The 57,671-nt window shown below is 66.1% G+C and carries 44 protein-coding genes (1 of these 44 only partly in view); 20 read left to right on the forward strand and 24 right to left on the reverse strand.

What is annotated here, in order from left to right; genetic code table 11:
* Window positions 1-312 precede the first annotated feature (312 nt).
* Complete coding sequence (locus R2669_RS02815; protein ID WP_316898436.1) at window positions 313-1,416, forward strand: LysR family transcriptional regulator; 1,104 nt, start codon at window positions 313-315, stop codon at window positions 1,414-1,416.
* Window positions 1,417-1,424: 8 nt separating this feature from the next.
* On the opposite strand, the gene R2669_RS02820 is transcribed toward R2669_RS02815, so the two are convergent.
* From R2669_RS02820 to sctQ, 4 genes are all read right to left on the reverse strand, one after another.
* Complete coding sequence (locus tag R2669_RS02820) at window positions 1,425-2,312, reverse strand: helix-turn-helix transcriptional regulator (RefSeq protein ID WP_316891402.1); 888 nt, start codon at window positions 2,310-2,312, stop codon at window positions 1,425-1,427.
* A 110-nt stretch (window positions 2,313-2,422) separates the two neighbouring features.
* Complete coding sequence (locus R2669_RS02825) at window positions 2,423-3,175, reverse strand: lytic transglycosylase domain-containing protein (RefSeq protein ID WP_316898438.1); 753 nt, start codon at window positions 3,173-3,175, stop codon at window positions 2,423-2,425.
* A 24-nt stretch (window positions 3,176-3,199) separates the two neighbouring features.
* Window positions 3,200-3,859, reverse strand: coding sequence for a type III secretion system export apparatus subunit SctR (gene sctR / locus R2669_RS02830; protein ID WP_065854284.1), 660 nt, complete (start codon window positions 3,857-3,859; stop codon window positions 3,200-3,202).
* Complete coding sequence (gene sctQ, locus R2669_RS02835; protein WP_316898440.1) at window positions 3,852-5,015, reverse strand: type III secretion system cytoplasmic ring protein SctQ; 1,164 nt, start codon at window positions 5,013-5,015, stop codon at window positions 3,852-3,854. Before sctQ ends, sctR begins: the two co-directional genes overlap by 8 nt.
* Before the next feature lie 296 nt (window positions 5,016-5,311).
* Here sctQ and sctV point away from each other — a divergent pair, with 296 nt between their 5' ends.
* From sctV to R2669_RS02915, 16 genes are all read left to right on the forward strand, one after another.
* Window positions 5,312-7,507 (forward strand): type III secretion system export apparatus subunit SctV, encoded by a 2,196-nt coding sequence (gene sctV / locus R2669_RS02840; RefSeq protein ID WP_316898442.1) that lies wholly within the window; start codon window positions 5,312-5,314, stop codon window positions 7,505-7,507.
* Entirely contained in the window at window positions 7,507-7,785 is a 279-nt protein-coding gene (locus R2669_RS02845; protein ID WP_316891561.1) for an EscS/YscS/HrcS family type III secretion system export apparatus protein, read from the forward strand. The genes sctV and R2669_RS02845 overlap by 1 nt, the downstream gene beginning before the upstream one ends.
* A 38-nt stretch (window positions 7,786-7,823) precedes the next feature.
* On the forward strand, window positions 7,824-9,695 hold the full coding sequence (gene sctC / locus R2669_RS02850; RefSeq protein WP_430708753.1) for a type III secretion system outer membrane ring subunit SctC: 1,872 nt from the start codon (window positions 7,824-7,826) through the stop codon (window positions 9,693-9,695).
* The gene (locus R2669_RS02855; RefSeq protein ID WP_316898444.1) at window positions 9,670-10,941 is read left to right on the forward strand and encodes an FHA domain-containing protein; all 1,272 of its coding nucleotides are present in this window, start codon (window positions 9,670-9,672) and stop codon (window positions 10,939-10,941) included. Before sctC ends, R2669_RS02855 begins: the two co-directional genes overlap by 26 nt.
* 116 nt (window positions 10,942-11,057) lie before the next feature.
* On the forward strand, window positions 11,058-11,270 hold the full coding sequence (locus R2669_RS02860; RefSeq protein ID WP_252694440.1) for a hypothetical protein: 213 nt from the start codon (window positions 11,058-11,060) through the stop codon (window positions 11,268-11,270).
* Between the two features lie 98 nt (window positions 11,271-11,368).
* Window positions 11,369-11,794 carry a hypothetical protein gene (locus R2669_RS02865; protein ID WP_316898446.1) on the forward strand — a complete coding sequence of 142 codons (426 nt, stop codon included), beginning with the start codon at window positions 11,369-11,371 and terminating at the stop codon, window positions 11,792-11,794.
* Window positions 11,794-12,612 (forward strand): type III secretion system inner membrane ring lipoprotein SctJ, encoded by an 819-nt coding sequence (sctJ, locus tag R2669_RS02870; RefSeq protein ID WP_430708754.1) that lies wholly within the window; start codon window positions 11,794-11,796, stop codon window positions 12,610-12,612. Before R2669_RS02865 ends, sctJ begins: the two co-directional genes overlap by 1 nt.
* An 8-nt stretch (window positions 12,613-12,620) precedes the next feature.
* Window positions 12,621-13,295 (forward strand): bcscK, encoded by a 675-nt coding sequence (locus R2669_RS02875; protein ID WP_316898448.1) that lies wholly within the window; start codon window positions 12,621-12,623, stop codon window positions 13,293-13,295.
* Window positions 13,277-13,891, forward strand: a complete 615-nt coding sequence (sctL, locus tag R2669_RS02880) for a type III secretion system stator protein SctL (protein WP_027679292.1) — start codon at window positions 13,277-13,279, stop codon at window positions 13,889-13,891. Before R2669_RS02875 ends, sctL begins: the two co-directional genes overlap by 19 nt.
* Window positions 13,888-15,312 (forward strand): type III secretion system ATPase SctN, encoded by a 1,425-nt coding sequence (gene sctN / locus R2669_RS02885; RefSeq protein WP_316898450.1) that lies wholly within the window; start codon window positions 13,888-13,890, stop codon window positions 15,310-15,312. The genes sctL and sctN overlap by 4 nt, the downstream gene beginning before the upstream one ends.
* Window positions 15,275-15,787 (forward strand): hypothetical protein, encoded by a 513-nt coding sequence (locus R2669_RS02890; RefSeq protein WP_316898452.1) that lies wholly within the window; start codon window positions 15,275-15,277, stop codon window positions 15,785-15,787. Before sctN ends, R2669_RS02890 begins: the two co-directional genes overlap by 38 nt.
* Entirely contained in the window at window positions 15,784-16,584 is an 801-nt protein-coding gene (sctT, locus tag R2669_RS02895) for a type III secretion system export apparatus subunit SctT (RefSeq protein ID WP_147217336.1), read from the forward strand. The genes R2669_RS02890 and sctT overlap by 4 nt, the downstream gene beginning before the upstream one ends.
* Window positions 16,581-17,624 carry an EscU/YscU/HrcU family type III secretion system export apparatus switch protein gene (locus R2669_RS02900; protein WP_316898453.1) on the forward strand — a complete coding sequence of 348 codons (1,044 nt, stop codon included), beginning with the start codon at window positions 16,581-16,583 and terminating at the stop codon, window positions 17,622-17,624. The genes sctT and R2669_RS02900 overlap by 4 nt, the downstream gene beginning before the upstream one ends.
* Before the next feature lie 295 nt (window positions 17,625-17,919).
* A complete protein-coding gene (locus R2669_RS02905) occupies window positions 17,920-18,822 on the forward strand; it encodes a helix-turn-helix transcriptional regulator (protein WP_316898455.1) in 903 nt (300 codons plus the stop codon).
* Window positions 18,823-19,033: 211 nt separating this feature from the next.
* Window positions 19,034-29,413 (forward strand): LysM peptidoglycan-binding domain-containing protein, encoded by a 10,380-nt coding sequence (locus R2669_RS02910; protein ID WP_316898457.1) that lies wholly within the window; start codon window positions 19,034-19,036, stop codon window positions 29,411-29,413.
* Window positions 29,414-29,509: 96 nt separating this feature from the next.
* Window positions 29,510-30,025, forward strand: a complete 516-nt coding sequence (locus R2669_RS02915; RefSeq protein ID WP_316891415.1) for a VirK family protein — start codon at window positions 29,510-29,512, stop codon at window positions 30,023-30,025.
* A 21-nt stretch (window positions 30,026-30,046) separates the two neighbouring features.
* Here R2669_RS02915 and R2669_RS02920 read toward each other — a convergent pair whose 3' ends face one another.
* Window positions 30,047-30,778 carry a Crp/Fnr family transcriptional regulator gene (locus R2669_RS02920; RefSeq protein ID WP_147217347.1) on the reverse strand — a complete coding sequence of 244 codons (732 nt, stop codon included), beginning with the start codon at window positions 30,776-30,778 and terminating at the stop codon, window positions 30,047-30,049.
* Window positions 30,779-31,023: 245 nt separating this feature from the next.
* On the opposite strand from R2669_RS02920, the gene R2669_RS02925 reads away from it, so the two are divergent.
* Window positions 31,024-32,106: an MBL fold metallo-hydrolase gene (locus tag R2669_RS02925; protein ID WP_316898459.1), complete on the forward strand. Its 1,083-nt coding sequence runs from the start codon at window positions 31,024-31,026 to the stop codon at window positions 32,104-32,106.
* A gap of 68 nt (window positions 32,107-32,174) precedes the next feature.
* Here R2669_RS02925 and R2669_RS02930 read toward each other — a convergent pair whose 3' ends face one another.
* From R2669_RS02930 to nosZ, 12 genes are all read right to left on the reverse strand, one after another.
* Window positions 32,175-32,936: an RNA polymerase sigma factor FliA gene (locus R2669_RS02930; protein ID WP_027679301.1), complete on the reverse strand. Its 762-nt coding sequence runs from the start codon at window positions 32,934-32,936 to the stop codon at window positions 32,175-32,177.
* Between the two features lie 8 nt (window positions 32,937-32,944).
* Window positions 32,945-33,724 carry a MinD/ParA family ATP-binding protein gene (locus R2669_RS02935; RefSeq protein ID WP_316898461.1) on the reverse strand — a complete coding sequence of 260 codons (780 nt, stop codon included), beginning with the start codon at window positions 33,722-33,724 and terminating at the stop codon, window positions 32,945-32,947.
* 13 nt (window positions 33,725-33,737) lie between these two features.
* Window positions 33,738-35,657, reverse strand: a complete 1,920-nt coding sequence (flhF, locus tag R2669_RS02940) for a flagellar biosynthesis GTPase FlhF (RefSeq protein WP_316898463.1) — start codon at window positions 35,655-35,657, stop codon at window positions 33,738-33,740.
* Entirely contained in the window at window positions 35,654-37,771 is a 2,118-nt protein-coding gene (gene flhA, locus R2669_RS02945) for a flagellar biosynthesis protein FlhA (protein WP_316876652.1), read from the reverse strand. Before flhA ends, flhF begins: the two co-directional genes overlap by 4 nt.
* A 464-nt stretch (window positions 37,772-38,235) precedes the next feature.
* Window positions 38,236-39,399: a flagellar biosynthesis protein FlhB gene (gene flhB / locus R2669_RS02950; RefSeq protein ID WP_316891419.1), complete on the reverse strand. Its 1,164-nt coding sequence runs from the start codon at window positions 39,397-39,399 to the stop codon at window positions 38,236-38,238.
* 192 nt (window positions 39,400-39,591) lie between these two features.
* Complete coding sequence (locus R2669_RS02955; protein ID WP_147214353.1) at window positions 39,592-40,194, reverse strand: nitrous oxide reductase accessory protein NosL; 603 nt, start codon at window positions 40,192-40,194, stop codon at window positions 39,592-39,594.
* A 2-nt stretch (window positions 40,195-40,196) separates the two neighbouring features.
* Complete coding sequence (locus tag R2669_RS02960) at window positions 40,197-40,727, reverse strand: nitrous oxide reductase accessory protein NosL (RefSeq protein ID WP_316876656.1); 531 nt, start codon at window positions 40,725-40,727, stop codon at window positions 40,197-40,199.
* Window positions 40,724-41,548 carry an ABC transporter permease gene (locus tag R2669_RS02965; protein WP_147214355.1) on the reverse strand — a complete coding sequence of 275 codons (825 nt, stop codon included), beginning with the start codon at window positions 41,546-41,548 and terminating at the stop codon, window positions 40,724-40,726. The genes R2669_RS02960 and R2669_RS02965 overlap by 4 nt, the downstream gene beginning before the upstream one ends.
* Window positions 41,545-42,501 (reverse strand): ABC transporter ATP-binding protein, encoded by a 957-nt coding sequence (locus tag R2669_RS02970; protein WP_316898467.1) that lies wholly within the window; start codon window positions 42,499-42,501, stop codon window positions 41,545-41,547. Before R2669_RS02970 ends, R2669_RS02965 begins: the two co-directional genes overlap by 4 nt.
* Window positions 42,479-43,783 carry a nitrous oxide reductase family maturation protein NosD gene (locus tag R2669_RS02975; protein WP_147214357.1) on the reverse strand — a complete coding sequence of 435 codons (1,305 nt, stop codon included), beginning with the start codon at window positions 43,781-43,783 and terminating at the stop codon, window positions 42,479-42,481. Before R2669_RS02975 ends, R2669_RS02970 begins: the two co-directional genes overlap by 23 nt.
* Entirely contained in the window at window positions 43,780-46,398 is a 2,619-nt protein-coding gene (locus tag R2669_RS02980; RefSeq protein WP_316898468.1) for a 4Fe-4S binding protein, read from the reverse strand. Before R2669_RS02980 ends, R2669_RS02975 begins: the two co-directional genes overlap by 4 nt.
* A gap of 57 nt (window positions 46,399-46,455) precedes the next feature.
* Window positions 46,456-48,405, reverse strand: coding sequence for a TAT-dependent nitrous-oxide reductase (gene nosZ / locus R2669_RS02985; RefSeq protein ID WP_316877098.1), 1,950 nt, complete (start codon window positions 48,403-48,405; stop codon window positions 46,456-46,458).
* Window positions 48,406-48,642: 237 nt separating this feature from the next.
* Here nosZ and R2669_RS02990 point away from each other — a divergent pair, with 237 nt between their 5' ends.
* Together R2669_RS02990 and R2669_RS02995 are read left to right on the forward strand one after the other, a co-directional pair.
* Complete coding sequence (locus tag R2669_RS02990; RefSeq protein ID WP_316877099.1) at window positions 48,643-49,065, forward strand: c-type cytochrome; 423 nt, start codon at window positions 48,643-48,645, stop codon at window positions 49,063-49,065.
* A gap of 4 nt (window positions 49,066-49,069) precedes the next feature.
* On the forward strand, window positions 49,070-50,110 hold the full coding sequence (locus R2669_RS02995; RefSeq protein ID WP_316891424.1) for an FAD:protein FMN transferase: 1,041 nt from the start codon (window positions 49,070-49,072) through the stop codon (window positions 50,108-50,110).
* Between the two features lie 75 nt (window positions 50,111-50,185).
* Here R2669_RS02995 and cheZ read toward each other — a convergent pair whose 3' ends face one another.
* From cheZ to R2669_RS03030, 7 genes are all read right to left on the reverse strand, one after another.
* On the reverse strand, window positions 50,186-50,854 hold the full coding sequence (cheZ, locus tag R2669_RS03000) for a protein phosphatase CheZ (RefSeq protein ID WP_027679309.1): 669 nt from the start codon (window positions 50,852-50,854) through the stop codon (window positions 50,186-50,188).
* Entirely contained in the window at window positions 50,854-51,255 is a 402-nt protein-coding gene (gene cheY / locus R2669_RS03005; protein WP_004627759.1) for a chemotaxis response regulator CheY, read from the reverse strand. The genes cheZ and cheY overlap by 1 nt, the downstream gene beginning before the upstream one ends.
* Before the next feature lie 149 nt (window positions 51,256-51,404).
* Window positions 51,405-52,532 (reverse strand): protein-glutamate methylesterase/protein-glutamine glutaminase, encoded by a 1,128-nt coding sequence (locus tag R2669_RS03010; RefSeq protein WP_316898470.1) that lies wholly within the window; start codon window positions 52,530-52,532, stop codon window positions 51,405-51,407.
* A gap of 140 nt (window positions 52,533-52,672) precedes the next feature.
* Complete coding sequence (cheD, locus tag R2669_RS03015) at window positions 52,673-53,290, reverse strand: chemoreceptor glutamine deamidase CheD (RefSeq protein WP_316869735.1); 618 nt, start codon at window positions 53,288-53,290, stop codon at window positions 52,673-52,675.
* Between the two features lie 89 nt (window positions 53,291-53,379).
* Complete coding sequence (locus tag R2669_RS03020; protein ID WP_316898472.1) at window positions 53,380-54,261, reverse strand: CheR family methyltransferase; 882 nt, start codon at window positions 54,259-54,261, stop codon at window positions 53,380-53,382.
* A gap of 103 nt (window positions 54,262-54,364) precedes the next feature.
* Window positions 54,365-56,266: a methyl-accepting chemotaxis protein gene (locus R2669_RS03025; protein WP_316898474.1), complete on the reverse strand. Its 1,902-nt coding sequence runs from the start codon at window positions 56,264-56,266 to the stop codon at window positions 54,365-54,367.
* A 223-nt stretch (window positions 56,267-56,489) separates the two neighbouring features.
* On the reverse strand, window positions 56,490-57,671 hold the 3' portion of the coding sequence (locus R2669_RS03030; protein WP_316898476.1) for a methyl-accepting chemotaxis protein. Its footprint extends 663 nt past the window's final position; only the last 1,182 of its 1,845 coding nucleotides appear in the window; its start codon lies beyond the right edge, outside the window; it ends in the stop codon at window positions 56,490-56,492.

Raw genomic sequence — 57,671 nt, forward strand, 5'->3', positions numbered from 1 at the left:
CGCGTCGCGCACTTTCACGCCGGCAAAGCCGCCCCTCATATGACGTAAGCCCCGGCGCCCATGCCTTTTCAGCATAAGGACTACGGTTTTGGCTATTGCGCCGCAAACCCATGCCCACGCTTTTGCCATGCCCAATGGCAGGAACCCGACAATCGTCGCAAGAAAGCGCGCACGCCCCATAAGCCAACGCGCTATCGTTTTCGCAGGCCCTTGAGCAGCGGCGCCCTACGAAAAGCCGGACAACTGCCCAAGTCTTGAAGACATACCCTAGCGGGGCGGATCACCGCCTCTGTTTCCACGATGTGTACGCGCATGGATCTGCGACAGCTTCGCTATTTCGTTACGGTTGCCACGACCGAGAACATTGCTCAAGCATCTGAACGCCTGCATATCTCGGCCTCGCCGCTCAGCCGGCAGATCATCCGCCTGGAAGAAGCGCTGGGTGTGATGCTGTTCGAGCGCGAGCGCAAGCGCCTCAAGCTGACCGAGGCCGGGCGCAGGCTGCTGACCGAGGCGCGGGCCCTGCTCCAGCAGGCCGACACGCTGGCCCGGCGCATCGTCCAGCCGGACACCAGCCAGACCGAAGCCGACGCCAAGCTACAGACCGAACCCCGTACGCCGCTGACATTCGCCTACACGCAGTCGTCGCTGATGCCCGGCATGCCTGCGGCACTCCAGCGCGTGGTGACGGCCTTGTCGACAAGCGCGCCCGGCATGCGCGCCGACATGCTGGTCATGGCGCCGGAACGCATCGTTGCCAACGTCATGCGCGGCGTGTTGCACGCCGGGCTGATTGCGGGCTACGTGCCCGTGCACAACGGTCTGGACCAGGTGTCGGTCGCCTACGAGCGCGTAACGCTGGTGGTCTCGGTCAACCATTGGCTGGCCCGCCAGAACGTGGTGGACGCCTGGCAGCTCGATAACGTGCCCATCGCGCTGGACGCCGCCTTGCACGACGGCCTGTTCGGCGCCCTGACGCACTGGTGTGGCCGACATGGCGCCACGCCCGGTCCGCTGCTGATCACGCCCGACGCTGCCGGCGCCAGCGACCTGGCTGCCAGCGGCATCGCCGTCACCCTGCAGGTGGGCCAGGCACATACCGCGCTGCCGCCGGACCTCGTGCGCGTGCAATTGGCGTGGGACGCCCCGCAGATCCATACTGCATTGGTGTACCCGAAGGTCGACTGCCATCCGGTCGTCCGTGCGGTGGTATCGGCGCTGGGCGGCACGCACACCGAAAGCGCACCGGCCCCGCAGTCGAAGCTCCTGTCGGTGCCCGGCCTCGGTGTGCTGACCGACAAGGGCACGCCCGTCACACCGGCCCCCGCCCACATTGAGATACCGACCACCGCGCCGTGCGGAAGCACGGTGCTCGTCGACGACCACCTGGGCTTCATGCACTCCATGCTGGCCTGACGCGCACCCTATCCGTAGCAGGCGGCCTTCACCAGTTGCACGCGCGTGGTCACGCCAAACAAGGCGCGCAGGCGGCGCAGGTGGTAGTCGACGTTGTGCGTGGTGAGTTCGAGCAGCTGGGCGATCTCGCGATCGGTCATCCCCTTGATGAGGCAATCCAGGATGCGCTGCTGCACCGGCGAGAGATGCGGATCGCCGGGCAGCGGTCGACTCGGCACCAGCTCGTAGGCGCTCTGGTATTCATGCACCGCCATGCCGAGTGCCAGCGCCTGACCGATCACGGCGTCAGAAATCCAGCGCCGGTTGCGGTTGCTGGAATGAAAGCGCACCACCACGCGCGCCCGCCCCTCCGGGGCCGGCCAGCAATACGTCACGCCGCTCGACACGCCAAAGGCCGCGCAGTCCAGCAGATACGCCTGCATGCGGGCGAGTCCCGGGGTGCGATCCGTCCACGCAGCAAGGTCATCGGCATCCCACACCAGCGGTGTGCCGCTGGCCAGGCACCGCTTGAGGCACGGATCGATCTCGTGGTAACGCTGCGAGAAATAGCGATGGATCCAGTCAGGCTTGCCGTAGGTGGTGAGGCTGGAGAGCACTTCCACCGTGCCGGAAATCATGCGCGCGACGCTGTACTCGAAGCTGTCGAAGCCGATGCTGGTCAGCACCTCCTGCACCTTCTGGCGGCGCTGATACGGCTGCATGCTGGCGGCCAGCTGCGCGGCGAGCTGCGGCGCATGGACGGCCAGCGTGTGCGGCGGCTGGCGCGTGATGATCTTCTGGTCGTCGAACAACAGAACGCCGCCCAGCGTGCGCATGTGCACGGCATCATGCAGCCCGGCGGTGGCCGACTGGGGCGTGAAGTAGGAAGCTCCGGCGTTGTCGCTGGCACTCGTCATGGTGGGTTCCCGGAAAAACCGCAATGGCTCTGCGTAGTCTTGTGGTTGCCTATGCCGCTGTCCATTGCCGAATGAGAACGAGATCGGACGCGTGCGGTCCGATGTTCCGCTCAGTGCCCAAGGCAGCGCACGCAAGTCCCGCGGCCGCAACTGACAAGCATGACCTGCCGTCCGGCGGTGCAACGTGCGGACGATGTCATCGGGCGTGTGGACAACGGCGACGGCGTGGGCGCTGGCATGGGCGCTGCAGCGGCCTGCACGCGCCGCGACGGCTCCGCCAGCGGGATCGGCTGCACGCGTGCGGGGGCAACGTCGATCGGCGGCACGCCCGCTTGCGCGTTGGCCACCACGCGGCTCACGTAGCCTTCTCGGTACCCCACGCTGAAGCCTCCCGAGTAGTAGCAGGACAGCGCATGCCGCAAGGCTTGCTGTTCGATGGCCGTGCTGCGCGTGGCCCGCGTGAAGCACTCGCCCAGGATGCGCTGGCTGGCGGCCAGATTCCGGCACGGGTCGAGCACCGTGGCGGTGGTCTCGCCCAGGCGGGCAAGGTTGCGCCGGTTGATCTGCGCAAGGCCCAGGCTGAAGTCGTAGCCGCGCTGCTCAAGCATCTGAATGGTCGCCTGCGCTTCTTCCATCGACACCGGTTGCCGCGCGAGCCGCGCGCCCACCACGCCGATCGCGTAGGGGTTGTAGCCGGACTCGGTTCGCACGAGCGCCGCCAGCGTCATCACATCCACGCGCGGTGCGCACTGCTGTGCCACCTGTGCAAACTCCGCGGCGGAAAGCGCGGGGCCCGCATGTGCCGGGCCGGCGGCAAACGCCACCACGGACATCAGCACGCCGAAAAAGACACGAAACCGCATGGCTGCCCCTTCCGTGTTGACGGTTCAGTGGTACGACAGCACCAGCCCGTGGATCAGCACGGCCCAGCCGTCCAGCATGACAAACAGCAGCAGCTTGAACGGCACCGAAATCGTCGTCGGCGAGATCATCTGCATGCCCAGCGCCAGCAGCACGTTGGCCACCAGCAGATCGACGATGACGAAGACGATGTAGACCACAAAGCCGATCTGGAACGCCTTGGTGAGTTCGGTCAGCGTGAAGCTCGGCACCAGCACCGTCAGGTCATCCGCCTGCAGGTTCTGGGCACGCCCGCTGGGCCAGATGTTGGTGGCGGATTTCAGGAAGAAATTGCGCTCGCGCTCCTGCGTGTGCTTCTGCAGGAAAGCCTTGATGGGCGGCACGCCCGCGTCAACGATGGCCATGACGTCGTCCACGCTGAACTGCGCGCCGGAATTGAAGTTGCGGCCCTTCAGGTTGTTGACCATGTCGCCGCCCACCGGGGCCATGATGAACAGCGTCAGGATCAGCGCAATGCCGTTGAGCACGAGGTTGGGCGGCACCTGCTGGATGCCCAGCGCATTGCGCGTGAGCCCGAAGACGATCACCAGCTTGGTGTAGCACGTCACCATGAGTGCCGCGAACGGGATCAGCCCGATCGCGACGATCATCGCGATCATCGGTACGGGATTCGGCAGGCTAGGCATGGTCTGGCGTGTCGTGCACGAAGGCGGCGACGCGCACGGCGAGCCGGTTGCCGACGGCCACCAGTTGGCCGCTGCCCACCAGGGTGCCGTTGGCGCGGATCTGCACGGTCGTGTGGTTCAGCGGCTGCTCCAGCTCGATGACCTGCCCGGGCGCCAGATTGCGCAGCACGTGCAGCGGCAGCGCCTGCTCGGCCAGTTCAAACGTGGTCAGCACCTCGATGTCGTCAAACGAGGCCACCGGGGCGCCTGCTGTGGCCGCACCGGGCAAGCCCTTGGCCTGCACCGGTTTGGCGGGGTTCCTCTCATCGGGCATGTCGCGCTCCGTGTGGCGGACGGCGTCCACCATGATTTGTTTGCCGAGTGCATGCGCGGCGATGCCCAGCGTGGGAATGCCCGGCACCGTGCCGACGCACTCCAGCGCCGCACCGCGCGAAGTCCATTTCTCGATGGCGATGATGTCGCCCTTGGCCACGCCACGCAGTTCGGAGGCGCGCAGCTGCGTCTGCCCGATCGAGAAATGCACACCGATCGCCAGGCGTTCCATCCATTGCGGGGCGCGGTTCGCGGTGTTCGCAGGCGCGTCGCGGTGCGCTTCTGCACTGGTCACTTCCTCCAATGCCTGCTGCCAACGCTGCCAGCCGGCAAGGTCATCCATGGCGATGGCGCCGCTGCCGCGTGTGGCGCCGTCGTCGGTGCCCACGGTAAAGCCCACGGCGTGCTGCATGAGCCATGCAGTGGTCGGGCGCATGGTGGCGTCTGGCTGCCAGCGCACCGGCTGGCGCAACTGCGTCTCCACCGCGCGCGACACGTTGCCCAGCGCATCGGCCGCCAGCGCGCAGAAGATGGCATGCGGCACATCGGGCTGCACGCCGTCATCGGCCAGGCGCGTGGCCAATGCCACGTCCGCCAGCAGCCAGCCTTCATGCTTGCCCACCGCAAAACGCAATGCATGCCAACCCGGCAGCGGCGCATCCGGCTGCGTTGCCGCATCCGCGCCCAGCGGCGTCCAGCGCAACCGCCAACGCTCGGTACCAACCTGCACCAGCGGCAGCGGCACGTCGCCATGCGCCTGCACGTACGCCCACGACTGGGCCCGCGCAACGCCGCTGTCCAGGCGCAGGAGTCCTTCGGCCTGCGCGAGGTCAGTGACCGACACGGGCATCTCTCGCTTCACGTTCTTTCGCGGCTCGCGGCTCGTTGGGAGGGTGGCTGGAAAACGGAGCCACTGTAGTGCCGATGCCCCCCCACGCCCGCTACTCGTTCTCGTAACCGTCGCAAACCCGACCTGCTGCCGTTACGTGAGTTCGGACGCGGCGCCGCGAAGGGCCGCTCTTACACTGGGCTCGCCTTGCAGCACGCCCTGCACCGCATGTGCAGGACAGCGTTCTTCAAGGCGCTGCTGCCCCGTCGTGCCCTGCACGCCGCCAACAGATAAGGAAGGTTAGGAAGGCCATGCCGAGCATCCCCAACGCGCAGGAAGCCCTCGCCAAACTGCGGTCCGACCCAGGCCATGCTGCGTTTGCCAGCGGCCTGCTGCGCTATGACCTGCTCATCGCGCTGTTCATCGGGTCCGTGGTGGCGCTGTTCGTGCTGCCGCTGCCCACGGTCGTGCTCGACGGGCTCATCTCGCTCAACCTGGCGGCGAGCGTGATCCTGCTGACGATCTCGATCTACCTGCCCTCGGCGCTGGCGTTCTCTTCTTTTCCGTCGCTGCTGCTGTTTACGACGCTGTTCCGGCTGTCGCTGAACATCGCCTCGTGCAAGCTGATCCTGCTGCAGGCCAACGCCGGCCACGTGATCGACACGTTCGGCAAGCTGGTGGTGGGCGGCAACGTTGTGGTGGGCGGCGTGGTGTTCACCGTCATCGCGATCGTGCAGTTCGTGGTCATTGCCAAGGGCTCGGAACGTGTGGCGGAGGTGGGCGCGCGCTTCACGCTCGATGCCATGCCCGGCAAGCAGATGAGCATCGACGCCGACCTGCGCGCCGGCATCATCACGTCGGATCAGGCCAAGCACCGCCGCGAGCTGCTCGAACAGGAATCGCAATTGCACGGCGCCATGGACGGCGCGATGAAGTTCGTCAAGGGCGATGCCATTGCCGGCATCCTCATCGCCGTCATCAACATTCTGGCCGGCATTGCGGTGGGCGCGCTCATGCACGACATGTCGGTGGCCGATGCGCTGCACCGCTATGCCGTGCTCACCGTCGGCGACGGCATGGCCTCGCAGATTCCCTCGCTGATGGTGTCGATTGCGGCGGGGGTGGTCACCACGCGCGTGTCGTCGCGCGAGATGAACGACCGCCACCTCGGTCAGTTGATCGGTGCGCAGATCGCCGCACACCCGCGCGGCCTGCTAATGGGCGCCCTGGTGCTGTTTGCGTTTGTGTTGGTGCCGGGCATGCCGAAGTGGGCATTCCTGTCGCTGGCCTTGCTGGCAGGCGCAAGCGCGATCCACTTCCTGCGCGAGCGCCAGGCGCCGCCGATCCTGAATCTGCTGTCGGTCGGCGCCGAGGGCGTTGGTGCGCAGCCGGGCCGCCCCGAAGAAGTGTCTGCGGCGGCGGGCATTGCCGCGCCGGTGGCCGTGCGCCTTGCCGAGAACCTGCGCAAGGACATCAAGCTGGTGCCGCTGCAGAACGCGCTGGCACGCTCCAAGGCGGCCGTGGAAGACGACATCGGCCTGGTGTTTCCGCGCGTGCACCTGACCTACAGCGCGCAGACGCTTCCCAATCACTACCGCATCTACGTGCAGGACGTGTTTGCCTCAGAGGGCACGCTGCAGGTCGCGCATCGCCTCTGGACGGAGGCCGCGCCGCCCGCCGGCGTGGACGCAGAAAGCACCGCAGCGTTCGGTCCATTCACCCACGCGTGGTGGATGACGATGCCGGCATCGCAGGCCGATGAGACCGCCAAGGCTGCATGGGGCCAGGCACTCGAGCCCGAGCAGGTCGTGGCGCGGCACGTGGAGGCCGTGATCCGCCGCCATGCCGCGCAGATGGTCGGCATCCAGGAAGTGCAGAACATGCTGCAGCTCGTGCGCCGCGACCGCGCCGAGCTGGTCGGCGAACTGACGCGCCTCGTACCGCTGCAGCGCGTGACCGACGTCCTGCGCCGCCTGCTGGACGAAGGCATCCCCATCCGCAACCTGAACACGATCCTCGAAAGCCTCATCGCCCGCTCGCCGCACGAGCCTGACGACGTGACCATGCTGGTGGAACTGGTGCGCATGGACCTGCGCCGGCAGATCACCGATCACTTCTGCGGGCCCGACCGCTCGCTGAACGTCGTGCTGTTCGAGCAAAGCCTGCAGGAACGCATTGAAGATGCGGTGGTGCGCACCAAGCAGGGCAACCTGCTCGGGCTCTCGCGCGAGGTCCGCACCAACATTGCCGACCAGGTCCAGAACGTGACCGAAGCGGTGCGCCACGGCGAGGCAACGGCGGGCCAACCACGCACCGCCATCATGGTGGCGATGACGTGCCGCGCCTATGTGCGCCGCCTGATCGAAGCGACCCTGCCCGACCTGCCGGTCGTCTCCCTGCAGGAAATCGAAGCCGACGTGCAGCTGCACACCGTCGGCTGGGTGCGCAACCCGCCCGAGGATCGCCCCAAGGCCGACCCTGCGGCCGCCGCCGGAGCCACCGCATGATGAACGCCGCCACCGTGATCGAGATCACGCGCCACGCGCTCACGCTCGTGCTGGTGCTGTCGCTGCCGGTGATCCTGGTGGCCGGCATCTCGGCGTTGCTGATCGCTGTGCTGCAGGCCGTCACGCAAGTCCAGGACCAGAGCATCGGCCTCACGGTGCGGATGATCGCCGTGATGGTGACCGTGCTGCTCATGGCCGGATGGGCCGGCCAGGAACTGCTGCGCTATGCCGGCGGTGCATTGGAACTCGTTTTGACGGGCCGTCCCGGCCTGCTTTGAGCACGCAGTCTTCATCCACCTTTCTTGAGCACCTCTTCGTGAACCCGCACCGTCTCCTGTGCCTCGCCGCACTGCTGGCCTGCTGTACCGTCGACTTGTCCACCTCGGCTGCTGCGGCCGAGCTGCACTGGCGCAATCGCCCTTACCAGATCGTGGCCGAGAACAAGCGGCTGACGGACTTCCTGCGCGAGCTGGCCGCCGCGCAGGGCGTCACGGCCGTGGTCGACAGCAAGATTGACGCGACGATCAGCGGACGCTTCTCCGGCTCGCCCGCCAGCACGCTCAACACGGTGTGCGCCACCTACGGGCTCACCTGGTATTACGACGGCTCGTTCCTCTACATCGATCGCGCAGAAGAGGCACAGACGCAGGTCTTTCCCATCCCGAAAGGCAGCGCCGAGCAGGTCGGCCAGGTGCTGCAGTCGATGCAGATCACGGACAAACGTTTTCCGCTCCTGGTAAGCGACAAGGACAGCACGGTGTATGTGTCCGGCCCGCGCCGCTATGTCGAACTGGTCAAGCAATCCATCTCCAGCGTGGGCGATGGCGCGCATTCGGGCGAGCGCGCGGAGATTCGCGCCTTTCCGCTCAAATACGCATGGGCGACGGACTTCCAGGTCAACCGCTCGGGCCGCTCGGTGACCGTGCCTGGCATTGCCACCATCCTGCGGCGCCTCTACGGGCAAGGGTCGAGCACGTCGAGCACCAGCGCGGCGCCGCGCCTGGGCAGTGCCACGCGGCAGGTCAAGCTCGGCCAGGGCGCCATGCTCAGCATCCCGCGCATCGACACCAGCAATTACACGGAGCCCCCTGCCGATTCCGGCCCGCCGCTGCTGGCGTCGAACGGCCCGGGGCCGGACCTGCCGCGCATCGAACCAGACCCCGGCATCAACTCGGTAGTGATTCGCGACCTGCCCGAGCGGCTGGCGCAGTATCAGAAGGTGATCTCGTCGCTCGACATCCGCCCGCGCTTGGTGGAAATCAGCCTGACCATCATCGACATCAGCGCCGATTCGCTCGACAGCCTAGGCGTCGATTGGCGCCTGCACACCACGCACGGCGACTTCCAATCGGGCAACGGGCAGAACCCGCCGCTCACCTTCAGCGTGGGCAGCACCGAGCAGGGCTCGACCGGACCAAGCACGCCGAACGGCATTGCGCTGACCGCGTCCATTGGTGGCAGCCTGCGCAACTACCTGCTGGCGCGCATCAACGCCCTGACACAGAGCGGCAACGCCCAGACGCAGGCCAAACCGAAGGTGCTGGCGCTCGACAACACCGAGGCCATTCTGGAAAACCTCACGCAGTTCTACATCCCGGTCAGCGGCTTTCAGGATTCGTCGCTCTATACCGTGCAAGCCGGCACCAGCGTGAAGGTGACGCCGCTGGTGGTGGATGAAAACGGCAACAAGAGCGTGATGCTCAGCATCAGCATCGACGACGGCAACGTCACGCAAGACACCGTGCAGAACCTGCCCGTGATCCAGCAGCGCGCCATCGTCACGCAGGCCATGGTGGAGGAAGGCAAGAGCCTGCTGATTGCCGGCTTCAACGCCGACGAGCAGCGCTTCACCAAGAGCGGTGTGCCGCTGCTGTCGGACATCCCCATCCTCGGCAACCTGTTCAAGTACACGACCAAGTCTGGCAAGCACATGGAGCGCTTCTATCTGCTGACGCCGCGGCTGGCCACCACGCCGTTCGCGGAGGCAGATGTGCCTGCCTTCCCGCAGCCGATGGAAGGCCCGAATGCGCCCCGCCCGCTGCCGGTGCCGAGCAGCGATGCGCCAGCCGCCCCATCGGCGCCTCCGTCACCCACATCGCCGGCGGCAGATCAACCCGCCACGCAGGCGCCGCGCCCCGTCGCCACTCTGCTGAAGACGCCGTATGCAACCGACCGCCTCGCTGCCTAAATCGCCGTGGAGCCTGCGCTTCCTGAGCGGGCCGCTGTATGGGCGCTCGATGCCGCTCAAGCGCGGGCAGAACTGGGTCGGCTCATCGGCCGACTGCGATGTGATCCTGCCGGACCGCGCCGTAGCAGGCCGCCACTTGTGCCTGGAGGTGGGCGACATTGCCGTGGCCGTGCGCAATGTCGCCGACACGCCCGCCGGTGCGGAAGCCACGCCCGTGCAACTGGGCGGCGCGCCGCTGCCGCAAGGTGTACGGCGCACGCTGTCACCGAGCGATGCGGTGGACCTTGGGCCCATCCGCTTTGGTGTCGAGCGCATCGGCGGCACCGCAACAGCGGTGCAGGAACCGCCCGCCCCCGTGCGCGAACGCGGCGTGCGCTGGCTGATCGACATGGCGGGTGTGGGGCGCTTTCTGCGTGGCCGAGGCTCCCGCGCCGCGCCCGCACTGGTGGCGCTGTGGTGCGTGCTGGCCATGATCACGCTGCTGGCGGCGGTGCTGGCCATTCGCGGCGAGTTCCGCTTTCGCAGCGAATCCACCGCCGAGCGCATCGCGCAGATTCAACAGGCGCTGGGCAATCCACGTGAAATCGTAGTGGCCCCGATGAGCGATGGCACGTATCAAGCAAGTGGGTACGTCGAAACGCAGGCCGACCGCAAGACGATCGGCGAACGCGCCGCGCGTATCCCCAAGCTCACGCTGGGCGAGATCTATGTGGTGGGCGATCTGCTGGCCACCGCGCAGCAGTTCGTGAGCGATGGTCGGCTCAAAGTGGAATACGCCGGACACGGCCGCGTGGTCGTGTCCGGCGAGACAAACGATTACCGGGTGCGCGATCACCTGCGCGTATTTGCGCGGGACGCACGCCCCGCCATCGAGGTCGTGGACAACGTGCAGTACAAGGACGGCGGCCCTGTCGAGGTGGGCCAGAACGTGGACATCGCCAAGAACAGCATCGTGGGCGTGTATGCCGATGAAGACGGCATGCGCTTTGTCACCACGCGCGACGGGCAGCATTACTTCGAGGGGTCCCGCATGCCCGACGGCGACGTGATCCGGCAGATCTCCACCACGGGTGTGACGTTCGACCACGGCGGTACGGCGTTTGTGCGGCCGATCCAGGGTGGGGGTGTGGATTTGCAGGCGGCGAGCGCCCCGGCCGCGCCGGACGCTGCTGCCAGTGCGGTCAATACAGCCAGCGCGCCCGGGCTCGCATCCGCTTCAGCACCGGCAGCAGCACCCACGCAATGAGGCCAATCGCCCACACCTTTGAAACCCTTTGTGCGCTCGTGCCGGCCTGCCGGCATGGCGAGCAACCGTTGCCTCTTACGAGGCGCATTTCCCCCTAGACCGACCTGGAGAAAACCATGGCTTTCGATGTGAACATCGGCAACACCACCAACAACCCGGCGGCTTCGAGCCAGGACACCATCAACCAAATGCAGGAGAACAACAAGATCCAGATGCAGCTCGCCAAGGTGAGCAGCGACGGACAGTTGACCACCATGCTGTGCACCACGCAGGAGCACAACGCGGAAAACCTCAAGCAGCTGGCGTCCGAGGGCTCGCGTCCCCAGTAACACACAAAGGGAGGATGGCACTGCTGCGTCCTCCCTTTGTTTCGGGACATCCTCCCTTTCCCCGGGGGCCATCCCTTCCCTCGTCAGGAGAACACACCATGTCGACTGAAATCGCGGCCGCAGCGATCGCACCGAGCCTCAACGCCTCCGCCCCCACTGCGCAGGCCGCCGCACACACCGCGCCCCACCAGGCGGCCGACGTGCAGCAGTTCGACGCCATGATGGCCAACGCTGCCATGTCGAACGCTTCCACCCACGCCAGCGCGCCCGCATCTAGCTCCGGCGTGATGGTCGAGCTGCGGCGCTACGGCAAGGACGTGGCAAACCGCTATGCCGATCTGGAAGACAAGATCACGCAGGTGCATCGCGCCTCGCAAAGCGGCGACATCATGCAGATGAGCGCTGCGAATACCGAGGCCAGCCTGCTGATCGCATCCACCACCGCCGACCTGCAGATGAACTACGGCCTCGCCAACGCCGCCAACGGCACCCTGAAATCGCTGCTGCACAACTCCAGTCAATGATGATGGCAATCCCTACCGGCTCGGCCCGCTGGCTGCGCTTTGGGCTGGCATGCGCCGCCGCCCTTCTCCTCTGCAGCTGCGACAAGGAGCTCGTCTCCAACCTCGGCGAGCCGCAGGCCAACGAAGTGCTGTCCGCCCTGAGCAACGCCGGCATCGGCGCGCGCAAGGAAGCCGTGGACGAGCACGGCTGGCAGGTGCTGGTCGACGACTCCGACATGGGGCAGGCGCTGGACGTGCTGCGTGCACAAGGCCTGCCGCGCGAACCGCTGGCACGCCTGGGCGAGATCTTCCGCAAGCAGGGTCTGGTCGCGACCCCGGCAGAGGAGCGCGTGCGCTATCTCTACGGCATGTCGGAAGAGCTTTCGCGCACGCTGCAGGCCATGGATGGTGTGGTCACCGCACGTGTGCACGTGGTGATTCCCGAGAACGATCCGCTGTCCGACAAGGTGCGGCCTTCCTCCGCGGCGGTCTACATCAAGTACCGCGACGGCGTGAACCTGCGCGCCATGACGCCGATGGTCAAAGACCTCGTCGCGCACAGCATCGAGGGGCTGAATTACGACAACGTCTCGCTCGTGCTGCAAGGTACCGATCTGGGCGCCAACGAACGCCGCTCGCGCGCAGCCACGTCGCCGTATCTGCTGATCAATGCGCGCAATCCGCTCGTCTGGCTGGTGGGCGTGCTGATCGTGCTGGGCGTGTTGGCGGCGCTGGCCACGGCATTGCGCCGCGGCTGGGAGCCCCGCTGGCCCGGGGCGCGTGGCCTGGGCGGACGTCGTGCGGGGCAGTTTGCCAATGACGGCGACCAGGCCGGCTGACCACAACAATGACCACCGCCGGCATGCTCACGCCCGACAGCGCCCGCCTGGCGCGTCTGCTGTGCGCGTGGAACCTGCACTTTGACCGGGCGCTGCACCCCAGCTGGCTGCCCGCCGAATGGCCGGCGCGCTTTCGCAACTGGGATCGCTTCGGCCCGCAGGGCCGGCGCGTGCTGATGCAGGAATTGCGCCGGCACGAGCCCGCGCTGGATGGCTTCATCGCCGATGTGGATTCGCGCGAGGCACGGCTGTGCCTGCTGCCGCGTCAGGCGCTGGCGCAACTGTCCACCGCCTGCGGCATCGTCCTGCACCGCGCTTGGATTGAAGACATGGCAGGCAAGCGCCTGACGCGCGTGCTTCACCTGGCGCTGGGCAGGCCGCTGATGGAGTCGGCCCTGCAGCATGCGGCCGCCTTCGATGCGGTGGCGGAAAGCCTGTCGCCGTATGCCAACACACCGCGACAGGTGATCGATGTCTTGCAGGAGCGCGGCGCCCGCCTGCTGATCGACCTGACGATGCGTGCGGCACCCGAGCACGGCCAGCGCCTGGCACTGACGTTCGCGCGCGCAGCGTTCGAGCGCGCGCCTTACACGCTGAACGCGCAACAGTGGCAGCAGGTGGCCGACCTCGTTTTCCTTTGCTTCATTCCTGAACAGCTACCGGCATGGGACTGGCTTTTCTGATCAGCAGCGAACACCTGCAAATCCTCAGTGAGCGCAAGGTGCTCAAGGAGCGCGAATACACCGCGCTGCTCGACGCCGAGGCGCTGCTTGGCGCCGCGCAGGCCGACCGCAAACGCCACGAAACCGAAGCCAAGCGGCAATACGCCGAACAGCGCCAGCTCGGCTATGACGATGGTTTCCAGGCTGGGCGTACCGAGGCCGCGCAATCCACCTACGCGACCGTGCTGCAGGCAGCGGCCATGCTGCAGGCCACACGCGGCAAGATGGCCGAACTGGTGGTACGCGCCGTCTCCGAAATCGTGGCCGACGCCGACCCGCGCGCCATCATGCTGAGCGCCGCCAAGCGCATCGCCCAGTATCTGCAGGACGAGACGTATCTCCACATCCGCGTGCATCCCGGGCGTGTGCACATGATGCAAGAGGTGCTTGCGGCGCTGCCAGGCGACCATCTGGAGCGACGCACCATTCGCGTGACGGGCGACCCCGCGCTGCGCTACGGCGACTGCTCCGTGCAGACCCCGTCGGGCACCATCGATGCGGGTGTCGACAGCCAGCTCGCCGCGCTGCGTAAGGCGCTGACCGGAGACGGCCAATGACCTCGCCTGATCCGCAGAGCGCGCTGCCCGACTGGAGCCGCGCATGGGGTGACGCCTTGGGTGGAGTATTTGATGCCCAAGCGCTGGAGGCCGAACTCTCGCAGGCACTTGATCGCTTTGCACCGATCCAGACGCAAGGCCGCGTCACGCGCGCCGTCGGGCTGCTGCTCAGCGCCTCCGGCCTGCAAGCGCGGCTGGGCGAAATTTGCCAACTGCGCACGCCCGGCACGCCGGACACGCTGGCCGAGGTGGTGGGCTTTTCGCGCTCGGGCACCTTGCTCACACCGCTGGGCGAAACCAGCGGCCTCTCGGCTGCCACCGCCGTCATCCCCACGGGGCGCGATCACAGTTTCCCGGTCGGCCCGGCGCTGCTCGGCCGCGTGCTCGACGGTTTCGGCCAGCCGCTGGACCGCGCGGGGCCCGTCGCGGCCGTGACGCGTGCCAGCGCGTACGGTACGCCACCCAACCCGCTCGATCGTCAGCTGGTGGACAAGCCGCTCGCCACGGGCGTACGCGCCATCGACGCGCTGCTCACCGTGGGCGTGGGGCAGCGCGTGGGCATCCTGGCGCCTGCCGGTGTGGGCAAAAGTACGCTGCTCGGCATGATCGCGCGCGGCGCCAGTGCCGATGTGAACGTGGTCGCCCTGATTGGCGAACGCGGACGCGAGGTGCGCGAGTTCATCGAGCACCATCTGCCCAAACAGGCGCGCGCGCGCACGGTGCTGGTGGTGTCCACCTCCGACCGCCCCGCCATGGAGCGCGTCAAGTCTGCATTTGTCGCCACCGCCATCGCCGAGTACTTCCGCGACCAGGGGCAAAGCGTGCTGCTGCTCATGGATTCGCTCACGCGTTTTGCCCGTGCGCAACGCGAGGTCGGCCTTGCCAGCGGCGAGCCCCCCGCGCGGCGCAGCTTTCCGCCATCGACGTTTGCCATGCTGCCGCGCTTGCTGGAGCGCGCAGGCCCCGGCGCCAAGGGTTCCATCACGGCGTTTTACACCGTGCTGGTGGAAGGCGAGGAAGAGTCCGATCCGATTGCCGAGGAAGTGCGCTCCATCGTGGACGGCCACATCGTGCTCACGCGCAAGCTGGCCACCGAGGGGCAATATCCGCCGATCGACCTGCTGACGAGCATCAGCCGCGTTATGCCCAACGTGGTCGATAGCGAGCATATGGAGACTGCCGGCCAGCTTAGACGCTGGCTCGCGCGCTATCAGGAAATCGAATTGCTGCTGCAGATTGGCGAGTACAAGGCCGGCAGCGATCCGGACGTCGACCGCGCCGTTGCCGCCCGCGATGCGATGCGCAAGTTCTTCGCCCAGCGCACCGACGAGCGCGTGCGCTTTGAAGACGTGCTGGCCGAAGCCCGCCAATTGGTAGAACGCTATGGACACGACACTGGCCACCCTGCGCCGCGTGCGTGACATCCGCCGCCGCAAGGCACTGGCGCGCACGCTTCAGGCCGCACACGTTGTGCGCGATGCGGAAGCGACCGTCAATGCGTCGCTGCAATCGATCCGCACGCAGACCGACTTCCGCCAGCAGCGCGCAAGGCTGCTCGATGCGGCGCCCCAGGGCGAGGCGTTGACGGTGGACACGCTGGCAATCGCGCATTACGAGCAAGCCCGGCTGCGGCATATCGTGGCCAATGTGCAGACGACGCTGCGGGAACAGCGCCAATCGCTGCAAAGCGGCCAGACACAGTTGCTGGAAGCGCGCACCGCCTTCGGCCGCGCAGAAGCCGCACGCAGCCGCATCCAGCACCTGGCCGAGCGCGCCAGCGCCCGGAGCGCCGCCCGCGCCGAGCTGCGCGCCGAAGACCAGCTCGACGACCACAACGCCCTGGCTTACGCACGCGCGCTCAGCCTTGCCGATGCCGAGGAGCCGCCCGCGACATGACCCCGTCCTTCAGTGGCTGGATGGAAACGGGACACAGCGTCACGCTGGTGCTGCCGCGCCTGTTGCCGATGTTCTTCGTGCTGCCCGTGTTTGGCGAACGCATGCTCACGGGCCTGGTGCGCAACGGCCTGATTGCCGTGGTGGCGATGTTCATTTCGCCGCTGGTGCCGCTGAGCGTGCTGGGCGAGCAGACACCAGTCATCTGGATGCTGCTGTTGATCAAGGAAGCGGCGCTTGGCCTGCTGCTTGCCATGGGCGCGTCGGCCATGCTGTGGGCCGTGCAGAACGTTGGTTACCTGATCGACTTCCAGACCGGCACGGGTAACGCCACGTTCTTCGATCCGCTCTCCGGGCAGGAGAGCGGCCCGACCGCCAGCTTCCTGGGCTTTCTCGCCATCACACTGTTCCTGACGGGTGGCGGCTTGCACGTGGTGCTGGGTGCGCTGTTCGAGTCGTACCGCGTGTGGCCGGTGCAGGCGCTGCTGCCCGATGTGCATGTGGCGCTGGATCAGTTCGCCATCCGAGAAGCCGACTCGATCATGACGTGGACGATCAAGCTGGCCGCGCCCATCGTGCTGCTGTTGCTCGTGGTGGAGATCGGCCTGAGCGCGATCAGTCGGTCGGTGCCCCAGTTGAACATCTTCATGTTCTCGCAGCCGATCAAGAGCGGTCTGGCGATGCTGATGATGGTGCTGTTCCTGCAGTTCCTGTATGACGCCCTGCGCCAGTTCATCGACACCGACAGCGGCATGCGCGGCCTGTTGCAGCTGCTCGGCTTTCCGGCGGCCGGGCCATGAGCGACAAGCCGCATCAGCCCACACGCAAGCGCCTGGAAGACCGCCGCAAACGCGGCGAAGTCGTGCGCAGCCAGGAAGTGGTGTCCGCGCTCGTCTTCACATGCATGGTGGGCGCGCTGTCGCTCACGCCCGCCTTGTGGATGGACAGCATCCGCGCCGGCCTCGCCGCCCTCGGCCGCGTGCTGGCAGCGCCGGAGCCCGCCAAGCTCATCGGCCCGCTGGTGGCCGATCTGGCCATCCATGCCGCAGGCCTTGCCGTCGGCATCATCGCGCTCAGCGGGGTGATCGCCGCCTTGACCGCGTTCGCGCAGGTTGGCGCGCTGATGAGCCCGGCCAAGATCACGCCCGACCTTTCGCGGCTCAACCCGGCCAATGGCCTGACGCGCATGTTTTCGATGCGCAATCTGGCGGGGCTCGGGCTGATGGTGCTGAAGGTGCTGTGTCTGCTTGGCATCCTCTTTGTGGTGGGTGCCGGCGCCATCGATGCGCTGCTCTCGGCCGGCCGGCAGTCGCCTGCGCAGATCCTGCACGTGGGCGCACACGTGGTGCTGGTGCTGCTGTCTTGCGTGGCCATCATGCTGCTGGTCCTGGCCGCGGCCGATTACATGGTGGTGCGCGCGCAATACATGAAGGAAGCGCGCATGACGACCGAAGAAATCCGCCGCGAATACCGCGAGAACGAAGGCGACCCGCACCTGCGCGCCCGGCGCCGGCAGCTTGCCCGCGAGGCGCAGTGGAGCGCCCTGCCCGACCGCATCCGGCTGGCCGTGGTGGTCGTGTACTCGCCGCAATACGCCGTTGCGCTGTGGTACGGCGGCCAGGGCACCCTGCCGGTAGTCGTGGCACGCGGCGAAGGCGAGATGGCCGAGCGCATCCGCAAACTGGCCGAAGCGCAGCTCATTCAAACGCACGGCAACCCGGGGCTTGCAAGCAAGCTCTACGAGCAGGTTCAGCTCGATGCCGCGATTGACCGCACGCTCTTCCGCGAGGTGGCCGAGACGCTGCGCTGGGCCACCGGCGCAAGCCAGACCAGCGCCTGATCTGCGGCACCTTTCCTTTGACTGAGCACATCGGACCGAAGCGGTCCGTTCTGTGTCCAAAGCGGACGTGGACGGCACATGGGCTGCCACGCTTCAATGTACGCATTGTCGTCGCCGCCCCGTCAAAACGCGCACCAGAACTGCGTTTTCCCGGACTGGGCGGTCGGTCAAAAGACCATGGCAGTGCGCAGCAGCATCGGTTGTCGGGACCCGCGCATCGCACATCAGGAACGGCAGCCCGCAAGGGCATCGGTTGGGGGATTGTTTGCACAATCAGAACATCCCGGAGCCACGCATGGACCTCTTGCATACGCAAGACCTGGACCGCACGTCCACCCTCCGGTTCGATTCCGCCCTGCCGGATTTCGAACTGGCCGCTGAACAACCGCCCATCCAGTCGCACGTGCGGTTCTTTACCGAAGAAGAGCTGACCGTCTGGCGCCCCGACGAAGCACCGCGTGGCACCGTCAACCTTCTGGTGGAGCTGCTTTCCTGCACAACCGCTGCTGAACGCAAGATGCTCGTGCGCCATCTGCTGTTCGACATGGGCTTCGATTCGATGGTCTATGCCACCGCGCGCGCCATCAACGCGCGCTCCACGGCCCGCACCTGCCTGGTGAGCTACACCGACGAAGAGTGGGCCCGCCGCTACTTTGAAGAACGCTTCTTCGAAGTGGACCCGCGCCGTGAATGGGTGACCCGCAGCGGCATGCCCATGATCTGGGAAGCCGACGACCTGCGTCGCGCCGCCCACGCCGAGCAGGATGCCGAACGCAAGCGCGCGTTCATCGAGATGTCGCTGGAATCCGGCGTCAGCAGCGGCGTGTTCATCGCCCTGCCCGGCGCACAGCACGGCACGCGTGCCGTGATCAGCCTCACGTCGAGCGTGCCGGGCCGGCGCTGGATGTCGGATGCGGTCACGGGCCGCGCGCTGGTGCTGGCGCTCGGCATCCACCAGTTCATCTCCGACTACACGAGCATGTCGCGCATGCTGCTCGGCATGGGCAGGAGCATTTCGCAAACGCAGAAGCGTGTGCTGGAATGCCTGGCCAGGGGCATGCGCGACAAGGAGATCGCCAGCCAGCTCGACATTCCCGTGCACAACGTCGACTACCACCTGCGACGCCTGCGGGGCGTGTTCGGCGTGCGCAACCGCGTGCAGCTGATCGAAGCCGCGCTTGAGCAACTGGCGTTCTAGCAGGGTCCGTTCAATCGCGCGCTCAAGTGGGCACGCAAGCGGCGCGGCACGCATATGGCACCGTATTCCAGGGCGGCTTTACGCCAACAGTGCAGGCGCCCTTACGGAAAGTCGGCGTTGTGTGGCATGCGGCGCGGCCCCAGCATGAACCGGTGTGGCGTGCGTTGCAGATGCTCCGAGCGCACCCACTGTTCATCTAGGAACGGCGTGCATGGGACCGAACTGGCCAGACGGCATCAAACCCCCGGATAGCGTTCTCGAGGCGCAACGCGAAGCGCAGGCCGCCTATGCCCGCGCGCAGGAGCAGGCCGCCGCCGCGCAACGGCAAAAGGCGGCCGAAGACGCGCACAAGGCCACGGTCGACCAGCTCGGCAAGCTCAAGCAGGCCGGCAACCCGACCGCGCTGAACCAGGCCGTGAGCGCCGAAATGGCCGCGCTCTACACCCAGGCGCACAACGCCCCCTACAACAGCGCAGACACCAAGCAGTTTGCCGAAGCGCTGGCCCTGCTGCAGAGCGCGCACGACAAGGGCAGCGCCGACACGCTGTTCGCCTCGGCCTGCGCCGATGCCGCCATCGACCGCGCCAACAAGGCCGTCAATGGGCCGAAGCAGGACTACGCGGCCGCCATCCGCTCCCTGGCTGGCGACCTGGACGTCAACCATGCCACGCCGGACGTCCTCAACTTCACGCTCGGCGACACGCGCACGCGCGACATCGCCAACCACGCGCGCGGCAGCTCGGCCGACGACCTGAAGAACATCGCGCAGGCCATCACGCGGCCTGATGCCAATGCGCCGGAGTTGCTGGCCATGCTGGTCGATCAGCAGCCGCTCGAAACGCTCACGAACCAGTCCGTCCGCAGTTCGGACCCCGCCGCAAAACACGACGCCCTGCTCAACGACCTGATGTTCATCAGCCAGCGGCTGCAGGGTGCGCGCAAGACGAGCTACTCGCCCAGCGGCGAGGAGTTGAACGATCGGCTGGCGCAATCGCTCGCGCATCGGCTGGAGAACGACCCGCTGGTCGATTACACCGGCAATCATCTGGACACCGCCGGTGAAACGTTTGGCATCAAGCAGCTCGTTGACAAGGGTGCCGATCCGACGCTGATGTTCAAGGTGGCCGACCAGATCGGCCGCGACGGCCAGGCGGGCAAGCTCAACAGCCGCGTGGAAAGCCTGTTCGAGGGCGGCACGCGCAACATCCTGCTCAAGGAGCTGGCCGGCAAGACGCCCGACAAGCCCATCCAGGCGCCGGTGGCGGCACCGATCAACCCCACGCAGATCCAGCAGATCACCGGCAAGATGCTCAGCAACCTGCCGGGCAATGGCACCACGCTGGCGCCGGGCGTGGACCCGCTGCAATACGCGGCCATCCTTACGCGGCTGCAGGCCGGCGCGCACGTCGACCCGACGGCATTCCAGACCGCGGCAACCGCAGCACAGGAGCAGCTCAAGCCCGAAGACCCGCACATCGATGCAAACCAGCGCACCGACGATGCCATCGGGCAGGTCAGCAACCTGCACCTGTTTGCCGACACACCGGCACCGGCCATCCACCAGCTGCTGGATGCGACACCGGCGCAGCAGGATTCCCCCGCGCTGCAGGCCGATCGACATCAGACCGACCAGGCCTGGAACGACCTCACGCAAGCGCAGATCCGGCAGAAGCGAGCGGCCGACAGCCACGGCGACGTGACGGGCGCCAACCAGGCGCTGGCCACCGCCACCACGGCGTACAACAAGGCGGTCGTCCAGGAACTCAAGGACACCTATCCGCAGATTCCCGGCGACGACCTGCTGCGTTACGGCCTGAACGGCGTCTACCAGAACGACCTGCAGGCCGCCGTGCAGCAGCTTTACCAGCATCACGATGCGCAGGTCCCGCAGTTGTCGGGCACCTATCTGCAGGCGGCCATCGTGACGGAGTTGGTAGACAACACCATGCGCAGCACGCCGCCGGGCCAGGGCGCGGAGGCCCCCGAATACAAGGGGCTGGAAGCGCTCAAGCAATACACGACCGCCATGGGCAACGCGCCGGGCGGCAACACCGTGCGCGACGCCATCCTCGGCGACAGCCGCATCCAGCACATGCGGCAGAACGTGGTGAACACCGTCATCGACCCCGTGCGTGGCGAGCCGCAAGACCGCATCAAGGCGCTGGATCAGATGAGCCACATGCTGTCGTCGTATCTGCCGGTGGATTTCGACCACGCCATCCAGAACGCCGTGGAGAACGACCCGAGCGTGCAGCACATGGTGGACGAAACCGCCCGGCTCACCACCACGCTGCCGCCGGCCGACGGCATCGCGCGCACGGCAGACCTGCTCGACAGCCTGGCCACCACGCCCAACCTGATGGCGCGGCTCTACGCCGTCATCGATCCGCCCGGCGGCAAGCCGCCCTCGCCGATGATGAACTGGATCGCCAACCACCCGCGCGACCAGAAAGCGGTGGATTACTACCGGAACCTCGCGCGCATCGGCAATCGGCTGTTCAACGGCGGGCTTATCTTGGGCAATGGCGAGAACGCGCTGGTGGATGGCTACGGGCGCCTCGTCCACGCATTCCAGCAGCGCCTGACCGGCGACAAGCCCGTGCTGTCGGACTACGGCGGCACCGAGGCCGGCATGCTCAGCGTCGACATGAACCTGATGCCCACCATCAGCAAGGCGCTCGAAGCGGGAGCGCCGCCCAAACTGTTCCTCTCTGCGCTCAACGGCTACAGCTACCGCGACAAGACCGGCGCCATGACGCAAGCGGCCGCCGGCCTTGCGCCGACCGACCGCGTGGTCGATCCGATGAACATGGCGCTCAAGGATGCCAAGGGCGGAGCCGCGTCGGACGACAGTCCTGCCGCCAAGGTCAACCAGTCGTTCTCGTCCGAATTCCAGCAACTGGCCAAGGCCAGCGGCCTCGCCCCGCGCAGCTTCGCCACGTTTTCGGATTTCAGCGATTACGTCGGCCAGCAGGCCGGCGTCAGCGCGCGCACGCCCGTGACCGCCGCCGACTGGCAGGCCGTGCATGACGGCACGTTCCGCTACTACGACCCCAACCAGCTCGTCTATCGCAACCAGGAGGGCAGCGGCACCACGCTCGACGACCTCGCCCGTGCAGCGTGGCAGGCCGGCGGCGGCGACACCGGCCCCGTCACCGTCACGGGCCTCACCTTTGTGCTGGCCGAAGGCAGCAACGACCCGCAGCAATCGGTGCTGCTCGACGTGCGCCGCGACGGCCACGACCGCTACGTCAGCGCGAGCACCGACAAGGCCCACAAGACCCGCGTGTACGACAGCTGGAGCGACTGGGTCAGCAACAACGATTTCGGCATCGGCCAGGTGTCGTACCTCGTGGGCGGACAGGCGATCTTTGACGACCAGGGCAACGCCATGGCGCTGGTGGCCACGCACGAGACCGGCCACGAACCTTGGCTGACGCCCGAGACGGCGATCATGATCAGCGCGGCCGTGGTCTCGATGGTGGCCGCGCCCTTTGCCGCGCCCGAGATGGTGCTGCTGGCGATGGCCGCGCGCGGCACGATGTTCGCCATCGGCGCCATGCAAACGAGCGAAGCCGCCGTGCGCGTGCTGGAACACCCGGGCAACGCCGCGGCTTGGGCCGATGCCGGCTTTGCGCTGCTCATGACCGCCACCGACGGCATCGGCACGCTGGGCAAGATCGGCCGGGTCGGCATGATCGGCCGCACTGCCGACGACGCCCGCGCGCTCGAACGCTGGATGGCCGCACGCCCCGTCAAAGGGTTCGCTGACGAGGTCAACACCTTCGCCGAAGACGTCGGGCGCACGCCGCTGTTCAAGGTCGCCAAATACGGATCGATGGCCGGCATGGGCTGGAACATGATCCAGACCGGCGCGCAATGGAACCAGATGACGCACCAGCAGCGTGCTGTCGCCATCGGCCAGACCTTCGGCTTCCTGGCCGCCGGCATGATCGAACAGCCGGGCGAGGCGCTCATGCTGCGCAAGGTCGCGCGGCGCAACGGCAACGCGGTCGGCACAACGTACGCGCCGATGAACGCCGAGCAGGCGGCCGTCGCCGACGGGTTGCTTGATCGATTGCACCAATGGATGCCCCAGCCTGGAGAACGTCTGCACCCCGCCGTTGCCAAGCTCGGAGCGGACGCACTCGATCATCTGCGCGATGCGCTCGTCGGCAGACAGCTGGACGGACGCGCGTTGCAGACGCTGGGCCAGTTTGCGGCAATGCACGATGAGGCTGCTGTGCTCGCCAACACCGCCGTACCCGTCGCGGCCTTGAGCGGCAACGTGATCCAGCTCGATGGTGACCCGCACGACAAGGCTGCCCATACCGAACCGGAGGTGCTTCCCAGCAATCGGCCCAGGCGCTATGGCACGCCGGGGCTGCATTTCAAGGACCTGGCCGACCCGCGTGTTTCGGCTCGGGAGCGTGTTGCCATCCTCGACGACCTGCACGAGGAGATCAACCGGCTGTATCTGTACGGCGGCGAACCGCACGCGGGCATGGGAATGGTCGTCTCCCGCGCCACGCCCGAAGAAGTGCAGCAGCATGGCCTGGACGCGCGGCAGATCCATCGCAACGTGACGGCCTTCGGCTTGTTGATGCACATGGAGCCGGACGAGTATCTCTATCTGCTCCCGCTGGGCAACCTGCGCCTGCCGGACGAGCCCGTGGCCGGGCGACGTACAGAGAACGGCAGGCCCGTCGCCGACGGCCTGCCCGTGGCAAGCATGCAGCCCGCCAGCAAGATCCTTGGCTATATCCCTTCTACCAGCGCGGGCCAGGGGGCGCCCCGGATCGAACTGAACTATGACCCGGATGGCCCCATGCGACCGTACGACGGCAGCCTCGCATTCCTGCCGAACGTCTACCGTGCCGCTTGCCACGACACGCCGAACATCAATCTGATCGACCCGGAGTTTCCAGACTCCGCGCCGTTCCTGCTGCACTTCCCGCAGCGTCGCGCCAACCTCAGCGGTGTACCCACCGACGTGCCGATTCCGTATGGCAGCCCCGCACCGGGCAAGAGCGGCATCACGCCGGCCTATGTGATTGCCGGCCAGGTCGAACACCACGGCATCTGGCTCGACGTGGAATCGGCCTACGGGTCCATCGAGCACGTCCCCGCAGGCTTGCCGACGCGGCAGACCGACCACGGTCTGCAGGTGCGGCTGGACGGTGTCGCGCTGGCCGAACGGGTGTGGAACGATCCGAACTTCAGCATGGAGACGACGAGCAACATCGTCGTGCTCGGCTGCGATACCCACTCGGGGACAGCACCGCCGCTGCTGGTGAATCTGTCGAACGAACTGTCCAACCGCATACGCCAGCGACGCAGCGCCGACGGGCAGATAGCCGATCCACGCCCAGGTATTCGCGTGCAGGGTCAGGATGGGCTCGACTGGTTGCAGCTTTCCGGCGGTGCACAAGACGGGCGCCGGCAAGTCATCAACGCCCATTTCGATGGGCAGACGCACGGCATCGTGGCACTGCCCGTCATCTCACATGCCGATGCGCTCTATGCCAAGACGAAAGAACGGCTGCGCATGCTGTATGACGGCGATGAGCCTGTCTTTCCCGAGGGCGACAGGATGATGCTGCTGCTCGACGAGGCGCACAGCCAGATCGCGGCGGCAAACGACCTGGCGCAACACGGCACGCCGTCGGGCGCCTACAGGACAGGGAGTGATCCGCTGGAACTCCTGGTGGGCTCGCCCGCATCGCACGTTGCCGATGCAGTCAACCAACGGCCGTTCGCAGACGCCTGCAACCAAATTCTCTCGCTGCTCAATGCGGACCTCCAGTCTTCCGTGCTTCGGATGCGGATTGCGGATGTGCTTGGCAGGGTGGTCGCGCATCCTCACCTCACCTACCAGCGTGAGGTGCCCGCCATGCCGGCGCTGGGCAAACCGCGCCCGGTTACGCTGACGCTCCACACGAAGGGCGCGCCGGACCCGGCCACCCCCGCGGTTCTCGTCAACGGGCGGCCGGCCTACGACTGCACCGCCTGGGACGACCTGCCCGCCCAGCCGTTGCTCGTGAATGCCAGCACCGTGTTCCACGACAACATGCATTTTCCGGCGGGCATGGTCGGTGCGGCATTCGACGGCCACGGCCCCATCGTCAACAGCGCGGACAACGCTCTCCTCACGCCGTTCGACATTGCGCGCGCGCTGGTCGACACGCCGTTCGACCAGATCCGTTTTGAAGGCGCCACCCACACACGGAACGTTGGCGCCGACGGCGCAATGCTCACGCTGCGCCGCGTGATGGAAATGAATCCGGAAATGGAAGCACCTGGGTTCTTCGTCGCGCTCCAGCATGGAGGCGCGATCATGCCGGAAGTGGCGCGCTGGCTGGCCTTCCTGCTCAAGCGCGACAACGTGCGCGTGTTCGGCTTGGACGGCCAGCGCGCGCCGCTGTCCGGCGGCGTCGTGAGAGACCCCGAAACCGGCAAACCGATCAGTGAACGCGTCCGCACGGTGCACGAAAACGGCACCGCAGGGCGCATCGTGCTCTACACCGCCAAGGACGGCAGCGACACACCGGCACTGCCGAGCATGATCAAACCCCGTACCGCCGATATCGGTGCGAAAACCATCGGCGGCATGCGGTACGCCTTGCCGGAAGACGTGCTGATCGTTGAGGGCAAACTGCTCGATGGCGATCTGAATGCGATCTGGCTCGACGGCATCGTTGAGAAAAATGGGCGGACCGAGCCATCGATTTTCTCCAGCACCGAACTGGCCGAGTTGATCAACGCCCGGCTATGGGCCAAAGGTTTCGAGAACGCAGATGCCGTGCCCGTCGTGTTGATGGTCGACAACGGGTTCAAACTCAGTCAGCGGCTCTCCGAGGCAATGCCCAACCCGGTGTTCGCGACCCAACACAAAATCGACCGCTCGCAGATACACAACCCCGACTGCCGGGTCGTGCCCGCGCACCCGGACGACCCCGCGTTCGCAGCTGCCCGTCAGCCTGGGTGGTCGCTGGAGCCAAACGGCCGTGCGTGGCCGCCTTCCGAAGAAACGCCCTGTGTACCGCCCACCGAGGCGTCATCTGAGCCACGAACACCGCAGGCACCCCGAGAAACACCGTCCGACGGAATGCCGGGCGATCCCGACGTCATCGCGCTCGACAGTGGGCGCGATCCGGCCGCACCGCAGGCGGGTTCGTCCACCGGCGGAACGAGCCAAAGCCCTGCCACCCAGCCAGTGCCAGCGGACAAGCCGCTCAGTCGGTTCAAGCGTGTGACGCGGGGTGTGCAGGACCTGCCCGCCCGCGCCGCCGTTGGCGCCATGGCCGGCCCCCGCCGCATGCTCGCCCTCATGCCGATGCGCACGGCGGCGGCGCGCGTGGAGCGCGGCCGCGCGCTGCATGTTTCCGGTGAAAACTTCCACCAGGTCGCCATGTCGCACAGCAATGGCGCGCTGGATAGCACGCGCCATTTCACCTACGCATTTGCCCGCAATGAGAACGGGCCGGATACGCTGCTCGGGCAAGTCGTGTTCGACGATAAGGGTGTGCCGTCCTGGCGTGCCCTGGATGCCGGCAAGCGCCACTTCGACGGGCTGGTCCCCATGGCGGACAGCCCGCTGGGCGCACAGACCTCCTACACGCCCGAAACCCTGTTCGTGGTCAGCCAGAGGCCACCTGCGGAAGTGGCCATCGATCAGAGCCTCAAGGAGCTGGGCCGAAAGCGCACGTATCGCGGCGCGGGGCTTGCCGAGTCGGACAAGGCGTCGGTGCGGCCGGAACTCGCCGCCATCGTCGAGACCGCAGGCACGCAGGGCAGCAAGATCAAGGAGCGCGGGATCCGCAACGTCGATGCGCCGGGGCTCGCCGCCGTCACGAAGCGCTCCCGCCAGAACAGCGATCTTCCGTTGCCTGCGCGCATGCGACGCACGTTCAAGGAATCGTTGTTCGTGATGCGCGACTACCCAACCGTGGGTCTGCTGCGCGAGCAGACAGCGCTCAAGCTGCTGGAGAACGCATGCAAGATGCTCAGCGTGCCGTTCCCGCGCAAGCTTGCCCAGCACTTCAGCGTAGCCAGTACAGCCGACCGCCGCGCCGTACGCGCCTACCTGAACCTGCCGCACAAGGAACAGGATCTGGTCACGCTGGCCGCGCGCACCATCTCCCCCTCGAACATCGAGACTGCCGGCGAAGCGCTGCTGTGCAAGAACATCGGCGTGATCACCGAGATCCGGGTGGTGGCAGCAGAAAGCATGTTGTCGGCTGCCGGCCTGGGGCGTCCGCTGCCGCACGTGCGCCGCCTGTGGCAGGCCGCAATGCGCGAGCACGGCGAAGTCTCGTTCGATGAGAACGTCGGCGGCCTGGTCAACAAGGACGGTGTGATGGTCGTCGCGCTGGACTGGTTGAACCAGGACTCCGTCAACAAGATGTTGGACTTCTCGGCCAAGACCGGCGCGCAGGTCACGCTGTGGATGGACCCGGCCAACATGCGCGTTGGCACCGACGGACGTCCGGTGCCGGGACCGAATCGCCCCATCAACATGGTGCGGTTTGGCAAGGCCTATGAAGCATGGATGCTCGACAACCCGGGCAAACACCCTACGGTGAACGTGTTTGGCACCGGCAACGACAACGTGCTCGATCCGGTGGAGGGCATCGCTTCGCTCAAAGTCGCTCGCACGCTGCTCGACAGTCCGTACATGACCGATGTGCACATTGCGCTCGACGGCACCTCGGACTACACGCGCTCGCAGGAGCTGACACGGGCCACGGCCGAGTTGATCCTTGAGAACGACAACTGGAAGCGCATCCACTTCGATGCTGCGCTCGGACGGCCGTTGAACCGCCTGACAAAGGAGGACATGTCGATCCTCTACGAGCCGCTGATGAATCAGGTGCGCGAGGTCATTGACGAGCGCAACCTGCAAGTCAAGTTCGAAGAGGTGCGTCGCGCGCTGTTCGCAGAGAACACAACCCATCGGGTCGAACAAGCGAAGTACAGCACGATCCAATGGGCGCGCTCGCATCGCGATGCACTCGGCGTGCAGTCCAACCCGCGTGCGGACGCCCATGCGCAGCGCTGGCTCGATCAGTACGGCGATGGTGTGCAGCGTCGCTACGTGGCCCCGGCAGAACCTGCTCACGATGCCGTCCTGACCGACTGGGACGGCTTGATGACCGACCCCGAACTTGACCCGGCACGCTACCAGCAGCACCGCGACCTGACACCGATTCCCGTGGCCGAAGACGATGCCGACGCCATGCTGCGCGCGCTCGGCTACGGCCCGATGCGCGCGCCGACCAAGCTGCTGCAACGCACCGATGCGCCGTCCGCCTATGGGTCGCTCAACCAGCGGGCGCTGCTGCAGATCGGCAAGGCGGTCGCGGCTGGCGCAGGCGGTGCCGCCCTCTCTGCCCTGCTCGTCAGCCTGGGCAAGGTGGACTTGCGCGATTCGGCCTCACTGGCGCGCGCGCTGCCGGCCTTCGGTCGCACGGCCCAGCAATGGCGCGCCATCCTCAGCTCGAGCATCCAGCGCGGCGATACCGCGATGATCGAAAACAAGCTCATCGCGTATTACGCAGGCATCGAACGCTATGCCAAGGCACGTGATGTCTCGCCGGAGCGCCTGCCCCACATCCGCGCGGTCATGGAAGAAACGCTGGCTGCGATCGGCATGCTGCGCGACCGGGCCAAGCCCGGTGCGCAGCCCCGACTCAGCGAGGAGGAGCGCGATACCCACATTGCGCGCGTCACGTCCACCTGTTTGCAACTCGTGGACGGTTACCTCGGGCTGCCCGCATCGCAGATGCACTTCATGCATTCGGGCGTGCGGTCGGGCCAACTTGGGCGCCTTGCATCCACCGTAGGCGGCGTGGTGGGCGTTGGTGCGTGGGGCGGCATGATGCTCGAAGGCTTTGTGCCTCCGGCGCTGGCCATCACCATGATGGCGGGCAGCACCCTCAACGCGTTCTATCACGGCCTGCTGCGCTACAGCTTCCGCCGCGGCTTCGACTTCAACAACAGCGATGTCGTCCGCTCGCTTGTGCACGGCGCGTACACGTTGTCTTCCACCGGCACCATCGTTTCGGCGATGACGCACCCGCCAAGCGTCGCCGGGGCCGTATCGGTGGGCGGTTCGGTGATCTACCTGATGTCGACGCTCAAGGCCGTGGTGCCGAACTTCATGCCGGGCGTGATCCGCGCCAGTGCGGGCCTCACTGCCTTGGCTGAAACCACCGCGCTGATTTCAGCCTGGATCAACTCGGGGCAGGGAGCACAACCCGTGCAGCCCAATCAGCCGCCCCAACAAACCGGCCCGGCACAGCCACCGCCCCATACGCCGGTCCTTCCGCCGCCTCCTGTCGTGCCGCCGGCACCCGTTACGCACCTTGTGCCCGCCGTCACACACGACGTACTGGCCGGCGAGTCACTCTCGCGCATCCTGCGCAACGAGGCGGACCGCGGCACGATCGTGGTCGGCCCGACGTATCGGGAATTGCAGGTCGTGATCGACGAGGTTGCGCGACTGAACCAGCTTGCCAATCCCGATCTGATCCATATCGGTCAGAACCTGATCATCGTGCCGGCGCATCAGGCGCCGGGGCCCGGCTGAGTGCGTGCGTGTTGCCGCGTCTACGCGCCCGCGTAGTCGCGCACGCGCATGCGCGACCCTACGCTGCACATTCCCCTTCACTACGGAGCACGCTCCATGTCGACCCATCACGCATTCCGTTCCCTTCAACCTGCCCTGCGCACTGCGCTGATGTGCGCCGCCTTGACGGCGTTGACCACTGCGCCGCAGCTCGCGCAGGCGCAGGTGGCGCCGCGTGTGGCGGTGTCGCATTACGACGTCCTGCGTACAGAGTTGTTCTCGGGCATTCCGGTCACGGCGGTCTTCTCGCCGTCGCAATGTCCGCATGGACAAGGCGCCGGCGCCAAGGCACCCGCGCCGGTCGTGCACGGTGGTTTTGCGGTGCGCGACTTCCTGGAGGTGGAAGGCAGCAACATCGGCTTCTCTAACCAGCATCTGACGCTGCGCCCCGACGGCACGCCTGTGCTGGAACTCGCGCAGTACCGCGTGACGCCCGACGACAAGGCCACGGTAACCGTCTCGTTTCTTTCGCCGCTGACATATCAGGCGGTGTCGGCGCCGCAGACGTTCCAGTGCGCGATCGGGGCGGGCCTGGACTTTTCGATTGGGCTGGCAGGTCTGCTGCGGCGGTAAGCGGACGCGGCCTGCGCGCGCTCACCCCTTGGCGATGTCGCGCAGGCCGGGCAGGTCGAGCAGTTCGATCTCGCCATAGGCGACCTTGAGAATGCCGCGTGCCTGAAAATCCTTGAGCACGAGATTGACGGTCTGGCGTGACAGCGCGAGCAGCAAGGCAAGCTGCTCCTGCGGCACGCGCAGCACGCGGCGGGTGCCGAGGCGCAAGTCGCCGTAGCCGGCGGCCATCAGCAACAGGCGTCGCGCCACCCGCACTGAGGCCGGCAACAGCGCCGTTTCTTCAAGCACGGAAAAAGCGAGGCGCAGCTTGTGCGTCAGCAGCAACGCAAAAGCGTGCGTGTGCTGCGGCGCACGTTCAAGCAGCTCCATCAACGCGGCTTGCGGCATGTGCAGCAGCACCGTATCGCCCTCGCCCCGGGCATCGTGTGTGCGCGCCTGGTTGTCGAACACGCCGATCTCGCCAAACCAGTTCACGGGCTCCAGCACGGCCAGCAGCGCCTCGCGGCCATCGGCCGTGGTGGCACGCACCCGAATGCCCCCTTCCACCACGCAATACAGCCCGTCGGGCGGGTCGCCGCGGCGAAACAGCACCTCCCCGTCGGCCAGCCTGCGCACGATCGCCATGTCGATGAGGATTTCCTGCAAGGGCTTGCCCAGACCGCCAAACCAGTTGCTGGCGTGCAGGCGGTCTCGGTACAGCGCGGCTGAGAGCGGGCCGGGCTGTGGATTGCTTCGGGCGGGGGCGGAATCCATGGGCGCGGGGCAGTGGAATGTGGCGGATGCGACAGGAGGGAGACACGAATGCGTTGTGTGCGCCACCATCCGGACGCAACGACACGCTCAACGCATGGCACTGTCTACGACTGGACGATGATAACGACGGCACCGCCAGGACGTCCACGCCGTACTTGCGTAAGCTATGCGGCACCAGGGCATCCCTTCAGGCGGACCGCCCCGCCAACACGGAACGCCGCGAAACACCACGGAACACTTCGCCCATGAAGAATCCCGACTACAACCCCGCCAAGCCGCACCACACGCCGGACGGATTCCGCAACCGCTATCCGCACCCACGCCCTGACGCCGATTTCTGGCAATGGCAACGGGAGCGCCGCCGCCTGAAGCTTCCCAAGCCGCCCACGCAAGACCTCTCCTGCATCGCGCCCAACCTCGGTGCCATCCACCAACCGCCCGAAGTTCCGCAGCTCACCTGGATCGGCCACGAAACGCTGCTGCTGCAGATCGACGGGTTGAATGTGCTGACCGACCCGGTCTTCTCCAAGCGCGCCTCGCCGCTGCCGTTTGCCGGGCCGCGCCGCCATCAGCCGCCAGGGCTGTCGCTCAAGCAGTTGCCGCATATCGACCTGGTGCTGATCTCGCACAACCATTACGACCACCTCGACCGCGCCAGCGTGCGTGCGCTGATGCGCCAGCCCGGCGGCGCCCCGATGTTTTTCGTGCCGCTGGGCATCGACCGCTGGTTTGCGCGCAACGTGCGCGGCACACGCCTTGCCGGTGACAACCCCAACGTGCGCGCATTCGACTGGGACGACGAGGCCCGCTTCGGCCCCTTCACCGCGCATTTCTGCGCCGTGCAGCACTGGTCCGCACGCGGCCTGTACGACCGCAACCACACGCTATGGGGCAGCTGGGCGCTGCTGCATCCGCACCTGCGCTTCTGGTTCTCGGGCGATCTGGGCTATTCGCAAGACACGCGCGACATCGGGGCGCGCTTCGGCCACTTCGATGTGGCAGCCATTGCCGTGGGCGCCTACGAGCCGCGCTGGTTCATGAAGGCGCAGCACATCGACCCGGCCGAAGCCGTGCAGGTCATGCAGGACATCGGCGCCCGGCAGGCCGTGGGCATCCACTGGGGCACGTTCCCGCTCACGGACGAAGCGCTGGATCAGCCCATCACCGATCTCGCCCGCGCGCTGAAGGCGGCCGACATGCCCGCCGAGCGCTTCGTTCTCTTCAAGCATGGCGAGACCCGCGTGTGGGATGCTGCCGCCTCGCGGCTCGTGACCGACGTGCCCAAAGAAAAAGCGCGGCCGCGAGATGACTCGCTGGCCGCGCAGTAAGAAACTGGCAGGTCAGGCACAGACCCGGCGTCGCTCGCCATTGGCAGCGGCGCCCGGTTGATATCGGATCAGGTCGGCGTCGGCAGCCATGCGCGATCGCGCAGGCGCGAGCGGATGCGGGCGATCGCCTGGCTGTGGATCTGGCACACACGCGATTCCGACACGCCCATCACGGCGCCGATTTCACGCAGGTTCAGGTCCTGCTCGTAGTAGAGGCTCATCATGAGCTTTTCGCGCTCAGGCAGTGCCTCGATGGCGGCCACAACCGATTCGCGCAGGTCGTGGTCCAGCAGCTGGTCCAGCGGCGTGGCGTCGTTCTCGGGTGCGCGGTTCTCGATGAAAGCGTCGGCGTCTTCGCGGTCGAAATCTTCGTAATACAGCAGCTGGCTGCCTTGCAGGTCGACCAGTTGCTTCTGGTATTCGGCCAGCGACATGCCCAGCGCTGCGGCAATCTCGGTTTCGGTGGGTGCGCGGCCCTTCTGCTGCTGCAGTTTCTGGATCGCCTGCTCGATCGTGCGCGCATTGCGGCGCAGGCCACGCGGCAGCCAGTCCGAGCCGCGCAGTTCGTCCAGGATGGCGCCGCGGATACGCTGGGCCGCGTAGAACTCGAACTGCACGCCCTGCGTTTCCTCGTAGCGCGACAGCGCATCGAGCAAGCCCATCATGCCGGCTTGGATCAGGTCGTCCAGCTCAACGCTGGCCGGCAGCTTCACCATCATCTGGTTGGCAATGCGACGTACCAGCGGTGCGTACGTGGCCATCTCGTCGGACTTGGTCTTGCGACCGGTTGCGGTGTACATATCCATGCCTGCCTTTGACGCTTCGTTCATGCTGCGCCTCAATAAACCAATTCGGCCGCGCGTGCGGTGGCGCCCAGCGTCGGAGTCGAGTTCGACATTGACGTTGCCTGCGCCGATTCATCTGCCGGCTGTGCCGGTGCCCGCGCCGACATGACCACCCGCGACGGCGCACTGCCATCACCGGCTTGGGCCTCGGCGCTGGCCCAGCTCAACATTTCTTCGGCAAGCTGGCGGAAGGCCATGGCCGAAGGCGATGCGGGAAACGCACTCGCCACGGGCTTGCCGAGCGAGAGCGCGAGTTCTACGTGCCGGTCCTCAGGGAGGTAGCCGGCGAAATCGATTCGGGTGTTCAGGTACTGGCCCACGGTGTTGGCCAGATTGCCGAACACGCGCACGGCGGAGTCCACCGAATGCGCGCCGCACACCACGGTGCGGATGCCGGCGCTGCCTTGCAGCACGGCGGTTTTCTTGAGCAGCGTGTACGCGCTCTTGATGCCTTCCGGGCCATCGGAGAAGGTCAGCAGCACGTCGTCGCAGACTTCAGCCACGGTGCTCAGCGCCCGGGTGCCGAAATGCGCGGCCACGAGCGTCACGTCCGCCGTCTCGTCGTACTGCTCGAGCACGCCGGGCATGGCGAGCATGGTCTGGGCGTTCACCACGGCCGTGTCGCGGCCCATGGCGGACAGCGCGATGCGCAGGTTGTCGACAAAGTCATCGACCTGCTCTTCCGCACCGATCACCAGCACACGGCGGGCAGCGGCATGACCGAGCATGCGCCGCAGCCCTGCGGCTTGATCCTTGGCGAATGGCGTCGTCATGGTCGCCCCCTTGTCAGGCGAAATCGAAAGCGGCCAGGCCAGGTTCGCGGTTACCTGAGTTACGTAACACCGCGCCTTGCGCCACGAGCAACGATTCATCCGAATCCAGCGTGAACGACGACTGCTCCGCACCGGCCCGGAACGAGCGGTGGATCAGCAGCTTCTTGTTCGGCACCGCAATGTCTTCCGGCACACGCTGGCCGTACGACACGTAGTGCAGCGGCAGGCGGCGGCGGATCATCACGTCCATCGCGTGGCCAACCGAGGCAGCCTCGTCGATCTTGGTCAGGATGCAGCCGGCCAGGTTGGCGTCGCGGTAGGCACCCACCACTTCATCGAGCGTCTTGCCGTTGCTGGCAGCGTTGAGCAGCAGCAGGCGCTTGATCGACGGGCCCACGGCATGCAGCATCGCCATCTGTTCGGACACGGCGCGGTCGCGCTGGCTCATGCCGATGGTGTCGATCAGCACCACGTGCTTCTCGCGCAAGTCGTTCAGCGCCAGGCTCAGGTCTTGCGCGTCTTTCACGGCATGCACCGAGACGCCCAGGATCTTGCCGTAGATGCGCAGTTGTTCATGGCCACCGATCCGGTAGCTGTCGGTCGAGAGCAGCGCCACGCGCGATGCGCCATGGCGCAGCACGAAGCGCGCGGCCAGCTTGGCGGTCGTGGTGGTCTTGCCCACGCCGGTCGGGCCCATCAGGGCAAACACGCCGCCCTGGTCGAGCAGGCTGTTTTCATCCGACACGGTGGTCAGGTTCTTTTCAATCGCGCGCTGCACGAAGTCCAGCGCACCTTCATACGAGTCGTGCTGCGGCATGTTTTCCAGCACGTAGCGCGTGAGCTGTGCCGAGAACCCTGCGTTGAGCATGGTCTGGAACAGGCGCGTACGCACCGGGTCGCCCAGCTTCACGCCCAGCGAGGCGAGGCTCGACATGGCGTCGTTCAGCGTGCTCTTGAGCGTTTCGATCTCGCCGACCATGCGGCGGGTCATCACGTCGGTCTCGGCGCGGATGCTTTCCTTCACGTCGGCCTGGATGGCCGAGCGCTGCAGGCTCACGTCGTCACGCGGGGCTTCGGGCTTGGCCATCGTGTCCTCCACGCGGACGAAAATGTCGGACGTCTTGTCTACGTCGGCTTGCGCTTCGATGCGCGCCTTCACAGGGGCTTCGGCCTTCTGCTGTTCTGCACGGAGCGTGCGTGCCTGGGCTTCCACGCGTTCGGCAAAGCTGCGCAGCGACACCGGGCGGTCATCCTGCTCGCGTGCCTGTTCACGCGCCTGGTCGCGACGGGCGGCAAAGCGGGCCGTCGATTCCATCTCCGGCTCGTCGTCTTCCACCGCGGTGCGGCGGGCGATGAACTGCGCGGTGCTGGCCAGGGCCTGCGCTGCGGACTGGGCCACCTCGGCATTGGCGCGGTCGAGCGACAGACCGGCCAGCATGCGGGTGGACGCGGCCAGTGCGTCTTCTTCGCCAAAGGCCACGTCGTCGTCCACGCGCGTTTGCAGCGTGCGGCCGGCCGGCTTGGCTGCCTGGGCGACCGGAGCCACCGGGGCTGCCGGTGCGTCTTCCTGTGCGGGGGCGCGGCGCGAAGCAATGAAGCGGTTACGCAGACGGGCCAGCGCGTTCGGTGCCGGGGCCTCGGCCTGCGGGGCCTCTGCAGCGGGTGCCTGAGCGGCAACGACGGCTGCGGTTGCAGCGGCAATCGGTGCGGGCTCGGGAATCGGGGCCGGTGCCATCGGACGGCGCTGCGCCGTCTTGGGCGCCGACGACTGCGTGTCGACCAGCGCATCGACGTGCGAGTCGCATGCGGCGATGATCTCGATGCCGCCCGGAATGGCGCGGTTCGACAGGATCAGAGCGCCATCGCCCAGTTGGTCGCGGACCTTGCGCAAGACGTCACGCGACGTCAGTCCGGTAAATCGATGCATTTTCATGCGCGGCCTCCAAGCATGGCGACAACCTTAATCGTTCGGTGATCTGGAATTTCTGCGTGCGACAGCACGCGCAGGTTCGGTGCGGCACGCTTGAACAGGCGTGCAAGCATCGGGCGCAGTGCGGGCGGTACGAGCAGGACGCCCGTCTGACCCATCTGTTCGTGCTGCCGCGACGAATCCGCTGCCGCTTGCATGAGCGAGTCAGCCAGTTGCGGTTCGATCGGGCCGGCGTTAGAGCCAACGACGCTTTGCAGCAAGATGTTCTCCAGATTCGGGTCAAGCGTGACGACCTGCATTTCGGTCTTGTTCGGGAAGAGCTGCTGGGCAATCGCCCGGCCCAGCGCCACACGCACGGCGGCGGTGAGTTCGGCGGGGTCTTGCGTCCTGCCTCCGTGTTCCGCCAGCGTCTCGACGATGGTGCGGATGTCGCGGATATGCAGGCCTTCGTCCAGCAGGTTCTGCAGCACCTTCTGCACGGTCGCGACGGGCAACAGCTTCGGTACAACGTCTTCGACCAGCTTCGGTGCTTCCTTGCCCAAATGATCGAGCAACTGCTGCACTTCCAAACGGCCGAGAAGCTCGGTGCTATGGGTGTAAATCAACTGATTGACGTGGGTGGCGATGACCGTGCTGCAATCGACCACGGTGTAGCCCTCGGCCTGCGCACGATCGCGCACATCGGCGTTGATCCACATGGCCGGCAGGCCGAACGTCGGGTCCACGGTGGGCGTGCCGGGCAGTTGCGTGCCCAGGCGACCACCCATGCCGCCATGACCGCCCAGGCCGTCCTGGCCACCCGGATTGATGGCGAGGAACTTGCCCTGCTGCACTTCGCCGTGGCCGATTTCCACACCCTTGAGCGTGATGCGGTACGACGACGGGCCCAGCTCCAGGTTGTCGCGGATATGCACCACCGGCGCCAGGAAGCCCATGTCCTGCGTGAATTTCTTGCGGATGCCCTTGATCCGGCGCAGCAGCTCGCCGTCCTGGCTCTTGTCGACCAGCGGGATCAGGCGGTAGCCGATTTCCAGGCCCAGCACGTCGACCCACGACACGTCGTCCCAGCTCGCCTCGGGCGTATCCACCGGGGCAATCGCCTGCAGCACGGGCTCGACCTCGGGCACTTCGCGCTTCTTCTTGAGGTACCAGCCCAGATAGCCCAGACCGCCGCCAAACAGCACGAACGGGATGTGCGGCATGCCCGGCACCAGGCCCAGCAGGCCCAGCACGCCGGCGGTCGTCATCAGCACCATCGGCATGGCAAACAGCTCACTCGACAGTTGCTGGCCGACGTCCTTGTCGGTGGAGACGCGGCTGACCATGATGCCCGCCGCGGTGGAGATCACCAGCGCCGGAATCTGTGCGACCAGGCCGTCGCCGATGGTCAGCAGCGTGTAGTTGGTGGCGGCGTGGCCCACGTCCATGCCGTGCTGGAGCACGCCCACGGCCAGGCCGCCAACGATGTTGATCAGCAGGATGGCGATACCCGCCACCGAATCGCCGCGCACAAATTTGCTCGCACCGTCCATGGAGCCGAAGAATTCAGCTTCCTGCGCGATGGCCGTGCGGCGCTTGCGGGCTTCGTCTTCGCGGATCAGGCCGGCGTTCAGGTCGGCGTCGATCGCCATCTGCTTGCCGGGCATCGCATCGAGGGTGAAGCGCGCGCTGACCTCGGCGATGCGGCCCGCGCCCTTGCTGATCACCATGAAGTTGATGATCACCAGGATGACGAACAGCACGATGCCGACGGTGTAGTTGCCGCCCACCAGGAAGTGGCCGAACGCCTCGATCACCTTGCCGGCGGCGTCGGGGCCGGTATGGCCTTCCATCAGCACCACGCGCGTGGACGCCACGTTCAGCGACAGCCGCATCAGCGTGGTGATCAGCAGAATGCTCGGGAACGACGAGAAATCCAGCGGCTTGAGCGTGTGCATGCTGATCAGCAGCACGATGATCGACAGCGCGATGTTGAAGGTGAACAGCAGATCCAGGATGAACGGCGGCAATGGCAGCACCATCATTGCCAGGATCAGGATGATGAGTACCGGGCCGGCGGCGGAGCGGTAGTCGCCCTTGCGCAGGATGTCGGTGACTCGGAGCAGTGCGGCGTTCATTGGCGGGTCGTGCAGCGGGGGGCTTTTCGATGGGTGCCATCTTGCCGTGGGGGCTGCCAAATCGAAGACGTGAGAAAGCCGCCCAAAAGGCGGCTTTTCTTTGAAATACCCTCCCGCCGGGGGGTGCGGAAGCGGCCATTGGCGCCGTCTGCCTGGTCAAGTTGCGCGCCAAGTCAGGCGCGCCCAAACCTCAAACGCCCGTCCGCCACGCAAAAAGTGTCGAGCGCGAGGCTTTTTGCTCGGCGATCCGAGCTCGGAGCTCGACGCGTGGAGCTTTTTGCTCGGCGGTCCGAGCTCGGAGCTCGGCGCGTGGAGCTTTTTGCTCGGCGATCCGAGCTCGGAGCTCGACGCATGGAGCTTTTCGCTCGGCCATCCGAGCTCGGAGCTCGACGCGTGAGGCTTTTTGCTCGGCGATCCGAGTTCGGAGCTCGACGCGTGAGGCTTTTTACTCGGCAAGCGACGGTTTAGGCGTCTTCCGGCTCGTCGTCCGGGCCGGGCTGCGGCCCCGGGTCCATATCGGCGGGCACCGGCAGGTCGGTCGGGCGCACCGGCACACGGCCGCCGACCTGATGCAGGCGGCGCAGCTGGTAGACATAGGCAAGCACCTCGGCCACGGCGGCGTACAGCGCTTCGGGAATCTGGTGGCCGATCTCGGTATGGCGGTACAGCGCACGGGCCAGCGGGGGCGCTTCCAGGATGGGAATCTTGTGCTCCGTCCCCAGCTCGCGAATCTTGGCTGCGACCATGTCGGCGCCCTTGGCCAGCACACGCGGCGCGCCGCCTTCCTTCTCGGAATAGCGCAGCGCGACAGCGTAGTGCGTCGGGTTGGTGACGATCACATCGGCCTTGGGCACGTCGGCCATCATGCGGCGCTGGGCGGCCTGGCGCTGCAGGTTGCGGATGCGGCCCTTGACGTGCGGATCGCCTTCGGACTCGCGGTGCTCCTTGCGCACTTCTTCCTTCGTCATGCGGTGCTTGCGCGCGTATTGCCACAACGAGAGCGGCACATCCACGGCCGCCACCAGCATCATCACCGCCGCCATGCAGAGGAACGCCACGCCGGCCACGTGCAGGGTGTCGCGCATGGCCACGCCCAGGTCCTGCTGCGGCAGTTCGATCAGGTCACCCCGGTAATACCGGACCAGCAGCCAGCCCACGCCGGCAATCAGGAACAGCTTGATCAGCAGGCGGGGCAGCTCCATCAGCCCCTCCAGCGAAAACATGCGCGTCAGCCCCTGCAGCTTGAACAGGCGCGAAATATCGGGGGCCAGCGGTTTGAACGAGATGGCCCCGCGCGTGAGCGCCAGCGGCGACAGCGCGGCAATCACCAGCATCAGCATCAACCCGCCCAGCGCCATCGCCAGCGGCATGAACTGGCCCGTCACGTAGTTCCACTGGTCCTGCCCGCTGGCGTAGTTGTAGCGGTGGAACTCCAGGCAGCGCGCCAGAAACGACGAAGCAGCCCGCACGATCGAGTCGCCCATCACCCACAAACCGCCCGCGGACACCGCCGTGAGGGCGAACGAAGCCAGTTCCCGTGATCTGGGAACGTCGCCTTCCTCGCGCGCCTGCTCGAGGCGCCTCGGAGAGGCTGGTTCGGTTTTTTCGAGATCGCTTTCTTCGGACATGCCGGGCGTGCGAGGGGTGGATGGAACAGGCCGGCAGGTTGGCCGACCGTCGCATTATCCAAGGCACCCCCGCCCATTGAAGCGCCGAAAAAGCGGCCTCTGGGGCGGCTTATCGACAGAAAGCCTCGGGAACCACGCCAACATGGGCCCTCCGGTGCAATCAAGCCTGCTCGGCCCACCAGCCTGCGTGCGCTAGGTGTGCTGACCGGCCGGATGGGGCTGCGTGGGCTCCAACGCCCGCAGGCGTTCTGCGGTAATGCCGGCGGAACCCATGACCGATCCGCCATGGCGCGCAATGAAAGCGCGCGCATCGGTGTGATTCTGGAAGGCCGGCAGATTGCCCCTGCGCATCGGCCCAGGCACATCGGAGCCCCATACGTAGACGGCCTGCAGCGCGGCGATCCAGCGCCCGTCGCCCACCGCGCGCACATAGGCCGCGGCAATGTCAGTGGCCTGCCGGCCGGCGGCGTAGCGCGGCAGGTTGCGCAAGTAGATGAACAGGCTCAAGGGCGAGTCGAAGAAGTACGCATCGCCATCGGCAAAGATCACCTGGGCTGCCCAGTCCGGCACGCGCGACGGAAATGCGCCGCAGACCGGGCAACGTGCGTGGGGCGGGATGGCGCGCGGCGCATCGGGCGCGACGCCGGAGCGCGGGTCATAGGGCGTGGGCGCTGCGACAAAGCAGATCTCGGTGGGGATCTCGGGCTCGACGCGGCGGCTCGCATGCACGCCATACCACCAGAGCGAGGCCGCCAGCAGAACCATTGCCGTCAAGCCTGATCGACGCAGCCGCATGGCTACATGCGCCCGTCGTGCAGCGCGCCGCCGCTGAGGTCGACCATGTCGGGCGTCACTTCGGCGTAGCGCAGCAGCTTGCCGCCGTCGCGTGCCATGAACGCGCGGGCATCGGCTTCCAGCCGGAAGCTGGCGACCGTCGGCCCCATCGAGCCGCGGCGCCGGCTGCCGAACACGTAATAGCCGGTCCTGGCATCAAACCAGTGGCCGCGAGGATGCTCCCAGTCGGCCTGGCCCATGTCCTGCACAAGCGCCGCCCGGATCGGCCGCGCCTGCTCCGGCTTGAGCAGCGTGTTGAACATTTCCACGGTATCGCAGCACCAGTGCGGCGTTGCGTCGCCCTGGTAATAGAGCTGCGCCTTGGGCCCGGGATACTCCGCCACCAGCATGCCGTCCAGGTCGCAGGTGGTGGCCGCGTCGGCTTCAGCGGGGACAAGGGTGGCTTCGGCCTGCCGGCCACAGGCAGCCAGGCCGACGAGGGTGGCCGATCCGGCCAGGGCAGCCGCCAGCAGGCGGCGACGATCCGGGTTCATGTGCGGAATCTCCAGGCGGCGAGTGCCAGCGGCGCGGCAATCCACGCCAGCATCGCCCCGCCCATTGCCCATGGGTTGCCCAGGGCAGGCGGCACGATGCTGACGAGGCCATGCAGGCCGCGCAGCTGGTCCAGCGAAAACACGTTGAGGATGCGGAAAATGTCGGTGGGGTTGAGCAACAGCAGATACGCCAGCACCTGGCCGCCAAAGCTGCCGCCGGTGGCCACCAACAGGCCGAGCAGCAACAGGTCGAACACCAGCACGAAGCCAAACCACAGCGCGATGGCGGCGCCTGAAGCCCGCGTGCGTTCACGGCTGACGACGGAAACGCACAGCGCCAGGCTCAGAAAGACGAGCCCAAGCAGCACTGAACTCAGCACGAAGCCGGCCGCCTGATACAGCCCCGCCCCGCCGAACTGGTGCCACAGGAGCACCGCCATCAGCGCGAACCCGCCCAGCGTGGACAGCGTGAGCGCCGCGGCGAGCCCGAGGTACTTGCCAAGCAGCAGTTCCACGCGAGTGAGCGGCAGTGCCAGCAGCAGATCGAGCGAGCCGCGCTCGCGCTCGCCGACAACCGCGTCGAACCCGAGCAACAGGGCAATCAGCGGGATCAGGTAGATGACGAGGCTGACCAGGCTGGTGATGACGAACTCGATGGAGCGCGGGCCGAGCGTGCCCTGCTCGGCGCCGCCAAAGTAGCTGATCACGAGCGAGAACACCGCAAACACGACGGCCACCGCAAGCACCCACCGGTTGCGCAGGCGATCGCGCAGTTCCTTGGCGGCGACGGCAGCCACCTGCCGATATTCGATGCCGATCATGCGGCCTCCGTTTGCCTGAGGCCGAAGAACACGTCTTCGAGCGACGGTTCATGGATCTGCAGATCGAGCAGGCGCCCGCCCAGCGGCTGCAGTGCCTGAAGGGCGTCCATCTTGAGCGAGCGGCTGCAGCGCAGCAGCATCTCGTGCTCGGCCTGCCCGTCGACGATCTCTGCGCCGTGTGCGCACAAGGGCGAGAGTTGCGCCCACAGTGCGCTGCGCGCGCCGGCCTCGACCCGCACGGCCAGCGTCAGGGGCAGATCGGCGCGAGCGCGCAGCGCAGCGACACTGCCCAGTGCAAGGACGCGGCCGTCGGCCAGGATGGCAAGGCGGTCGATGCGCTGCTGCAGCTCGGCCAGGATGTGCGATGTGATCAGGATCGTGACGCCCTGCTCGCGCAATCCTTGCAGCGTGGCGTAAAAGTCGTGAATGGCCGCCGGGTCCAGACCATTCGTCGGCTCATCGAGGAAAAGAACGCGTGGCGTACCCAACAGCGCCTGCGCAAACCCGAGGCGCTGCCGCATCCCCTTGGAGTAGGCACGCACCGGTTTGTCGGCCGCACCCGCAAGCCCCACGCGGGCAAGCAGCGGCGCGCAATCGGCCGCCGGTACGCCCTTGAGCCGGGCGAAAAACCGCAAGGTCTCCAGCCCGCTCAGGTTGTCGTACAGGACGAGGTTCTCGGGCAGGTAACCGATCTGCCGCCGGGCCGCCCGGAACGCGGCGCCGCGCACCGATGCACCGGCCACGCGGATGCTGCCGGTGGTGGCGGGAATCAGCCCCAGCATCATCTTGAAGAGCGTGCTCTTGCCGGCACCGTTGTGCCCGATCAGGCCGAACAGCTCGCCGTGGCCGACGTCCAGGTCAACGCCGTCGACCGCGCGCACGGCGCCATAGTGTTTGCTGACGCCGCGCAGTGAAATGGCGGCAGTCTCGTCAACGTGAAAGGGATCTGTCACGCCAGGTGCTCCAATGGGGGTTCGCGGGTTGCATGCGCGGATAGGCGTCGACCACGCTCGGCACACGCAGGATCGGAAACTGCCGGCTGACGAACCTGAGTGCCTGCACCGCCGGGCTCGCCAGCAGCAGTTGCACGCCGGGGTGGCGCCAGATCAGCCGGTCTACGACGTCGTTGGCCTCGTAAGGCAAATCGCCAATGCCATCGCCGTCGCGGTCCCAGCCGAGGTAGTCGCTCCAGAAGTTGCCCTGCCTGCGCTCGGCCGCCGTACGGGCACCCCATGCCTCGTCCCGCGCGCCAACGTAGCGGACTTGCTCGCGGTTGCCGATGAAGTCGTTGCCTTGGACCACGTTGCGTGTGGAACCCGCCGACAGGTGCACGCCCACCTGGTTGCCGACGATGAGGTTGCCGCGCAGTTGCGTGTATTCAACGTCGTAGATGAAGAAGCCGCGATCGTTGTCGGCCACCACGTTGTTCTCCACCACCGAATCCTGCAGCGTGCGCAGCATGATCCCGTGGTCCGCATTGCCCCAGGTGCGGTTGTTGCGCACGATCTGGTCGCGCACTTCCATCAAGGCCAGGCCGCCCCGGTTGGCATAGCTGTCGTTGTCCTCCCACAGGTTGTAGTAGGAGTTCATGTAGTGCGTGCCATAGCGGCTGTGGTGAAGCCGGTTGCCTTTGAACACGGCGTGATGCGATACGTCCACGTAAAGCGCATCGCGCACGAAGCTGATGTTGTTGCCGATGATGCGTGCGCCTTGCGTGTTGTACAGCTCCACCCCGTTGCCGCGCTGCGCAGAGTTGTAGTCGCGCTTGCCGGTGATGGTGTTGGCCTCGATGCGCACGTCGTTGGCTTTCTCGATCCACAAGCCAAACAGGTTGTAGGTCAGCTCGCACTGGCGCACCACGGCCCGATGCGCGCCGGGCAGGATGTTGATGCCTGCGTTCTGGTCTTTCAGGCTGTCGCCCGAATCACGGACGATCAGGCCCTCGATGACGACGTCCGGTGCGCTGATGCGGATCGTGTCGCCGCGCTGGCCGCCACTGAGCGTCGGGCGATCGAGGCCGCGCAGCGTCAGAGGCTTGTTGATGACGAGGTTGCCGGTGTACATGCCGCGCTCGATCTCGAGCACGTCGCGCGGATGTGCTGCGTCGATGGCCGCCTGCAGCGACTGCCCTGCCGCCACGCGCACCGTTGCCCCCGCGAATGCCTGGGCGCACCGAGCGCCCTGGGCAACCGCGAGCCAGCCGCAGACCACGAGCAACACCGGCAGCCATCTCATACCTGCAGCCACCCCAGCGCCTTCAGGGCCAGGAACAACGCGGCGCCGATCAGCAGGTTCTTGAAGCCGACGTAGCTCAGCATGTCCATGACGGTTGCACGCCGATAGTTGGCTTGCCACCACGGGCCGTCCTTGACGTAGCGTCGACCTGCCAGGCGGATCAGCACCTCATACACGCTCCAGCCGAACCACCATGCGATGACGGCGCCCGACGACAGCTGGCCCATCGCGGCCAGGACCCACGCCACGCTTGCCGCCAGCGCAAGCGAAGCCCCTGCGATCTGCAGGCCGCGCGCAGACGCCCAGCCCTTGCTGCTCCACGGCCACAGGTGATCGCGCACTTCCAGCATCAGCCAACGCAGGCCACGCGCGCCTTCGCGTCCGGGCGGCACCATGCGATCGGTCGGCATGCGCGGGTCGGGGCCTTGTGCCACGCGGGGGCTCATCGGTACCGGCTGGATGGGAATGAAGTAGCCGTCCTTGCCGATGGGGGTGATCTCCAGCCCGTCGCGCTCGCGGCGCTTGCGCTCCTTGGCCAGCGGCGGGCATCCCTTGACGTCGGTGTACAGGACCATGCAGTCGAGGCAGTGCAGGCATTCGCGGTGGTCGATGCGGCCATCCGGGTCGATTGCCAATGAGCCGCAACCCACGGCGCACGCCTTGCAACTGTTGCAGTCCTGCTTGCGGCGCAGGCCAAACCAGCGGAAGGTGCTCGGCATGGCAAGCGCGGCGCCCAGCGGGCAGATGTACTTGCAGTACGGGCGCTCCACAAACAACGAGATCCCGAGCAGCGTGCAGACAAACAGGCCGTAGGGCCACGCGCGGTGGCTGATGCCGACAAGGAATGTCGTCTTGAACGGTTCCACCTCGGCAAGCTTCTCTGCCAGCCCCATCGAGAACACCGACACCGTCAGCAGACCGAAGAAGATGGCGTACTTGAGCCACTTCAGCTTGTCGTGCCAGGCACGCGGCAGATGACGCTGCCAGCGCTTGAGGCCGAGCCTTCCGCCAATCTTGTACAGCGCTTCCGACAGCGAGCCGAACGGGCACAGCCATCCGCAGAACAGCCCCCGCCCAAACAGGAACACCGTCAGGATGATGAAGATCCAGAAGCAGAAGATGAACGGATCGGTCAGGAACAGCGACCACGTCCACTGGAACAGCAGCGAGTGGAACCAGGTCAGCACTTGCGTGATCGACGGCTGCGCCATCGCACCAAAGCCCACGAAGCCGATGCTCAGTGCCCACGCGGTGTACTTGAAGGCATTCACCGGCCATTTGTTCTTGTGCGTGGAGCGGCGCGTCAGGCGCTCGCGCAGCGCGTACACCACGCCCACCGAAACGAGCAGCGCGATGAACAGCGCGATCTGCGGCGCGCGCGTACGCCAGACCCGCCGCCAGGGTGCCTCCGGCTCGTCGATATGCGGGTGGCCGCCCTGCAGCAGCGCTTCGGGCATCCAGTACGGGGCATCGAACGTGACGAAGCTGCGCGTGCCGGTGGCCCGATCGACGCGGTTGCCCAGGAAGGACAGCTTCCACGGATATGCCGCCGAGAACGCTGGCGAGCGCACCACGAAGATGGCCGACTCGGTGTAGGCCGGCGCGCCTGGGGCTGCCAGGCCATAGAGGTTCAGGTAGTCCGAATCGCGGAAGGTGAAGGACTCCGCGCCTTGCTTGATCTGGATGCGGTCATAGATGCCGCCCCGCACGAAGCCCGACCCTTTGAACGACGCGGCGCCCGCGGTGCGGATGACGAAGATTGCATGCTCGTTCGGCTTGAGCTGCGCGTGCAGATCGTTCCACGCGGACTGGCCGAGCAGGCTCGCACCCAGGTCCGGATGATTGAGATCACCAAACCACAGTTCAATGAACGGTTCCTGCGCGCGTTCCAGACCAAGCTGCTCAGGCCGGATCAGCAAGCGCTGCACGCTGCCCTGCTTGACCAGCTCCGCCCAGGCAGCGCGCTGGCCGGTCTGCGCATAGCGTGCGGGCTCGTGGCGCGTGGGCGCAAGAATGCCGACTTGCCGCGCCACCGAAGACGTGGCTGTCGCCAGCACCTGGTTCTGCGCAATCACGGTCACGGTGGCGCCCGAGATCGCATCGACGCCCAGCACACCTTCGTCAGGCCGCGACTGGCCGACTTCGATCTTGTCCTTGACCGACTTGCCGATGTACTGCTTGTTGAAGTTCAGCAGCGCAGACTCGGGAATCCCGAGCAGCAGGATCGGCTCGGAGTGTTTCAGGACCTTGATGCCGACATAGCGGCCTTGCCGGTCCATGCCGATGAGCGTCACCACGGGCTTGCCTGAATAGGCCGGAATGTCCGTGATGTCGGTGGACAACATCACGTAGCCCAGCAGGGGCGCCTTGCCGCCTTGCGCTGCGCCGTACGCTTCTACATACGGTGGTTGCCCCATCCGTTCGGAGAAACGCACCGCGCCGGGAAACACGTCGGCGCACGGTACAAGCGAGCACAGGTCCTTGGCCTCGGCCAGGTTGGCAGGCAACTCGGCTTCATAGGCGCCGCGGCCCGCTTGCGCCGGCTGCACGCCCATGAACAGCATCAGGAGGAACGCAGCGACCCACGCCGCGAACCCTTGTTTTGGGGATGGCATCTTGGAGTTCGTGGGGCGCGCGGGCCCCCCCCCGGGCCCGCGCGCCTGCCCTCGGGATCAGGCCTCAACAATCATGCGGCTGCGCATTTCAAGATGCAGTGCATGGCAGAAATGCGTGCAGTAGCACCAGAACACGCCGGGCTTATCGGCAATGAACGTGACCGATGCGGTTTCCTGCGGGTTGACGATGAAGTTGATGTTGTATTTCGGAATGGCGAAGCCGTGCGTCAAGTCCTCGACCTTGTCGAGGTTGGTGAGGATCAGCGTGACCTCGTCGCCCTTCTTCAGCTTGAACTCGCGCAGGCTGTACGCCGGTGCCTGCGACGTCAGGCGCACCGTCACCTTCTTGCCATTGCGCACCACGCCGGATTGCTTCGGATCCTTGGTGGCGAGCGGGAAATCGTCCAGCGAGTAGACCTGCTTCGGGTGCAGCAGCTCGCGCTTGAAGATGATGAAGTCGTGCGGCTCGCTGCGGATCGGGTGGTCCTGCAGCAGCACCATCTTCTCGCCCGAGATGTCGATGAACTGTTCGTTTTCCGGGTGCAGTGGGCCAACGGGCAGGAAGCGGTCCTTGGAGAACTTGCAGCCCACGGCAAGGAATTTGCCATCGGCGGCCACCGTTTCGGATTGCGATGCGTTCAGGTGGCCCGGCTGGTAGTGCACGTCGAGGCGGTCGACCACGTACTTCGCGTTCTTGTCACCGTTGTGGAACTTGATCGCGGCATCGATGTTCCACTTCACGATCTGGCTGTCGAGGAACAGCGTCGTGTATGCGTTGCCGCGCCCGTCGAACGCCGTATGCAACGGCCCGAGGCCAAGTTCCACCTCCGCCACGATGGCGTCGTCGATCTTGGCGAGCTTGCCGTCAAACCAGTCAAGCACGCGGGACAGCTCGATCACCGTACCGGTGGGCGAGAGCTTGCCGGCACAGATGAAGTACTTCTGGTCTGGGCTGGCATTGACGCCGTGCGGATTCTTCGGCACCGACACATAGGCGGTCAGCGCCGTCTTCGGATCCTGGTTGGCCGCGTGCGTGCCGTCCACCACCGGCACCTTGGAGTCGCCGATGGTCTTGAACTTGCCGGCCTTGACCGCCGCTTCAATGCGCGCAATGTTGAAGAACAGGCAGGCGTCGCGCTCGGCAGACATCATGTCTTCGTAGTGCACGCCCATCTCGGTGTTGTACTGGTTGGTTGCGGCCAGCTTGCCGTCGTACGACGTTGCGACGAGATCGCAATTGCCGTCGATCAGCACCTGCCAGCGCACCTCCATGCTTTCGGCGTCCACGCAGGTGAACAGCGAGCGGTACTTGGACGGGTCGTCGATGCCTGCGGTGTTCGGTAGCGGGATCGCAAACTCGCCGCCGCAGAACACGCGCGTCGTGTAGTTGATCTTCGGGTCGAGCGGGTCGCGCTTGTCCGGGAAGATGCCGTGGAAGCCCTGCACGTTGGGCAGTTCGGTGATCTTGTCGCAGATGAAATAGTCGAGCCGCACACGCCCCAGGCGCGAGTTGATCTTGTCGTTGATCCACGCATAGCGGCCGTCGTAATTGCCATCCTTGTACGAGGCATGCACGTGGTGGGTATCGCCCACCGTGTACTTCAGACTGCCGTCGGGCTTGGTGCCCATCACCTTCTTCGATTCGTTCGTGATGCCCCAGCCGACCAGCGCATCCGGCACGAACATCGGAATGCGGTGGATCTCGCGGCCCGAGGGCATGCCCATGACGCGCATGTCGCCGGTATGTCCGCCGCTCCACAGGCCGTAATAGGTGTCGAGTTCACCCGGCTTCGGATGCAAGCCCGCAATGACGTGTTCCCCGGCGGCCGCGGCTGCGGGCGCACTGGCAGATGCGGCGGGTGCTGCTGCGGGCGTGCCCTTGTCTGTGCATGCCACCACCGTTGCCAACCCGGCGAGCGCTGCGCTGTTCATGAAGCGACGCCGCCCCGGTACGCTCAGCGCTTCTTCCTGCTGTGTGGATGGCGATTGTTGGTGCTTGGTCATCATCGATCCCTGTATCGATTCCTCTATCGGTTTTCACAAAGCCGGGCGGAAAGATGCCGGCTCACATCTGCGCTCTGACCTTCTCGGCAAGTGGCATCTTCAGGGTGCAGGCAGCCGAAGCAATTGACTTTCGTCACAGATTCTTGAAAAACGCATTTTTTATACATCTTTATGGGAAGGGAGCGTACAGAATGCGATTCGTGTTCATTTCGGAACCCGCGCCGACTCAAGGAGATTTCCATGCGCACGAAAACCACCCTAGGCCTGATGCTGATTTGCGCTGCCGTTCTTGCAGCGTGCGGTCAGAAGGAACCCGCCGCGCCGTCGGCTTCCGCCGCTGCGGCAGCCGCACCGGCGCAAACCAGTGCACCCCCTGCTGCAGCGACGGTTGCCGCAGCGGCGGAGCCCGAGAATGTGCTGGGCAAGCGCACGTTCGGCAACGTCTGCTCGATGTGCCACGCCGCAGGGGTGGCCGGAGCGCCAAAGCCCGGTGACAAGGCCGACTGGGGCCCGCGCATCGCACAAGGCAAGGACACCCTTTACAAGCACGCGCTGGAGGGGTTCAACGGCAGCAAGGGATCCATGCCCGCCCGTGGCGGATCGACCTTGCCCGACGATGCCATCAAGGCTGCGGTTGACTACATGGTGGCGAAGTCGCAGTAATGCCATGCATCCCCTGCCTCCTTCCAACCTAGCCCGGCGGCGCTGCCTGGCCGGGGTGCCGCTGCTGGCAGTCGGCATGTTCGTACGGCCCGCGCTGGCAGACCCTTTGGTCGAGCGTGCATCCACGCGGTTGCTCGGCACGCAAGTCGATATCGTCGCGCAAGGCGCGACACCGGGCGCCGCCGCTGCCGCCATCCCCGCTGCCTTTGCGGAGATGGCGCGGCTCGAATGCTTGATGAGCCGCTACCGGCCCGAGAGCCAGGTCAGCGCACTGGCACGCGCCGCGGGGCGGAACCCCGTGCCGGTGGCGCCTGAAGTCATGACGGTGCTCAAGCGCGCCAGACAGGTCTCGGAGCAAAGCCGCGGAGCCTTCGATATCACCGTCGGCGCGTACTCGGGCTGGAACTTTGAGCCCGAGCACGGCCGCATCCCGAGCCCCACGGAGTTGGCGCGTGAGCGGCGCTTCGTCAACTATCGGGACGTGGTTGTGGACGAGCACAACGGCAGCGCTTACTTGCGGCGCCAAGGCATGAAGCTGGATCTGGGTGGCATTGCCAAGCTGCCCATCCTGCAGGCAGGCATGCGCGTGCTACGAGAACACGGCATACGCGACGCCATGATCAACGGTGGCGGTGATGTGGTGGCCGGCGGAAAGCTGCAAGGACATGCATGGCGCATCGGCCTGCGCGATCCACTTGCGCCGGAGCGGCTGCTGGGCGTCGTCGGCCTCAGCGACGGGGTTGTGGCGTCATCCGGAGACTACGAGCGTTACTTCATGCGCAACGGTCAGCGGTTCCATCACGTGCTCGATCCGCAAACGGGTCTGCCTGCGCATGGGCCGCATGGCGTGACCCTGATCGCTCGCGACGTAGACGACGTCAACGGCCTTGGCGCGGCGATCATGGCCGCAGGCCACGCCGCCGGGCAACGGATGCTTGCACCGGTGCTCTCGCGGGTGGATGCGCTGATCGTGGGCGCTGGAGGTCGGCCTTGGATGTCGGCCGGAATGGCAACGCGCTTGCGGCAGTTCTCTGCAAGCAGTTGACGTTGATGCCGCCCGCTCGGGGTTCGGCAGAAGACGCGCCGGCCCTCGCGGCTGCGAGGGCCAGGCAATGCGGGTTCAGAACCCGAGGCTTTCCAGCAGGTCGTCCACCTGCTCCTGGTTGGCAACCACATCCGGATGGTCCGGATTGATCTGCGGGCCGTTGAGCAGCGACGTCGCAACATGCGCGGCTTCCACGCGCAGGTGTTCCGGCGCGTTGTCGAGCAGGATGCCGACTAGCTGGCTTTCGATGAGCTGGACGACATCCAGCACCTTCTTGATCACCTGGCCCGTCAAGTCCTGGAAGTCCTGGGCCATCAGGATTTCCATGAGCTGCTGGTTCGTGTCGCGCGTTTTTTCAGGCACGCTGCGCAGGAAGCCGTTGGTCTGGCCGACCAGCTCCCGGATCTCGTCGTCGCCCAGTTGGCGGTCCATCCACGACTGCCAGCGGTTGACCAGCGCCTGGGAGTCGGACTCCAGCGCGTCTTGCACGGGCCGCGCCGCGTCGATGGCGTTGAGCACGCGGGTGGCTGCCTGCTCGGTCATGTTGGCGATGTAGTTCAGGCGGTCGCGTGCGTCGGGGATGGCCGATGCGGCCTTCTCGACGCCCTTGTCCAGGCCCAGCTCGCGCATGCTCTCACGCAGCATGCGCGTGAGGTGGCCGATGCGCTGGAGCATTTCGGGCATGTCGCCGTGGTCTGCACCCTCGGCGGCCGGCGCCTGGGCGCCATCGTGCATCTCGCTCATCACGCCCCCTTTTCGAGCTTCTCGAAAATCTTGCCCAGCTTTTCGTCCAGCGTGGCGGCCGTAAAGGGCTTGACCACGTAGCCGTTGGCTCCTGCCTGGGCGGCGGCGATGATGTTTTCCTTCTTGGCCTCGGCCGTCACCATCAGCACCGGCAACTTGCTGATGGCGGTGTTGGCGTCGGCACGGATGCTCTGCAGCATCTGCAGGCCATCCATGTTCGGCATGTTCCAGTCCGAGATCACGAAATCGAACCGGCCTTCCTTGACCTTGGCCAGGCCGGCGGCGCCGTCTTCGGCCTCGTCGACGTTGGCAAAACCGAGTTCCTTGAGCAGGTTACGCACGATCCGGCGCATCGTCGGGAAATCGTCGACGACGAGGAATCGGTACTGGCTCTTGTCCATGGACACAATCTCCGCAAACTTACTGAATTGGGGGGTTTCGGGCTTCCTTGGCAATCTTATCGGCGCCTGGGGCCGATTCTTGAGCGCCGGAATGGTTTGGGGCGCCTGACTGCTGCGCCCCGCAACCAATGTACCCGCAAAGTGCAGCGTTAAACCCGCGTCACGCGGCCATGTGCCGACAGCTTGGCCAGCACGTGCGGGCCGATCTGCGACAGCGGCAGGACTTCGTGCACGCCGCCGTGGGCCACGGCTTCCTTGGGCATGCCGTAGACCACGCAGGACGCCTCGTCCTGCGCCACGTTGTAGGCGCCGGCGTTGCGCATTTCCAGCATGCCGACCGCACCGTCCTTGCCCATGCCGGTGAGGATGACGCCCAAGGCGTTGGCCCCGGCGTTGCGCGCGGCAGAGCGGAACAGCACGTCCACGGCCGGGCGATGGCGATTGACCGGCGGGCCCTGATCAAGCTCGGTGACGTAGTTGGCGCCGCTGCGGCCCAGCGACAGGTGCATGTCGCCCGGGGCAATGTAGGCGTGACCGGGCAGTACACGTTCACCATGCGCGGCTTCCTTCACGCGGATGCGGCACAGGCCGTCCAGCCGCTTGGCGAACGACGTGGTGAAACCCGCCGGCATGTGCTGCACGATCAGGATGCCGGGGCAGTCGGGCGGCATTTCCAGCAGGAAATCCTTGATGGCCTCGGTGCCGCCGGTGGAAGCGCCCACGATGATGAGCTTTTCCGTCGACGAGAAATGGGTACGCGCAGGGGCCGGCGCGGCGGCTGCGTGCTCCGCGCGAACGTGTGCGCCGGGTGCCGATGCCGATGCCGAGCCGGCCGCTGCAACCGGTGCGGCAGCGCGCGGACGCAGCCTTGCCCGGGCTGCCGCGCGGATCTTGTCGGCAATCTGGTCGGCGTATTCGTTCATGCCGTCGCGCATGCCCAGCTTGGGCTTGGCGACAAAATCCACCGCGCCCAGCTCCAGTGCGCGCAGCGTGGCTTCAGAACCGCGCTCGGTCAGCGAAGAGATCATGACCACCGGCGTCGGGCGCAGGCGCATGAGTTTTTCCAGGAAGTCGAGGCCGTCCATCTTCGGCATTTCGACGTCCAGCGTGAGCACGTCCGGATTGGTCTGCTTGATGAGGTCGCGCGCGATGATCGGATCGGGCGCCACACCCACCACTTCCATGTCCGGCTGGCTGTTGATGATCTCCTTCAGGATGCTGCGGATCAGTGCGGAATCGTCGATGCACAGCACCTGAATCTTGCGTTTGTCGTTCATGTTCGGGAGCAAGTCTTCTGGAATGTTGAGACCGTTGCAAAACGAAGCGAAGCGGTTCTGATGGATCAGTGCCGACGCAGACGGTACAAGTCGCACGGCAAGGCGGCGCTGGGCCGTCAGAATCGTTTTTCAGCGGTCTCCTAGGTAAAGAGTTGGAGGCGCGAGGCAGGCTTGGTCGTGATGGACTTCGACAGCTTGCTGGCGTATTGCGCCTCGCTGTCCAGGTCGGCCGCCGAGTTCTGCGAGCGCAGCTTGCGCACCATGATCTGACCGGTGGACGGGACGAAATACACCTTGCGCGGGTGCACGTCAAAGAGGTCCTTGGCGGCGACCGTCAGGCCTTCGTTGCGCAGGAATTCGAGTACGAACTTGCCGTTGCGCTCGCCCACGTCGAGCGTGCTCATGCCGGCCAGCACGGCGGCGCCGCCAAACACCTTGATCTCGAGGCGCTCGCGCTTGGCGCCGGCCTTGTAGAGCTGGTTGAGCAGCACTTCCATGGCGTGCGTGCCATAGCGCATGGACGGCGACAGGATCGATTCCCCTTCATTGCGCGAGGGCAGCATGAAATGGTTCATGCCGCCAATGCCGAGGGTCTTGTCGCGCACGCAGGCGGAGACGCACGAGCCGAGCACCGTGACCAGCATCAGGTCTTCGGTGGTGACGGAATACTCGCCGGGCAGCACTTTCATGGCGCGCCGGCCGAAGGTGGTGTCGTAGTACGCGTGCGTGCTGGCGGACGATTGCGCAAGCGTGGCCATGGCGCCCGCGCTCATGCCGCTGCTCATGCCGCTATCGCTGCGCACGGGCTCGGCCGCCGATTGCGGGGTCGCGCGTTTGCCGAATTCGATCATCGTGCCCCCATCTTGGCGCGCAGCTCGGGCGCGACCTCATACACGGTCTTGCCGCGCAGCGTCCACGCCTTGGTGACCTGCAGGAAGCTCTCCGAATGGCCGGCAAACAGCAGGCCATCGGGTTTCATCACGTCGATGAAATGCTCAAGAATCTTGGCCTGCGTGGGCTTGTCGAAATAGATCATCACGTTGCGGCAGAAGATCACGTCGAACTTCTGCTGCAGCGGCCAATCGCGGTCGAGCAGGTTGATCTGCCGGAAGTCGATCATGGCTTGCAGCTCGGGCCGCACGCGGGCATAGCCCTCTTGCTTGCCGGTGCCGCGCAGGAAGTATTTCTTCAGGCGCTCGGGCGACAGGGCCGCGACACGCTCCATCGGGTAGATGCCGGCTCGGGCGCGCGCCAGCGCGTTGGTATCCACATCGGAAGCGATCACGCTCACCTGGCTGGGCGACATCGAGCCAAAGGCCTCGGCCAGCGTGATGGCGATCGAGTACGGCTCTTCGCCCGTCGAAGACGCCGAGCACCACACGGTAAACGGCGTGCGCTTGGCCTTGGCGTGCTCGTGCAGGATCGGGAAGTGGTGCTGCTCGCGGAAGAACGCGGTCAGGTTGGTGGTCAGCGCGTTGGTGAAGGCCTCCCACTCGTCGGGCAGGTGACCTTTTTCCAGCGCATCCAGGTAGTCGCGGAACGAGCCGAGGTTCACCACACGCAGGCGTCGCGCCAGGCGGCTGTAGACCATTTCGCTCTTGCGGTCGGACAGTGAAATGCCGACGCGGCGGTAGATCAGGTCGCGAATGCGGCCGAAATCTTCGGCGGTGAAGGAAAACTCACGCGACGCGAGCGTCGGCGAAACTGGCGCCAAATTTTGTGCTGCCATGGATAACTAACCCCGTGTTTGGCGAGTCTTGATGCCCGCTCTCAGTCGTTGGCGGGTACCGTTTCCGCGGGCCGCGCCAAGTTTGCTGTTGGCGGGGCTGGCGTCAGAAGGTGCTCCAGTCATCTTCATCGGCAGAACCGGCGCTCAGCTTGAGGGCCGGGGCGACGGCGGCCTCGGAAACGGCAGCCGCGGCGACCGCGGCAACCACCGGTGCAACGGGTAAATGTGCTTCGTGATGCGCTTTTTCAGCTTGCGCGGCGGCGGGCGCCTGCTCGGGGGCCGTCTCCGGGGACACGGGCGGCTTGGCCGCCTTGCGCGAAGCCAGCGCGCGCGCCACGGCGGGCACCATTTCGGTCTTTGCAGGGCGGACCTCGCTGCGTGCGCCCAGCGCCGAAACCACGGCCGGCGCCCCGACGGCCAACTCGGCCGAAGCATCGGTGCGGAACGTCGCCACCGCGTTGCGCAGCAGTTGGGCCTGTTCTTCCAGCGACAGGGCCGCGGCGGCGGCTTGCTCCACCAGCGCAGCGTTCTGCTGCGTGACCTCGTCCATCTGGTTCACCGCCTGGTTGACCTGCTCGATGCCGGCGCTTTGCTCGTCCGACGCGGCGGAAATCTCGCCCATGATGTCGGTCACGCGGCGCACGGCCACCACGACCTCCTCAATGACCGTACCGGCTTCGGCCACCAGGGCCGACCCGTTGCGCACACGGCCGACGGAATCGCCGATCAGCTCCTTGATCTCCTTGGCCGCCGTGGCCGAGCGCTGCGCCAGGCTGCGGACCTCGCCCGCCACCACCGCAAACCCGCGGCCCTGCTCGCCCGCGCGCGCGGCTTCCACGGCGGCATTCAGGGCGAGGATGTTGGTCTGGAAGGCAATGCCTTCGATCACGCCGATGATGTCGGCGATCTTCTTGCTGCTGTCATTGATGCCGGCCATGGTTTCGACCACGCGGCCCACCACCTCGCCGCCCTTGACGGCGATGTCCGACGCGCTACCGGCGAGCTGGCTGGCCTGGCGGGCGTTGTCGGCGTTCTGCTTCACGATGCTGGTGAGTTCTTCCATGCTGGAAGCGGTTTCCTCCAGCGAGGATGCCTGCTCTTCCGTGCGCTGCGACAGATCGGCATTGCCGGCCGCGATCTGCTTGGTGGCGCTGGCAATGGAATCGGCGGAACTCTTGATGTTGGTGATCGTGCCGGTTAGTTGCTGCTGCATCTGCGCCATGGCGAAGAGCATGCTGTCGTGGTCGCCGGGGCGGGTCTGCACGTGCACGGCCAGATCGCCGGCGGCAATGCGGCGGGCAATCTCGGCCGCGTACGATGGTTCGCCACCCAACTGGCGAGACAGCCGGCGCGCAATGACCAGGCCGAGCACGATGCCGAGCAACGCGCCCGCACAGGCCATCACCATCATTACCAGACGCGAGCGGTGTGCGTCGTCGTGAGCCTTGACGGTGGACGCGGCGGAGACCTCCTCCACACGCTTGACCATCTTGTCGAGCGTCTTTTCAAACGCCGCGGTGTCGTCCAGCAAGCCGACGTTCTCTGCGGTGACGCGGCTGTCGAACTGGGTGGGGTCCAGGCCCTGCTTGTCCATCAGTGCCACGAAGTCGGTCATGCGCTTGCCCCAGACGGGGTAGATGGCGTCGACCTCGCGGATCATCTTCTTGCCTTCGTCCGAGGTAAACAGCGGGCGGACGTTCTCCACACCGTCTTTCAGGTGCTGCATGCTGTCGGCAATCTGCCCGCTGAGCGTCTTGCGCTCGGTGAGCGTGGTGGCAATCAGCAACGCCGTCTGCGCACGGCTGGCATGCGCCAGGCTGTTGGCCGCGGTGCCCATCTGCGTGATGGCGCGCATCTGCTTTTGTGCCAGCTCTTCGCTGGCTTTGGTCAGCTGCGTGATCGTGTAGATGCCCAACCCGCCGATGGCTGCGCCCATGGCCGCCACAATCAGGAATCCGCCTGTCAGCATCGTGGACACCGGCAAGCGCTTGATCCAACCCGTCATCTGTCTACCCCTCGTTTCTTATATGCCCCTCTAACCGCTATCGGTTCCGAGAGGACGGCTCTTTAGAACCGCCATGGGGTCATGCCACTTCAGTGGGGGGTGACCCCGGCTTCAGCGGGCACTAGCCCAGGCAAAAAAAAAACCTGCCCCAGAGGGCAGGCTGCACACCACAAACACACACGAGAGAGCTTTCGCGAGCAGCGAAGATCCCGTGCATACATGGTCAAAAGGTCTCCCAATCGCTATCGTCGCCGCCAGCGGCAACGAGCTTGGGTACGGGCAACTTGGGCGCTGACGCCGCCGCTTTGGTCACGGCAGCGGCGGCGGTGCGCTCGCGTTGTTGTTCTTTGGCGCCGGCCGGTGCTGCGGATGCAGCGGCGGTCTGCGCGACGGGTTCAGCGGTATTGCGTGCTGGGGCCTTCGGCTTGGCGGCACGGCGCGGTGCGGCCTTGGCCTTCGGCGCCGGCTTGGCAGCCGCACGAGCAGCCACGGACACCGCCGGCGCCACGTTTGCCTGCGTGCCGGCTTGCACACGGAACGCCGCCACAGCCTGGCGCAGCCCGCTGGCCTGCTCCTGCAGCGACATCGCGGCGGCCGCCGCTTGCTCCACCAGCGCGGCGTTCTGCTGCGTGCCTTCGTCCATCTGCGTGACGGCCTGGTTGATCTGCTCGATGCCGGCGCTTTGTTCGTCCGATGCAGAGCTGATCTCGCCCATGATGTCGGTCACGCGCTTGACGGCAACGACCACCTCGTCGATGACGCTGCCCGCTTCCGCCACCAGCGTGGTGCCGTTTTCAACGCGGCCGACCGAATCGCTGATGAGTTCCTTGATTTCCTTGGCTGCCGTGGCCGAGCGCTGCGCCAGGCTGCGCACCTCGCCCGCCACCACGGCAAAGCCGCGGCCCTGCTCGCCCGCGCGGGCCGCTTCCACTGCAGCGTTCAGCGCCAGGATGTTCGTCTGGAAGGCAATGCCTTCGATCACGCCGATGATGTCGGCGATCTTCTTGCTGCTGTCGTTGATGCCGGCCATGGTGTCCACCACCCGGCCGACGACTTCACCGCCCTTGACGGCGATGTCCGATGCGTTGCCGGCCAGCGTGCTGGCCTGGCGCGCGTTGTCCGCGTTCTGACGCACGATGCTCGTCAGTTCTTCCATGCTCGACGCGGTTTCTTCCAGCGCCGAAGCCTGTTGCTCCGTGCGCTGCGAGAGATCTGCGTTGCCGGCCGCGATCTGCTGCGTGGCACTGGCAATGGAGTCGGAGCCCGAGCGCACCTGCCCCACCATCTTCTGCAGGCTGTCCTGCATGCGTTGCAGGGCATGCAGCAGGCGCCCGGTTTCGTCGGCGCGGTCTACCTGGATGGTGTGCGTGAGGTCGCCCTGCGTAATGTGTTCTGCCTGTTCGAT

This window comes from Ralstonia edaphi, from assembly GCF_958350185.1.
GTDB classification, from domain to species: Bacteria; Pseudomonadota; Gammaproteobacteria; order Burkholderiales; family Burkholderiaceae; genus Ralstonia; species Ralstonia edaphi.

Coding starts and splice junctions, on each gene's coding strand:
- cheY (WP_004627759.1), bottom strand. CDS start 51,255: ATGGACAAGAGCCAGTACCGATTCCTCGTCGTCGACGATTTCCCGACG.
- R2669_RS02955 (WP_147214353.1), bottom strand. CDS start 40,194: ATGCGGCTGCGTCGATCAGGCTTGACGGCAATGGTTCTGCTGGCGGCC.
- R2669_RS02995 (WP_316891424.1), top strand. CDS start 49,070: ATGCATCCCCTGCCTCCTTCCAACCTAGCCCGGCGGCGCTGCCTGGCC.
- R2669_RS02890 (WP_316898452.1), top strand. CDS start 15,275: ATGGACACGACACTGGCCACCCTGCGCCGCGTGCGTGACATCCGCCGC.
- flhA (WP_316876652.1), bottom strand. CDS start 37,771: ATGAACGCCGCACTGCTCCGAGTCACCGACATCCTGCGCAAGGGCGAC.
- R2669_RS02845 (WP_316891561.1), top strand. CDS start 7,507: ATGAACGCCGCCACCGTGATCGAGATCACGCGCCACGCGCTCACGCTC.
- R2669_RS02990 (WP_316877099.1), top strand. CDS start 48,643: ATGCGCACGAAAACCACCCTAGGCCTGATGCTGATTTGCGCTGCCGTT.
- R2669_RS02910 (WP_316898457.1), top strand. CDS start 19,034: ATGGGACCGAACTGGCCAGACGGCATCAAACCCCCGGATAGCGTTCTC.
- flhB (WP_316891419.1), bottom strand. CDS start 39,399: ATGTCCGAAGAAAGCGATCTCGAAAAAACCGAACCAGCCTCTCCGAGG.
- R2669_RS02980 (WP_316898468.1), bottom strand. CDS start 46,398: ATGCCATCCCCAAAACAAGGGTTCGCGGCGTGGGTCGCTGCGTTCCTC.
- R2669_RS02900 (WP_316898453.1), top strand. CDS start 16,581: ATGAGCGACAAGCCGCATCAGCCCACACGCAAGCGCCTGGAAGACCGC.
- cheD (WP_316869735.1), bottom strand. CDS start 53,290: ATGGCCACGCTTGCGCAATCGTCCGCCAGCACGCACGCGTACTACGAC.
- sctT (WP_147217336.1), top strand. CDS start 15,784: ATGACCCCGTCCTTCAGTGGCTGGATGGAAACGGGACACAGCGTCACG.
- R2669_RS02975 (WP_147214357.1), bottom strand. CDS start 43,783: ATGAGATGGCTGCCGGTGTTGCTCGTGGTCTGCGGCTGGCTCGCGGTT.
- R2669_RS03025 (WP_316898474.1), bottom strand. CDS start 56,266: ATGACGGGTTGGATCAAGCGCTTGCCGGTGTCCACGATGCTGACAGGC.
- R2669_RS02915 (WP_316891415.1), top strand. CDS start 29,510: ATGTCGACCCATCACGCATTCCGTTCCCTTCAACCTGCCCTGCGCACT.
- R2669_RS02935 (WP_316898461.1), bottom strand. CDS start 33,724: ATGACGACGCCATTCGCCAAGGATCAAGCCGCAGGGCTGCGGCGCATG.
- R2669_RS02855 (WP_316898444.1), top strand. CDS start 9,670: ATGCAACCGACCGCCTCGCTGCCTAAATCGCCGTGGAGCCTGCGCTTC.
- sctR (WP_065854284.1), bottom strand. CDS start 3,859: ATGCCTAGCCTGCCGAATCCCGTACCGATGATCGCGATGATCGTCGCG.
- sctL (WP_027679292.1), top strand. CDS start 13,277: ATGGGACTGGCTTTTCTGATCAGCAGCGAACACCTGCAAATCCTCAGT.
- sctV (WP_316898442.1), top strand. CDS start 5,312: ATGCCGAGCATCCCCAACGCGCAGGAAGCCCTCGCCAAACTGCGGTCC.
- R2669_RS02860 (WP_252694440.1), top strand. CDS start 11,058: ATGGCTTTCGATGTGAACATCGGCAACACCACCAACAACCCGGCGGCT.
- R2669_RS03010 (WP_316898470.1), bottom strand. CDS start 52,532: ATGAACGACAAACGCAAGATTCAGGTGCTGTGCATCGACGATTCCGCA.
- nosZ (WP_316877098.1), bottom strand. CDS start 48,405: ATGATGACCAAGCACCAACAATCGCCATCCACACAGCAGGAAGAAGCG.
- cheZ (WP_027679309.1), bottom strand. CDS start 50,854: ATGAGCGAGATGCACGATGGCGCCCAGGCGCCGGCCGCCGAGGGTGCA.
- sctJ (WP_430708754.1), top strand. CDS start 11,794: ATGATGGCAATCCCTACCGGCTCGGCCCGCTGGCTGCGCTTTGGGCTG.
- R2669_RS03020 (WP_316898472.1), bottom strand. CDS start 54,261: ATGGCAGCACAAAATTTGGCGCCAGTTTCGCCGACGCTCGCGTCGCGT.
- R2669_RS02825 (WP_316898438.1), bottom strand. CDS start 3,175: ATGCGGTTTCGTGTCTTTTTCGGCGTGCTGATGTCCGTGGTGGCGTTT.
- R2669_RS02865 (WP_316898446.1), top strand. CDS start 11,369: ATGTCGACTGAAATCGCGGCCGCAGCGATCGCACCGAGCCTCAACGCC.
- R2669_RS02965 (WP_147214355.1), bottom strand. CDS start 41,548: ATGATCGGCATCGAATATCGGCAGGTGGCTGCCGTCGCCGCCAAGGAA.
- R2669_RS02960 (WP_316876656.1), bottom strand. CDS start 40,727: ATGAACCCGGATCGTCGCCGCCTGCTGGCGGCTGCCCTGGCCGGATCG.
- R2669_RS02925 (WP_316898459.1), top strand. CDS start 31,024: ATGAAGAATCCCGACTACAACCCCGCCAAGCCGCACCACACGCCGGAC.
- R2669_RS02875 (WP_316898448.1), top strand. CDS start 12,621: ATGACCACCGCCGGCATGCTCACGCCCGACAGCGCCCGCCTGGCGCGT.
- R2669_RS02815 (WP_316898436.1), top strand. CDS start 313: ATGGATCTGCGACAGCTTCGCTATTTCGTTACGGTTGCCACGACCGAG.
- flhF (WP_316898463.1), bottom strand. CDS start 35,657: ATGAAAATGCATCGATTTACCGGACTGACGTCGCGTGACGTCTTGCGC.
- R2669_RS02930 (WP_027679301.1), bottom strand. CDS start 32,936: ATGAACGAAGCGTCAAAGGCAGGCATGGATATGTACACCGCAACCGGT.
- R2669_RS02905 (WP_316898455.1), top strand. CDS start 17,920: ATGGACCTCTTGCATACGCAAGACCTGGACCGCACGTCCACCCTCCGG.
- R2669_RS02920 (WP_147217347.1), bottom strand. CDS start 30,778: ATGGATTCCGCCCCCGCCCGAAGCAATCCACAGCCCGGCCCGCTCTCA.
- sctN (WP_316898450.1), top strand. CDS start 13,888: ATGACCTCGCCTGATCCGCAGAGCGCGCTGCCCGACTGGAGCCGCGCA.
- R2669_RS02820 (WP_316891402.1), bottom strand. CDS start 2,312: ATGACGAGTGCCAGCGACAACGCCGGAGCTTCCTACTTCACGCCCCAG.